General features: G+C 71.8%; 52 protein-coding genes and 1 pseudogene. 28 read left to right on the forward strand and 25 right to left on the reverse strand.

The annotated features are described in order from the left end of the window. From mqnE to ABZ565_RS06715, 5 genes are all read left to right on the forward strand, one after another. On the forward strand, positions 1–1006 hold a 1006-nt coding region (gene mqnE / locus ABZ565_RS06695; RefSeq protein ID WP_361021187.1), incomplete at its 5' end, for an aminofutalosine synthase MqnE. 121 nt (positions 1007–1127) lie between these two features. Next, complete coding sequence (locus ABZ565_RS06700) at positions 1128–1652, forward strand: GNAT family N-acetyltransferase (RefSeq protein ID WP_361021189.1); 525 nt, start codon at positions 1128–1130, stop codon at positions 1650–1652. Between the two features lie 133 nt (positions 1653–1785). Continuing rightward, positions 1786–2040 carry a DUF4229 domain-containing protein gene (locus ABZ565_RS06705; protein WP_361021191.1) on the forward strand — a complete coding sequence of 85 codons (255 nt, stop codon included), beginning with the start codon at positions 1786–1788 and terminating at the stop codon, positions 2038–2040. A 409-nt stretch (positions 2041–2449) separates the two neighbouring features. After that, positions 2450–3796 (forward strand): dicarboxylate/amino acid:cation symporter, encoded by a 1347-nt coding sequence (locus ABZ565_RS06710; protein ID WP_361021193.1) that lies wholly within the window; start codon positions 2450–2452, stop codon positions 3794–3796. Between the two features lie 159 nt (positions 3797–3955). Next, on the forward strand, positions 3956–4576 hold the full coding sequence (locus ABZ565_RS06715) for a TetR/AcrR family transcriptional regulator (protein WP_361021898.1): 621 nt from the start codon (positions 3956–3958) through the stop codon (positions 4574–4576). Here ABZ565_RS06715 and ABZ565_RS06720 read toward each other — a convergent pair. Both ABZ565_RS06720 and ABZ565_RS06725 read right to left on the reverse strand, forming a co-directional pair. Then, on the reverse strand, positions 4566–5378 hold the full coding sequence (locus ABZ565_RS06720; RefSeq protein WP_361021195.1) for a MaoC/PaaZ C-terminal domain-containing protein: 813 nt from the start codon (positions 5376–5378) through the stop codon (positions 4566–4568). The genes ABZ565_RS06715 and ABZ565_RS06720 overlap by 11 nt on opposite strands. 4 nt (positions 5379–5382) lie before the next feature. Next, positions 5383–6702 carry a 3-oxoacyl-ACP reductase gene (locus ABZ565_RS06725; protein WP_361021197.1) on the reverse strand — a complete coding sequence of 440 codons (1320 nt, stop codon included), beginning with the start codon at positions 6700–6702 and terminating at the stop codon, positions 5383–5385. A gap of 76 nt (positions 6703–6778) precedes the next feature. On the opposite strand from ABZ565_RS06725, the gene ABZ565_RS06730 reads away from it, so the two are divergent. Beyond that, positions 6779–8056, forward strand: a complete 1278-nt coding sequence (locus ABZ565_RS06730) for an acetyl-CoA C-acetyltransferase (RefSeq protein ID WP_361021199.1) — start codon at positions 6779–6781, stop codon at positions 8054–8056. A 273-nt stretch (positions 8057–8329) separates the two neighbouring features. Further along, a complete protein-coding gene (locus ABZ565_RS06735; protein ID WP_361021201.1) occupies positions 8330–10243 on the forward strand; it encodes an AMP-dependent synthetase/ligase in 1914 nt (637 codons plus the stop codon). Positions 10244–10271: 28 nt separating this feature from the next. Here the strand turns inward: ABZ565_RS06735 and ABZ565_RS06740 are convergent, their stop codons facing one another. Then, positions 10272–10994 carry a helix-turn-helix domain-containing protein gene (locus ABZ565_RS06740; RefSeq protein ID WP_361021203.1) on the reverse strand — a complete coding sequence of 241 codons (723 nt, stop codon included), beginning with the start codon at positions 10992–10994 and terminating at the stop codon, positions 10272–10274. 261 nt (positions 10995–11255) lie between these two features. Here ABZ565_RS06740 and ABZ565_RS06745 point away from each other — a divergent pair, with 261 nt between their 5' ends. Genes ABZ565_RS06745 through ABZ565_RS06755 form a run of 3 tightly spaced genes read left to right on the forward strand, consistent with a single transcriptional unit; the run spans position 11256 to position 13717 of the window. Then, the gene (locus ABZ565_RS06745; protein ID WP_361021205.1) at positions 11256–11924 is read left to right on the forward strand and encodes a DUF4097 family beta strand repeat-containing protein; all 669 of its coding nucleotides are present in this window, start codon (positions 11256–11258) and stop codon (positions 11922–11924) included. Between the two features lie 45 nt (positions 11925–11969). Continuing rightward, positions 11970–12944, forward strand: a complete 975-nt coding sequence (locus tag ABZ565_RS06750) for an ATP-binding cassette domain-containing protein (RefSeq protein ID WP_361021207.1) — start codon at positions 11970–11972, stop codon at positions 12942–12944. Continuing rightward, the gene (locus ABZ565_RS06755; RefSeq protein WP_361021208.1) at positions 12941–13717 is read left to right on the forward strand and encodes an ABC transporter permease; all 777 of its coding nucleotides are present in this window, start codon (positions 12941–12943) and stop codon (positions 13715–13717) included. The genes ABZ565_RS06750 and ABZ565_RS06755 overlap by 4 nt, the downstream gene beginning before the upstream one ends. A gap of 34 nt (positions 13718–13751) precedes the next feature. On the opposite strand, the gene ABZ565_RS06760 is transcribed toward ABZ565_RS06755, so the two are convergent. From ABZ565_RS06760 to ABZ565_RS06770, 3 genes are read right to left on the reverse strand one after another with little or no spacing between them, the layout of a single operon-like run. Continuing rightward, positions 13752–14234, reverse strand: coding sequence for a hypothetical protein (locus ABZ565_RS06760; protein ID WP_361021210.1), 483 nt, complete (start codon positions 14232–14234; stop codon positions 13752–13754). Then, positions 14231–14743 (reverse strand): RNA polymerase sigma factor, encoded by a 513-nt coding sequence (locus tag ABZ565_RS06765; protein WP_361021212.1) that lies wholly within the window; start codon positions 14741–14743, stop codon positions 14231–14233. The genes ABZ565_RS06760 and ABZ565_RS06765 overlap by 4 nt, the downstream gene beginning before the upstream one ends. Beyond that, positions 14733–15242: a DUF3995 domain-containing protein gene (locus ABZ565_RS06770; RefSeq protein ID WP_361021214.1), complete on the reverse strand. Its 510-nt coding sequence runs from the start codon at positions 15240–15242 to the stop codon at positions 14733–14735. Before ABZ565_RS06770 ends, ABZ565_RS06765 begins: the two co-directional genes overlap by 11 nt. A 194-nt stretch (positions 15243–15436) precedes the next feature. Here ABZ565_RS06770 and ABZ565_RS06775 point away from each other — a divergent pair, with 194 nt between their 5' ends. The 4 genes from ABZ565_RS06775 (at position 15437) to ABZ565_RS06790 (ending at position 19199) form a co-directional block, all read left to right on the forward strand. Next, positions 15437–16705, forward strand: coding sequence for an MFS transporter (locus ABZ565_RS06775; RefSeq protein WP_361021216.1), 1269 nt, complete (start codon positions 15437–15439; stop codon positions 16703–16705). A gap of 73 nt (positions 16706–16778) precedes the next feature. Continuing rightward, entirely contained in the window at positions 16779–17618 is an 840-nt protein-coding gene (locus tag ABZ565_RS06780) for a hypothetical protein (protein ID WP_361021218.1), read from the forward strand. A gap of 118 nt (positions 17619–17736) precedes the next feature. Beyond that, entirely contained in the window at positions 17737–18567 is an 831-nt protein-coding gene (locus ABZ565_RS06785) for an LLM class F420-dependent oxidoreductase (RefSeq protein WP_361021220.1), read from the forward strand. 35 nt (positions 18568–18602) lie between these two features. Beyond that, positions 18603–19199 carry a hypothetical protein gene (locus ABZ565_RS06790; RefSeq protein WP_361021222.1) on the forward strand — a complete coding sequence of 199 codons (597 nt, stop codon included), beginning with the start codon at positions 18603–18605 and terminating at the stop codon, positions 19197–19199. 10 nt (positions 19200–19209) lie between these two features. Here ABZ565_RS06790 and ABZ565_RS06795 read toward each other — a convergent pair whose 3' ends face one another. Both ABZ565_RS06795 and ABZ565_RS06800 read right to left on the reverse strand, forming a co-directional pair. Then, the gene (locus ABZ565_RS06795) at positions 19210–19731 is read right to left on the reverse strand and encodes a hypothetical protein (RefSeq protein WP_361021224.1); all 522 of its coding nucleotides are present in this window, start codon (positions 19729–19731) and stop codon (positions 19210–19212) included. A gap of 164 nt (positions 19732–19895) precedes the next feature. Continuing rightward, complete coding sequence (locus tag ABZ565_RS06800) at positions 19896–20621, reverse strand: class I SAM-dependent methyltransferase (RefSeq protein WP_361021226.1); 726 nt, start codon at positions 20619–20621, stop codon at positions 19896–19898. Positions 20622–20795: 174 nt separating this feature from the next. On the opposite strand from ABZ565_RS06800, the gene ABZ565_RS06805 reads away from it, so the two are divergent. Both ABZ565_RS06805 and ABZ565_RS06810 read left to right on the forward strand, forming a co-directional pair. After that, positions 20796–21266 carry a hypothetical protein gene (locus tag ABZ565_RS06805; RefSeq protein WP_361021228.1) on the forward strand — a complete coding sequence of 157 codons (471 nt, stop codon included), beginning with the start codon at positions 20796–20798 and terminating at the stop codon, positions 21264–21266. 103 nt (positions 21267–21369) lie between these two features. Further along, on the forward strand, positions 21370–21798 hold the full coding sequence (locus ABZ565_RS06810; protein WP_361021229.1) for a DUF4333 domain-containing protein: 429 nt from the start codon (positions 21370–21372) through the stop codon (positions 21796–21798). Between the two features lie 42 nt (positions 21799–21840). Here the strand turns inward: ABZ565_RS06810 and ABZ565_RS06815 are convergent, their stop codons facing one another. Next, complete coding sequence (locus tag ABZ565_RS06815) at positions 21841–21987, reverse strand: prevent-host-death family protein (protein ID WP_361021231.1); 147 nt, start codon at positions 21985–21987, stop codon at positions 21841–21843. Between the two features lie 26 nt (positions 21988–22013). On the opposite strand from ABZ565_RS06815, the pseudogene ABZ565_RS06820 reads away from it, so the two are divergent. Continuing rightward, a pseudogene (locus ABZ565_RS06820) lies at positions 22014–22416 on the forward strand (ATP-binding protein). A gap of 4 nt (positions 22417–22420) precedes the next feature. Here ABZ565_RS06820 and helR read toward each other — a convergent pair. Continuing rightward, positions 22421–24628, reverse strand: coding sequence for an RNA polymerase recycling motor ATPase HelR (helR, locus tag ABZ565_RS06825; protein ID WP_361021233.1), 2208 nt, complete (start codon positions 24626–24628; stop codon positions 22421–22423). Between the two features lie 246 nt (positions 24629–24874). Between helR and ABZ565_RS06830 the strand changes: the two genes are divergently transcribed. Genes ABZ565_RS06830 through ABZ565_RS06840 form a run of 3 tightly spaced genes read left to right on the forward strand, consistent with a single transcriptional unit; the run spans position 24875 to position 29665 of the window. Beyond that, positions 24875–26380 carry a protein kinase gene (locus tag ABZ565_RS06830; RefSeq protein WP_361021235.1) on the forward strand — a complete coding sequence of 502 codons (1506 nt, stop codon included), beginning with the start codon at positions 24875–24877 and terminating at the stop codon, positions 26378–26380. A 35-nt stretch (positions 26381–26415) separates the two neighbouring features. Next, a complete protein-coding gene (locus tag ABZ565_RS06835; protein WP_361021237.1) occupies positions 26416–28998 on the forward strand; it encodes a bifunctional FO biosynthesis protein CofGH in 2583 nt (860 codons plus the stop codon). A 43-nt stretch (positions 28999–29041) separates the two neighbouring features. Next, positions 29042–29665 carry a 2'-5' RNA ligase family protein gene (locus ABZ565_RS06840; RefSeq protein WP_361021239.1) on the forward strand — a complete coding sequence of 208 codons (624 nt, stop codon included), beginning with the start codon at positions 29042–29044 and terminating at the stop codon, positions 29663–29665. 12 nt (positions 29666–29677) lie between these two features. On the opposite strand, the gene ABZ565_RS06845 is transcribed toward ABZ565_RS06840, so the two are convergent. Then, positions 29678–30598, reverse strand: coding sequence for an aminoglycoside phosphotransferase family protein (locus ABZ565_RS06845; RefSeq protein ID WP_361021241.1), 921 nt, complete (start codon positions 30596–30598; stop codon positions 29678–29680). Positions 30599–30775: 177 nt separating this feature from the next. On the opposite strand from ABZ565_RS06845, the gene ABZ565_RS06850 reads away from it, so the two are divergent. Continuing rightward, positions 30776–31891: an ADP-ribosylglycohydrolase family protein gene (locus tag ABZ565_RS06850; protein WP_361021243.1), complete on the forward strand. Its 1116-nt coding sequence runs from the start codon at positions 30776–30778 to the stop codon at positions 31889–31891. Here the strand turns inward: ABZ565_RS06850 and ABZ565_RS06855 are convergent. From ABZ565_RS06855 to ABZ565_RS06870, 4 genes are all read right to left on the reverse strand, one after another. After that, a complete protein-coding gene (locus ABZ565_RS06855) occupies positions 31876–33462 on the reverse strand; it encodes a sodium:solute symporter family protein (protein WP_361021245.1) in 1587 nt (528 codons plus the stop codon). The two genes, ABZ565_RS06850 and ABZ565_RS06855, sit on opposite strands and share 16 nt — an antisense overlap. A gap of 432 nt (positions 33463–33894) precedes the next feature. Beyond that, positions 33895–34095, reverse strand: coding sequence for a DUF397 domain-containing protein (locus ABZ565_RS06860; RefSeq protein WP_361021247.1), 201 nt, complete (start codon positions 34093–34095; stop codon positions 33895–33897). A 208-nt stretch (positions 34096–34303) separates the two neighbouring features. Beyond that, the gene (locus ABZ565_RS06865; protein WP_361021249.1) at positions 34304–35161 is read right to left on the reverse strand and encodes a helix-turn-helix transcriptional regulator; all 858 of its coding nucleotides are present in this window, start codon (positions 35159–35161) and stop codon (positions 34304–34306) included. Between the two features lie 241 nt (positions 35162–35402). Then, on the reverse strand, positions 35403–36125 hold the full coding sequence (locus tag ABZ565_RS06870) for a GPP34 family phosphoprotein (protein ID WP_361021251.1): 723 nt from the start codon (positions 36123–36125) through the stop codon (positions 35403–35405). Between the two features lie 192 nt (positions 36126–36317). Between ABZ565_RS06870 and ABZ565_RS06875 the strand changes: the two genes are divergently transcribed. From ABZ565_RS06875 to ABZ565_RS06900, 6 genes are all read left to right on the forward strand, one after another. Next, positions 36318–38702, forward strand: a complete 2385-nt coding sequence (locus ABZ565_RS06875; RefSeq protein WP_361021901.1) for a serine hydrolase — start codon at positions 36318–36320, stop codon at positions 38700–38702. A gap of 198 nt (positions 38703–38900) precedes the next feature. Then, positions 38901–40727, forward strand: coding sequence for an MFS transporter (locus ABZ565_RS06880; protein WP_361021253.1), 1827 nt, complete (start codon positions 38901–38903; stop codon positions 40725–40727). Then, positions 40724–41323 (forward strand): ATP-binding protein, encoded by a 600-nt coding sequence (locus tag ABZ565_RS06885; protein WP_361021255.1) that lies wholly within the window; start codon positions 40724–40726, stop codon positions 41321–41323. The genes ABZ565_RS06880 and ABZ565_RS06885 overlap by 4 nt, the downstream gene beginning before the upstream one ends. A gap of 141 nt (positions 41324–41464) precedes the next feature. Then, a complete protein-coding gene (locus ABZ565_RS06890) occupies positions 41465–42916 on the forward strand; it encodes a helix-turn-helix transcriptional regulator (protein ID WP_361021257.1) in 1452 nt (483 codons plus the stop codon). Further along, entirely contained in the window at positions 42913–43791 is an 879-nt protein-coding gene (locus tag ABZ565_RS06895) for an aminoglycoside phosphotransferase family protein (RefSeq protein ID WP_361021259.1), read from the forward strand. The genes ABZ565_RS06890 and ABZ565_RS06895 overlap by 4 nt, the downstream gene beginning before the upstream one ends. 99 nt (positions 43792–43890) lie before the next feature. Beyond that, a complete protein-coding gene (locus ABZ565_RS06900) occupies positions 43891–44334 on the forward strand; it encodes a DapH/DapD/GlmU-related protein (protein WP_361021261.1) in 444 nt (147 codons plus the stop codon). Between the two features lie 96 nt (positions 44335–44430). Here the strand turns inward: ABZ565_RS06900 and ABZ565_RS06905 are convergent, their stop codons facing one another. The 3 genes from ABZ565_RS06905 to ABZ565_RS06915 are packed head-to-tail and all read right to left on the reverse strand — an operon-like array spanning position 44431 to position 47035. Continuing rightward, entirely contained in the window at positions 44431–45159 is a 729-nt protein-coding gene (locus ABZ565_RS06905; RefSeq protein WP_361021263.1) for a phytanoyl-CoA dioxygenase family protein, read from the reverse strand. Continuing rightward, positions 45156–45374, reverse strand: coding sequence for a hypothetical protein (locus ABZ565_RS06910; protein ID WP_361021265.1), 219 nt, complete (start codon positions 45372–45374; stop codon positions 45156–45158). Before ABZ565_RS06910 ends, ABZ565_RS06905 begins: the two co-directional genes overlap by 4 nt. Then, a complete protein-coding gene (locus tag ABZ565_RS06915; RefSeq protein ID WP_361021267.1) occupies positions 45374–47035 on the reverse strand; it encodes a hypothetical protein in 1662 nt (553 codons plus the stop codon). The genes ABZ565_RS06910 and ABZ565_RS06915 overlap by 1 nt, the downstream gene beginning before the upstream one ends. Positions 47036–47373: 338 nt before the next feature. On the opposite strand from ABZ565_RS06915, the gene argS reads away from it, so the two are divergent. Beyond that, complete coding sequence (gene argS / locus ABZ565_RS06920; protein ID WP_361021269.1) at positions 47374–49101, forward strand: arginine--tRNA ligase; 1728 nt, start codon at positions 47374–47376, stop codon at positions 49099–49101. A 17-nt stretch (positions 49102–49118) separates the two neighbouring features. On the opposite strand, the gene ABZ565_RS06925 is transcribed toward argS, so the two are convergent. Genes ABZ565_RS06925 through ABZ565_RS06955 form a run of 7 tightly spaced genes read right to left on the reverse strand, consistent with a single transcriptional unit; the run spans position 49119 to position 56869 of the window. Continuing rightward, complete coding sequence (locus ABZ565_RS06925) at positions 49119–49745, reverse strand: hypothetical protein (protein ID WP_361021271.1); 627 nt, start codon at positions 49743–49745, stop codon at positions 49119–49121. Then, positions 49742–50494: a sulfotransferase gene (locus ABZ565_RS06930; RefSeq protein WP_361021273.1), complete on the reverse strand. Its 753-nt coding sequence runs from the start codon at positions 50492–50494 to the stop codon at positions 49742–49744. The genes ABZ565_RS06925 and ABZ565_RS06930 overlap by 4 nt, the downstream gene beginning before the upstream one ends. Positions 50495–50523: 29 nt before the next feature. Then, positions 50524–51390 (reverse strand): histidinol-phosphatase HisJ family protein, encoded by an 867-nt coding sequence (locus tag ABZ565_RS06935; protein ID WP_361021275.1) that lies wholly within the window; start codon positions 51388–51390, stop codon positions 50524–50526. Beyond that, a complete protein-coding gene (locus tag ABZ565_RS06940; protein ID WP_361021277.1) occupies positions 51377–51937 on the reverse strand; it encodes a nucleotidyltransferase domain-containing protein in 561 nt (186 codons plus the stop codon). The genes ABZ565_RS06935 and ABZ565_RS06940 overlap by 14 nt, the downstream gene beginning before the upstream one ends. Next, positions 51934–55032, reverse strand: a complete 3099-nt coding sequence (locus ABZ565_RS06945) for a pyridoxal-dependent decarboxylase (protein WP_361021279.1) — start codon at positions 55030–55032, stop codon at positions 51934–51936. The genes ABZ565_RS06940 and ABZ565_RS06945 overlap by 4 nt, the downstream gene beginning before the upstream one ends. Further along, positions 55029–55847 carry a hypothetical protein gene (locus ABZ565_RS06950; RefSeq protein ID WP_361021281.1) on the reverse strand — a complete coding sequence of 273 codons (819 nt, stop codon included), beginning with the start codon at positions 55845–55847 and terminating at the stop codon, positions 55029–55031. The genes ABZ565_RS06945 and ABZ565_RS06950 overlap by 4 nt, the downstream gene beginning before the upstream one ends. Before the next feature lie 41 nt (positions 55848–55888). Further along, positions 55889–56869, reverse strand: coding sequence for a hypothetical protein (locus ABZ565_RS06955; RefSeq protein WP_361021283.1), 981 nt, complete (start codon positions 56867–56869; stop codon positions 55889–55891). Positions 56870–56878 lie beyond the last annotated feature (9 nt).

The raw sequence follows: 56878 nt of genomic DNA on the forward strand, positions 1-56878 counted from the left end.
CTTCAACGTCAACCGCCACCTCAACATGACCAACGTGTGCACCGCCTCGTGCGCGTACTGCTCCTTCCAGCGCAAGCCGGGGGAGAAGGACGCGTACACCATGCGCATCGAGGAGGCGGTGAAGCTCGCCAAGGCGATGGAGGGCGAGAACCTCACCGAGCTGCACATCGTCAACGGGCTGCACCCCTCCCTGCCGTGGCGGTACTACCCGCGGTCGCTGAGCGCGCTCAAGGAGGCGCTGCCGCAGGTCTCCCTGAAGGCGTTCACCGCCACCGAGATCCACCACTTCGAGACCATCTCCGGGATGTCCGCGTCGGACATCCTCGACGAGCTGATCGAGGCCGGTCTGGAGTCGCTGACCGGCGGCGGCGCGGAGATCTTCGACTGGGAGGTCCGCCAGCACATCGTGGACCACCGGACGCACTGGGAGGACTGGTCGCGCATCCACCGCCTCGCCCACGAGAAGGGGCTGAAGACGCCGGCGACCATGCTGTACGGGCACATCGAGGAGCCCCGGCACCGCGTCGACCACGTGCTGCGGCTGCGTGAGCTCCAGGACGAGACCGGCGGCTTCCAGGTCTTCATCCCGCTGCGCTACCAGCACGACTTCGTGGACGTGAAGGACGGCAAGGTCCGCAACAAGCTCCAGGCGCGGACCACGATGGCGACCGGTGCCGAGGCGCTGAAGACCTTCGCGGTCTCCCGGCTGCTGTTCGACAACGTGCCGCACGTCAAGGTGTTCTGGGTGATGCACGGCGTGCAGACCGCTCAGCTCGCGCTCCAGCACGGCGCGGACGACATGGACGGCTCGGTCGTGGAGTACAAGATCACGCACGACGCGGACAACTACGGCACGCCGAACAAGCTGACCCGCGAGGACCTGCTCGACCTGATCCGCGACGCCGGCTTCCGCCCGGTGGAGCGCAACACCCGGTACGAGATCCTCCGCGAGTACCCGGGCCCGGACGCGGAGCGGCGCGAGTCGCCGCAGCCGATGCGGGTCTGACCCGGCGCGCGCCGCGCGCGACGCCGCATGTACGAAAGCTCCGGCCACCGTCCCCGGCCGGAGCTTTCTCGCGTTCCGGACACTGGTTGAGTCTACGGACTGTAATAGTTAATCTGCGCCTATGGCTCTTACATTCGAGGTGGATCCGGCGTTCGACCGCTCCGTGCGCGACGGCATCGTCACGCTCTGGGCCGATGTCTCCAACGCGGGTGGTGCGGTGGGCTTCGTTCCGCCCGTGTCGGAGGAGGACATCCGGCCCGAACTGCTCAAGCACCAGGTGGCCCTGACCGAGGGGCGGACCCGGCTGGTCGTCGGTTACGACGAGGAGGGGCGCATCGCCGCCACCGCGTTCCTCACGCTCAACACGCACCGGCTGATGCGGCACTGGCTGTGGGCGTACACCGTGATGGTCCACCCCCGCCACCAGGGCATGGGGTACGGCCGCGACCTCATGGCGGCCGTCGCGGACGCGGCCCGCGCGACCGAGGGCATCGAGGCCATCCGGCTCACCTGCCGGGGCGGCACCGGCGCCGACCGCTTCTACGCCGCCTGCGGCTACAAGGAGGTCGGGCGCGTCCCGGGCGCGATCCGGGTGGCCGAGGGCGACGACCGGGACGACATCTTCATGCTGCTGCCGCTGGGCTGACCGCCCCGGGACGCGGCCCAGCGAATCGATCGATTGCGGGGCATGCTTCACTGGTCGGGCAGGACTGTCGTACGTAGAGAGAGGGCCAGCCGTGTCCGCTGCCAAGCCGAGCGCAACGATCCGGTACACCGCGATGCGTCTCAGCATCTTCGTCGGCTGTTTCGTCGTCGCCGCCATCGCCGTCCACTTCGGAGTGGTGCCGTCCGGGGTCGGGGGGTCCAACGTCGTCTGGGTCATCCTGCTCGCGCTGGTGCTGTCCGCGCCGCTGAGCTTCGTCCTGCTGCGCAAGCAGCGCGACGAGATGTCCGAGCAGCTCGTCTCCTCGGTCGACCGCGCCAAGGCCCGCCTGGAGGCCAACCGCACGCGCGAGGACGGCGTGACCCCGTAAGGGGAACGTAAGCTTCCTCACACTCCGCGCCTTTCTCCGTCGAACCCCAGCGCGGGAGCAGCTGCTCCTGTACTGGGGTTTTTCGCGTCTCCAGGCGGAGTTGAGGATTCCGGGCGGCCGCAGTTCGTGGGCGGAGCGCTCTCTCGTACCAAAGAAGACCTTTGAGGTTCTCAAAGTTCAAGTGTTAACGTGTTCGGCATGAAGACTGATGTGCGCCTCCGATCTGCCACGAGCGTCCCGCTCGTGGAGCGCCTTCACGTCGATCTCTGCCGCTGTATGTCCGCGGTCTGTTGCCGCAACGTCTGATACCGGCACCATGCAGCGGCGCCGCCCCTGACGCGGGCGCCGCACCCCCGTCCCCCGCACACCGTCCCCGTGCGTCCCGATGCGTCACATCTGGAGTGTGTCCGTGTCCGCGAACCCCGCGTCCACAGCCGAGAAGCCCGCGGGCTCCGGCTTCCGCATACCCAAGGTCCCGTTCTGGGCCCAGATCGTCGCCGGTCTGGTCCTCGGCGTCCTGCTCGGCTGGCTCGCCCGCAGCCAGGACATCGACTGGCTGTACACCACGCTCGACAAGGTCGGCCACATCTTCGTCCAGCTGCTGAAGCTGGCCGTCGCGCCCCTCGTCTTCTTCGCGATCGTGGTGTCGATCACCAACCTGCGCAAGGTCAACAACGCCGCCCGGCTGGCCGGCCGCACCGTGCTCTGGTTCATGATCACCTCGCTGATCGCCGTGGCCATCGGCCTCGCGATCGGCCTGATCACCAACCCGGGCTCCGGCACCGGCCTCACCCCGAAGGACGGCAAGCTCCCCGAGCACGCCGGCTCCTGGCTCGACTTCCTGACCGGCATCATCCCGGACAACGTCATCACGCCGTTCGCCGAGCTGAACGTCCTCCAGATCGTCTTCATGGCCGCCGTCGCCGGTATCGCCGCCCTCAAGCTCGGTGAGAAGGCGCAGCCGATCCTCACCCTCAGCGAAGCCGTCCTGGAGCTCCTCCAGAAGGCCCTGTGGTGGGTCATCCGCCTCGCCCCGCTCGGCACCGTCGGCCTCATCGGCTACGCGATCGCCGACTACGGCTGGGACCTGATCGGCAAGTACGCGACGTTCACCGCCGACGTCTACATCGGCTGCGCCCTGGTGCTGTTCGTCGTCTACCCGGTGCTGCTCGCGACCGTCGCCAAGCTGAGCCCGCTCCAGTTCTTCAAGGGCGCCTGGCCCGCGATCCAGCTGGCGTTCGTCTCGCGCTCCTCGGTCGGCACCATGCCGGTCACCCAGAAGGTCACCGAGCGCCTGGGCGTCCCGAAGGAGTACGCCTCCTTCTCCGTCCCGTTCGGCGCCACCACCAAGATGGACGGCTGCGCCGCGATCTACCCGGCGCTCGCCGCGATCTTCATCGCGCAGATCTTCGACGTGCAGCTGGGTGTCGGCGACTACGTCCTGATCGCGTTCGTCTCGGTCATCGGCTCGGCGGCCACCGCCGGTCTGACCGGCGCCACGGTCATGCTGACGCTGACCCTGTCGACCCTGGGCCTCCCGCTGGAGGGCGTCGGCCTGCTGATGGCCATCGACCCGATCCTGGACATGATGCGCACCGCCACCAACGTGGCCGGCCAGGCGCTCGTCCCGGTGATCGTCTCGGCCCGCGAGAAGATCCTGGACCACGACGCCTACAACTCGGCCTCCGCCTCCCCGGTGGACGAGGACGAGGAGATCCGCGACACCGAGCCGGAGCGCGTCCCGGTCGCCGCCTGATCACCGCCGCATCACCCGAGGGCCCCTTCTCCCGCGCGGAGGAGGGGCCCTCGGCATTGCGGCGTACGACGGGGTCCGCGCGCCCCACGTACCCTTACCGGGGAGTAGTGCTGCGGGGGGCGGGAGGGAGTCGACGTGGGTGCTGTGCGGAACAAGCGGATGCCGCGCGCCGTGCGCGAGCAGCAGATGATGGACGCCGCGGTGCAGACGTTCGGGCAGCGGGGCTACCGGGCCGCCTCGATGGACGAGATCGCCGAGCTGGCCGGGGTGTCCAAGCCCCTGGTCTACCTGTACCTGAATTCAAAGGACGAGCTGTTCACCGCGTGCATCCGGCGCGAGGCGCAGGCGCTGCTGGCCGCCGTGCAGGGAGGCGTGGAGCCCGGACTCCCGGCCGACCGGCAACTCTGGGAGGGGCTGCGGGCGTTCTTCACGCACACCGCGGAGAACCCGGACGGCTGGGCGGTGCTGTACCGGCAGGCGCGGACGCACGGGGAGCCGTTCGCCACCGAGGTCCACGTGATGCGCGAGGAGATCGTCGCGTTCGTGACCGGTCTGATCGGCGCCGCCGCCCGCGAGGCGCACCACGACCCGGCGCTCCCGGACCGGGACGTGGCGGGCCTCGCGCAGGCCCTGGTGGGGGCCGCGGAGGCGCTGGCCGGCTGGGCCAACGAGACCCCGGGCGTCTCGGCCCGGGAGGCGGCGGCGACGATGATGAACTTCTCCTGGGCGGGCCTGGAGAACCTGATGAACGGCCGCCCGTGGCAGGCGCCTAGCCCGTAGTCCCGGTGAGGTGCACCCGCTCGCCGTCCCTGCCGCCGCGCAGCTCGAACGCCGTGCCGTCGGTGGCGTACGTGACCGTGCCGGGCAGCAGGACCGGGGCGCGGAAGTCGGCCCGTACGGTGCGCAGGGTGGCCGGGCCGGGGATCTCGGCCAGGCAGCGGGCGACGGTCCACATGCCGTGGGCGATGGCCCGGGGGAAGCCGAACAGCCGGGCGGTCAGCGGGTGGAGGTGGATGGGGTTGCGGTCGCCGGAGGCCGCACCGTACCGCCGCCCGAGGTTGCCGGGCAGCTGCCATTCGGCGACGGCGGGGAGAGGCGCGGAGGGTTCTCCCTCGGGGGCCGCTTCCGTACGCGTCGCGTGCCGGGACAGATAGCCGCTGCGGGACTCCCACACCAGCTCGCCCGCGAGCCGCGCCTCGGTCACCACGGTGACCTCCGTGCCGCGCCGGTGCGGGCTCAACTCCTGCGCGTACACCGTGAGTTCGAGCGAATTCTCCGGCCGGAGGGTGCGGTGGGCGGCGATCTCGACCCAGGTGTGGACGAGGCCGGTGACCGGGAGCGGGAAGTCGCGGCGGGTCATCAGCCGCATGGCCAGGGGGAACGCCAGGACGTGCGGGTACGTCAACGGCAGCGGCCCGGTCGCCGGGAAGCCGCAGATCGTGCGGTACGCGGCGAGGCGTCCGGGTGCGAGGGGCGCGGCGGGCAGGTGGAGGCGGCCGGCGGGGAGGGTGGCGCCGGGGCGTCCGGCCCGCTTGAAGGGCGAGGTGACGGCGCCCCGGGCCAGTGAGAGGGTCAGGCTCATCGGGTCACGCCCCCAGCAGGCTCTGGCCGCAGACCCGGACGATCTGGCCGTTGACCGCGGCGGACGCGGGCTGGGCGAACCAGGCGGTGGTCTCGGCGACGTCGGCCGGCAGGCCGCCCTGCGCGAGGGAGTTCATCCGGCGGCCCGCCTCGCGGATGACGAGCGGGACGGCGGCGGTCATCTTCGTCTCGATGAAGCCGGGGGCGACCGCGTTGACGGTGACGCCGTGGTCGGCGGCGGCGCGCGGGGCCAGCGAGCGGACGAGGCCGATGATGCCGGCCTTGCTGGCCGCGTAGTTGGTCTGGCCGTTGTTGCCGGCGATGCCCGCGATGGAGGCGGTGGCGACGATCCGGCCGCCCCGGTTGACGGTGCCCGCCTTCAGCAGCGCGTCGGTGGTGCGCAGGACGCTGTCCAGGTTGACGTCGATGACCTGGGCCCAGCGGTCGGCGGGCATGTTGGCGAGCCGGCGGTCGCGGGTGATGCCGGCGTTGTGGACGAGGACGTCGAGCCCGTCGGGCGCGGCGGCGGCGATGCGTTGGGCGGCGTCCTCGGCGGTGATGTCGAGGGGGAGCGCGGTGGCGCCGAGGCGGTCGGCGGTGCGGACCAGGTCCTCCTGGGCCTGGGGCACGTCCAGGCAGATGACCTGGGCGCCGTCGCGGGCCAGGACCGAGGCGACGGAGGCCCCGATGCCCCGGGCGGCGCCGGTGACCAGGGCGGTCCGGCCGGCGAGCGGGGCGGCCCAGTCGCGGACCTGGCCGGGGGCGGCGTCGGTGACCTCGATGACCTGGCCGCTGACGTACGCGGACCGGGGCGAGAGCAGGAAGCGCAGGGTGGACTCGGCGGAGGCGACGGCGGACGGGGCGATCCGGACCAGCTGCACGGTGGCGCCCCTGCCGATCTCCTTGCCGAGCGAGCGCGTGAAGCCCTCCAGGGCCTGCTGGGCGGCGGCCTGGTGGTGGTCCTCCGGCGAGGGCCGCACCCCGATGACGACGACCCGGCCGCCGGGGGCGAGCGAGCGGACGACGGGGTGGAGGGCGGCGTGTACGGCCCCGAGCCCGGCGGCGGTCTCCACGGCGGTCGCGTCGAGCACGAGCGCGGCGGGCCGGTCCGCGCGGGTGAGGACCTCCAGGCCGGTGGCGGTGAGGACGGCGGCCAGCTCCTCGGTGACGGCGGACTTCCCGGCGGTGAGGTGGAGGACGGGGCCGGTGAGCGTCGGCGTCTCCAGGGTCCAGCGGCGCAGCCGGGCGGGCTGCGGGAGACCGAGTTTCCGGGTGAGGAACTTGCCGGGTGCCGTGCCGGTCAGGTGCAGATAGCGGTCGGCCATTGTCCAGACTCCCTGCTCGGTCGTAGATTTACTCTGGAGTAAGGTTACTCAAGAGTCAGGAGCTGGTCGAGATGAGTTGGTCGAGTTGATTCCCCTCGCACTCCCGCGGCCCCGCCGGGTCGCGGTCATCGGCGGCAGCCGCATCCCGTTCGCCCGGTCCGACGGGCCCTACGCCCAGGTCTCCAACCAGCAGATGCTGACCGCCGCGCTCGACGGCCTGGTCGACCGGTTCGGGCTCCGGGGCGAGCGCGTCGGGGAGTTCGCGGCGGGCGCGGTCCTCAAGCACAGCCGCGACTTCAACCTGGCCCGCGAGACGGTCCTCGGCTCGCGGCTCGACCCGCGCACCCCCGCGTACGACGTCCAGCAGGCGTGCGGCACGGGCCTCCAGGCGGTGATCGCCGCCGCGAACAAGATCATGCTCGGGGCGATCGACTCCGCGATCGCGGGCGGAACGGACACCACCAGCGACGCCCCGCTCGGCGTCAACGACGAACTGCGCCGGCTGCTGCTCTCCGTCCGGCGCGCGAAGTCGGCGGGCGCCCGCGCGAAGGCCCTCACGGGCGTACGGCCCCGGCACCTCGTCCCGGACATCCCACGCAACGCGGAACCCCGCACCGGGCTCTCGATGGGCGACCACGCGGCGCTCACCGCCCGGCAGTGGGACATCGGCCGCGCCGAGCAGGACCTCCTGGCCGCCACCAGCCACCAGCGGCTCGCCGCCGCGTACGAACGGGGCTTCCTGGACGACCTCGTCGTCCCGTACCAGGGCCTGGAACGCGACCAGAACCTGCGCCCCGGCTCCACGGTGGAGAAACTCGCCACCCTGAAGCCGGTGTTCGGCACGGACCACCCCGACGCGACGATGACCGCGGGCAACTCGACGCCGCTGACGGACGGCGCCGCGACCGTGCTGCTGGCGAGCGAGGAGTGGGCCGAGGCGCACGGGCTCGAACCGCAGGCGTACCTCTCGCTGTACGAGACCGCCGCGGTGGACTACGTGAAGGGCGAGGACGGGCTGCTGATGGCGCCCGCGTACGCCGTGCCCCGGCTGCTGGAGCGGGCCGGGCTCGGGATCGAGGACTTCGACCTCTTCGAGATCCACGAGGCGTTCGCCTCCCAGGTGCTGGCCACGCTGGCCGCCTGGGAGAAGCAAGGGCTCGCGCCCGTCGACCGGTCCCGGCTGAACGTCGCGGGTTCCTCGCTCGCCACCGGCCACCCCTTCGCCGCGACGGGCGCCCGCATCGTCGCCACCCTGGCCAAGCTCCTCGCGGAACGGGAGGGCCCGGGCCGCGGCCTGATCTCGATCTGCGCGGCGGGCGGCCAGGGGGTCACGGCGATCCTCGAACGCGTGTGAGGGGCGCGGCGGGCCGCGCGGAGGAGGCCCGCTCTCCGGTCGGCGTCCGGTGCGTCCGCGCCCGGGTGGGACCCGTTCACGAACGGTGTCCGTCGCGCCCGCGTGGGAGGGGTCCGTTCTCCGGGCGGTGTCCGTCGCGCCCGCGTGGGAGGGGTCCGTTTTCCTGGCGGTGTCCGTCGCGCCCGCGTGGGAAAGGCCCGTTTTCCTGGCGGCGCCCGCCGCCCCCGTACGACAGCAGTGAACCCGCCCGTCCCCCTTGCCGAGGAGCCGCACGTGTCCACGCCATCCGCCCCTTCCCCCGCACCCGCCGTCCCCGCCCTGGTCGAGCCGACGATGCGGCGGGACGCCCACGGCACCGTCCGGCAGGTGTCCGTACCGGCGTTCGCCCCGGCCGTCCGGCGCGGATCGCTCGCCGAGATCCCGTTCGACAACGCCCGCGAGGCCCCCGCCGACGCCGTCCTCAGCCGCAAGCAGCCGGACGGCAGCTGGCAGGACGTGTCCGCCGCCGACTTCGCCGCCGAGGTGCTGGCCGTCGCCAAGGGCCTGATCGCGGAGGGGCTGCGGGCCGGTGAGCGGATCGCGATCATGGCCCGTACGACGTACGAGTGGACGCTGCTCGACTTCGCGGCCTGGGCGGCGGGCCTCGTCACCGTGCCCATCTACCCGACCTCGTCCGCCTTCCAGGCCCGCTGGATCCTTCAGGACTCCGGGGCCGTGGCGTGCGCGGTCGAGACCGCCGACCAGGGCCGGATCATCAGCCAGGAACGCAAGCAGCTCGCGGGGCTCGCGCACCTCTGGCAGTTCGACACGGGCGCGCTCGGCCGGCTGAAGAAGCTCGGCGGGGATCTTCCGGACGACGCCGTCGCCGAGCGCCGCGCGACCCTGGAGCCGGAGACCCCGGCCACCCTGATCTACACCTCGGGCACCACGGGCCGCCCGAAGGGGTGCGTGCTGACCCACGGCAACTTCTTCGCCGAGGTCGACAACGCCATCGAGCTGCTGCACCCGGTCTTCAAGTCGGTGAGCAAGTACCCCGCGTCGACCCTGCTGTTCCTGCCGCTGTCCCACGTCTTCGGCCGGATGGTCGCGATCGGCTGCCTGCGCGCCCGCGTCCGCCTCGGCCACGCGCCGTCGATCCGGACGGAGGACCTGCTCGCCGATCTGGCCGGTTTCAAGCCGTCGTTCCTGCTGGCGATCCCGTACGTCCTGGAGAAGGTCTACAACACGGGCCGGGCCACCGCCGAGAAGATGGGCCGCGCCTCCTCCTTCGACCGGGCCGCCCGCATCGCCCAGCGCTACGGGCAGGCCGTCGAGGCCGCCGAACACGGCACCGGCCCCGGCCCCGGCCTCGGGCTGCGCGCCGCGCGGGCGCTGTACGACCCGCTGGTCTACCGCCGCATCCGGGCGGCGCTCGGCGGGCACGTCCGGTACGCGATCTGCGGGGGCTCCCCGCTGGGGCGGCGGCTGGCGGCGTTCTACGCGGGCGCCGGCATCGAGATCTTCGAGGGCTACGGCCTGACCGAGACGACCGCCGCCGCCACGGTCACCCCGCCGCTCAAGCCCCGCCTGGGCACGGTGGGTTGGCCGATGCCCGGCACCGCCGTACGCATAGCCGACGACGGGGAGGTGCTGCTCAGCGGCGGGCAGGTGTTCCAGGGGTACTGGGACGCCGAGCGCGGCGCGGCGGCACCCGTGCTCGACGGTGGCTGGTTCGCGACGGGGGACCTGGGCGCGCTCGACCAGGACGGCTACCTCACGATCACCGGCCGCAAGAAGGACATCATCATCACGTCGGGCGGCAAGAACGTCACCCCGGCCCCGCTGGAGGACTGGCTGCGCGCCCATCCGCTGGTCAGCCAGTGCATGGTGGTCGGCGACAACCGCTCCTTCGTCACGGCCCTGATCACGCTGGAGCCGGACGGGCTCGCGCACTGGTGCCGGATGCGCAAGAAGCAGGACGTCCCGATGCGCGAACTCGTCCACGACGACGAACTGCGCACCACGCTCCAGCGCGCGGTGGACGAGGCCAACCGCCTGGTCTCCCGCGCCGAGTCGATCCGCAAGTTCACCGTGCTGCCGGTGGACTTCACGGAGGAGGCCGGCCACCTGACGCCGTCCCTGAAGCTGAAACGGGACGCGATCGCGCGGGACTTCGCGGGGGAGATCGAGGAGCTGTACCGGAAGTGAGGGGTGGGCGAAGGGCTCTGAGGGCCCGTCAAGCTGAAGTGTCCGGGGCCTTCGTGTGGAGGATGGCGCGGGCCTGTTCGGCGGCGCGCGCTATCGACTCGGAGACGAAGTCCAGGTAGCGGGCCATGTTCTCCAGGCGGGTGCCCGCCGCCGTGTCCGCGCCCAGGACGGGGACGCCCTCGCGGGCGGTCTCGGCGAGCTGGGCGGTCGAGCGGGCGCTCGCCATCATCGACTGGTGCATGATGTCGTCGTCCACGACGTAGCGCTCCCGGCGCCCGTCGCGTTCCCGGCGGACCATGCTCTGGGTCTCCAGGAACGCGACCGCCTTGGACACGGAGGCCGGGCTGACCTTCAGGTGTGCGGAGAGTTCGCCGGCGGTGAGGCTGCCGGTGTCGCTGAGGGTCAGGGCCGCGAGAACCCTCGACATCATCAGGGGTGCGCCCGAGGCCGTCATGGCCGTCGTGAACATCTCCTCGTACGCGCGCACCGCCTCGGCGTCCCGGCCGTAGGGCTGCGGGCCCGGGCGCGCGTCGCGGGGCGCGGGGTTCTTCCGGCGGTGGGCGCGCTGCTCGGTGGTGCGGTGGGCGACGTCGGCGCGGTAGCCGACCGGGCCGCCGTTGCGCGTCACCTCGCGGGTGATGGTCGAGGTGGGGCGGTCCAGCTGCCTCGCGATCTCGGCGTAGGCCAGGCCGTCGGCCAGGCCCCGGGCGATCTGGCGGCGTTCCTGCTGGGTGAGCCTGCCTCCCGGCATCGCGTACTCCTTTGTGGCGCGGGCCCGGCCGTGCGGTGGCCGGTGCGCCGACTATAGCGTTCGCTAGCAGACCATTGCAACGGTTCGCACGGCGGGCGTTGCGTTACTCCAGAGCCCATTGCTCCAACTTCTCTGTTTTGACGTGCGGTTACGCGTATCTGATGCAACAAGTGTGTTGCCGGGTTCGTGAATGCAACGTAGCGTTTCCCTCATCGGAAAGCGCGAACCACTCCGGTTCGCACATCCCAGAAGGAGCGCACCATGCCGAAGTTCGACACCCCCGCCGCCGTCACCGCCCACGTCGAGATCGCCGCCGGTCTCATCCGCTTCATCGCCGCCGACCGCGCCGACACCGTGGTCGAGGTCCTCCCCGCCGACCCCTCCAAGAGCCGCGACACCAAGGCCGCCGGCCGCGTCGAGGTCGCCTACGCCGACGGCGTCCTGGACATCCGGGCTGCCAAGGAGGGGCGCAGCCGGCTCCTCGGTGAGTCCGGTGCCGTCGAGATCACCGTCCAGCTGCCCGCCGGCTCCCACGTCGAGGCGAAGGCCGCCGCCGCGGAGTTCCGGGGCGTCGGACGCCTCGGGGACGTCGTGTTCGAGGGCGGCCACCGCTCCGTCAAGGTGGACGAGGCCGCGAGCGCCCGGCTCGCCGGGATGGACGCCACCGTCACCATCGGCCGCCTCACCGGCCCCGGAGAAATCAGCACCCAGCGCGGCGACGTGATCGTCAACGAGGCCACCCGCGGCGCGCTCACCCTCACCGCCGTGCAGGGCGACATCAGGGTCGGCGCGGCGCGCGGCGTCTCGGCCTCGCTCGACGCGGGCACCGTCGTCGGCCGCATCGACAACGCGCTGAAGAACGACGGCGAGCCGGCCCTGGCCATCAAGGCGAGCACCACCCAGGGCGACATCACCGCCCGCAGCCTCTGACCGACCACCTCCCCCCACCTCGCAGAAGCAGAAGGAGCCACACCCATGACGAACCCGGCCATCGCGGCGAACGGACTGCGCAAGGCGTACGGCGACAAGACCGTGCTCGACGGGGTCGACTTCAGCATCCCGGCCGGAACGGTGTTCGCCCTGCTCGGTCCGAACGGCGCCGGGAAGACGACCGCCGTCAAGATCCTCTCCACACTCATCCCACCCGGCCAAGGGTCCGGCGCGATCAGCGTCGGGGGCCACGACCTGGCCACCGACGCGCAGGCGGTGCGCGCCGCGATCGGTGTCACCGGCCAGTTCTCCGCCGTCGACGGGCTGATCACCGGCGAGGAGAACCTGCTCCTGATGGCGGACCTGCACCACCTGCCGAAGGCCGAGGGGCGGCGGGTCACCGCCGAACTCCTGGAGCGCTTCGACCTCACGGAGGCGGCGAAGAAGCCCGCGTCCACCTACTCGGGCGGTATGAAGCGCCGCCTCGACATCGCGATGACCCTCGTCGGGAACCCGCGCATCATCTTCCTGGACGAGCCGACCACCGGGCTCGACCCGCGCAGCCGGCACGGCATGTGGCAGATGATCCGCGGGCTGGTCGGCGACGGGGTGACCGTCTTCCTCACCACCCAGTACCTCGAAGAGGCCGACGAACTCGCCGACCGCATCGCCGTCCTGCACAACGGCAAGCTGGTGGCCGAGGGGAGCGCCGAGGAGCTGAAGCGGATCGTCCCCGGCGGGCACGTCCGGCTGCGGTTCAGCGACCCCGCCGCCTACCGGGACGCGGCGGCCCACCTCGGCGGTGACGCCGTCCGCGACGACGCCGCGCTGGCCCTGCAACTCCCCAGCGACGGTACGCAGAGCATCCTGCGCTCCATCCTCGACCGGCTGGACGCCGCCGGGATCGAGGCGGACGAGCTCACCGTCCACACCCCCGACCTGGACGACGTCTTCTTCGCGCTGACCGAAGCCGACGCCTCCGCCACCATCCCCGCCCCGACCAAGGAGTCCGTCCGATGAGCACCCTCTCCCTCGCCGTGCGCGACTCGTCCACGATGCTCCGCCGCAACCTCCTGCACGCCAGGCGCTACCCCTCGCTCACCCTCAACCTGCTGCTCACCCCGGTGATGCTGCTCCTGCTGTTCGTCTACATCTTCGGCGACACCATGAGCGGCGGCGCGGGCCGCGACGCGTACATCGCGTACATCGTGCCCGGCATCCTGCTCATGACCATCGGCTCGACCACCGTCGGCACCGCCGTCTCCGTCTCCATGGACATGAACGAGGGCATCATCGCCCGCTTCCGCACCATGGCCATCCACCGGGGCTCGATCCTCTTCGGCCATGTGGTGGGCAGTGTCCTGCGGACGCTGATGAGCGTCGTCGTCGTCGGGGCGGTCGGGGTGGCCATGGGCTTCCGCTCCACCGACGCCACCGTCCTGGAATGGCTCGGCGCCCTCGGGCTGCTCGTCCTCTTCACCCTGGCCTTCACCTGGATCGCCGTGGGCATGGGCCTGGGCAGCCCCAACGCGGAGGCCGCCAGCAACAACGCCACGCCGCTGATCCTGCTGCCCCTGATCTCCAGCGCGTTCGTCCCGCTGGACTCGATGCCCGGCTGGTTCCAGCCGATCGCCGAGTACCAGCCCTTCACCCCCGCGATCGAGACCCTGCGCGGACTGCTGCTCGGTACGGAGATCGGCAACAGCGGCTGGCTCGCCCTCGGCTGGTGTGTGGGCCTCGCGGTCCTCGGCTACTTCTGGTCCAAGGCGCAGTTCGACCGGGAAGCCAAGTAGGGGCCCGTCCTCCCCCCTCGGCCGGCCAGGGTTTTCACCCCGGCCGGCCGAGGCGTGCGTCCAGGCGGTCCAGCACCTTGCGGCCCGCCCGGCCCACGCCGACCGGCAGCAGGGCCGCCCGCCCCGGCACCCGCACCCCGCCCGTGAAGGCGACCAGGGTGTGCCCGGGGCGGGCGGCCGACGGCGTGGCCGCGATGCCGATGAGCACGAAGCGGCTCTGGAGCCACAGCCAGCCGGGCCGCCGCACCCCGTGGAAGCGGGCGTGCATCCCGAACCGGCTGCGGGCCACCGCCTCGACGCGGTCCCCGTCGGCGCGGGTCAGCCGCAGCCGCCGCATGTCGGGTACCAGGAGCGCCAGTTCGCCGTCGATGTCGGCGAGCAAGGGCTCCACCTCGGCGCAGGGGGCGGCGATCTCGCGGGTGGTGACGCGGGCGCCGGGCACCCCGGCCGCGAGGACGCGGAGGCGGCGGACCGGGTCCAGGGGGGCGGCGGCGGGCCACCGCGGGGTGTCGGTCATGACGTCCATGCCTTCCGGAAGGAGTCCCGGGCGCGGGACAGACGGGACTTGACGGTGCCGACGCGGAGTCCGAGCAGGGTGGCGGCGGCCCGCTCGTCCAGCCCTTCGACGTCCCGCAGCACGAGCACGGCGCGGTGCTCGGGGCTCAGCCGGGCCAGTACGTCCCCGATGTCGGCGGCCAGCTGGGGATCGCCGCGCTGGGGCAGCGTCGTGAGGTCGGCGGGCACGGAGCGGGACCCGCGCCGGGCGACCCGGACGGCCTCCCGGCAGGCGATCGCCCGCACCCACCCGTACAGCGCGGCCGGCTCCTTCAGGGAGCGCAGGCTCCGGAAGACGGCGACCAGGGTCTCCTGGACGGCGTCCGGTCCGTCGGCGAGCGCGATCGGGGCGCAGATGCGGCCGGCGTACGGGGCGAGGACGTCCAGCAGCTCGTTCATGGCGAGCGTGTCGCCGCGCTGGGCGGCCACCGCCAGGCGTATCGCGCGGTCGCGGCGGGCGTCATCGGGCACGGGCCGCGGCCTTCTTCCCGGCCGCCCCCCGGAGCGTGGCGGCGGCTTCCTTCCCGGCCGCCACCCGGAGCGCGGCGACGGCGAGCAGCAGGCAGAGCGGTGTGTACAGGACCCGGTTGAGCAGCTGGAAGGTGTCCCCGGATGCCGCGTCGAGACCGGTGCCGAGCCCCACCGCCCAGCCGATGCCGGCGAGCCCGCGCAGTGCGGTGCCGCAGGCGACGGCGAGCGTACCGGCCTGGAGGAGGCGCCCGAACCGGTGGGTGCGCCCCAGCCGCGCACGGGCGGTGACCAGGGCCGCGCCGCCGAACAGGGCGGCGGCGAGCGGCAGTACGACGGGCGGGGTGAACGGGGCGTCGATGCCGAGCACGGCGTACGAGAGTGCCTGCGCGTCCCCGGCGGGCCAGGTGCTCCCGGTGGACCAGAGCACGTGCAGCAGCCCGTCGGTGGTGAGGACGCCGGCGACGGCGAGGGCGGCGGCGCGGGTGGTGGGTGTGGTCACGGTGGCTCCTCGATGCGGTGAGGGGGCGGCAGGACGCCCGGATCACCCCACAGAGGAGCCGGGAGGCGGATTCGTTCCCGGGCCGCACCGACTTCATGTATCTCGCTTTCAAGCATCTTGACATCAAGAGAGTATCCGGGCAGGGTTCCGCGGGTCGATAGGTCTCTTGATGTCGAGATACTCGGGGGTGCGGGATGGGGCGCGTACGGAGGGGCCTGGTCGCCCAGTTGCGGAATCCGCCGGGCGGCAGGGACGCCCGGATCATGCTGCGCGCCCTGGCCGTCGACCGCGCCGGCACCGGCCTGTGGGCGGCCTCCTCGGTCCTCTACCTCACCTTCGTCACCCACCTCGGCGCCCAGCGGATCGGCATCCTGCTCGGCGCGGCGGGCGTCGCCGGCATCGCGGGCTCACCCCTCGCCGGACGCCTGGCCGGCCGCTTCCCGGTACGCCCGCTGCTGATCGGCTGCCACCTGCTGCGTCTCGTCACGCTCACGCTGGTGCTGCTCTGTACGCGGTTCGAGGCGCTGCTCGTCGTGGTCGCGGTGACCTACCTGGGGGACAGGGCGGCCAAGACCCTGGAGATGCTGTTCGCCACCCGTGCGGCGGGCGAACGCCGCGCCGCCTACCAGGCGTTGTCCCGCAGCGCCGCCAACGCCGGCTACGGGCTGGGTGCCGGGCTCGCCGCGATCGGCCTGGCGGTCGGCACGGCGGACGCGTACCGCGCCCTGATCCTCGGCAACGCGCTCTCCTTCCTCGTCGCCGCCGCGCTGGTGTGGCGTACGGGGGAGCCGGGCGGCCGGGTGGTGCCCACCGGGCCCGCCATGCGACCGGTCCGCGCCAGGAGCCCCTGGCAGGACGGCGGTTACCTCCGATTCGTGCTCCTCGACATCCCGATGAACCTGGACGATTCGGTGCTCGGCGTCGGCCTTCCGCTGTGGCTCGTCAACCGCACCTCCGCCCCGCACGCCCTTGTCCCGGCCTTCCTGGTCATCAACACCGTGCTGGTCGTCCTGCTCCAACTCGCCGTCTCCCGGAGGGCGGAGGGCCCGCGCAGGGCGGTGCGGGCAGTGCTGCTCCACGGCGTCCTGATGTTCGCCTGCTGCGCCCTGCTCGCGGCGTCCACCGGTTGCGGCACCTGGGCGGCGGCCGGGGCCCTGCTCGCGGCGGCGGTCCTGGTCACGATGGCGGAGCTGATGCGCTCGGTCAGTTCCTGGGAACTGGCCGTCCTGCTCGCCCCGCCGGACGCACGGGCCGCCTACCTGGGCGCGGCCGGTATGTCCCAGTCCATCCAGAAGTCGGCGGGCCCGCCGCTGCTCACGGGCGTGGTGATGGCCGCGGGCCCGGCGGGCTGGCTGGCGCTGGGGGTCGCGGTGGCGGGGGTCGCGGTGTGGCAACGGCGCTGCTGTGAGCAGCGATTGCGGACGATGGAGGCCCTTGAGCCGGTGGCCGGTCGCGTGGGCTGACGATCCCACCTCTACGCTGTGCCGACGCGCCCGCCCCGGGAGCCGGGGCGGTGCCGCGATGAGGAGGGGACACATGCGAAGACACGTGCTCTGGAGCATGGTGGCCGCCGTGGCGGCCATGACGGTGCTCGGCACCACGGCGGCCAACGCCGAGGGGCGGGGCGACATCCGGGTCACGAAGGGGGTGACCAACAACGGCAAGAGTGTGATCGTGGGAGTCAGCAGGGACGTGACCTTCCCGGTCAAGCTGACGGTCAAGGACGACTCCGGTGTGAAGAGCCTGCGCGAGATCTCGGCGAACAGCTCCACGACGCACTGGGGCGCCCCGCCGGAGTGGGACGGCGCCACCTGCAAGAAGGTGAGTGCCACCACGTCGGAATGCACGGCGACCATGCGTTTCGTACCGGAGTACATGCCTGGCTACAGCGAGGAAAGCGCCAACGGCGCGGCCGGCCGTTGGTGCACATACGGCAACGTGAAGGCAAACGACGGGGACTACTGGATCTTCGACTGCGTCGCCCCGTTCAAGCTCAAGCGCGCCGCGGCCCTGACCACGGCCGCGACCGGTCCGAGCCCGCTCACCGGCGGCAAGCAGGTCAAGGTCACCGGCACACTGAGCCGGGCGGACTGGGAGGCGCTGAAGTACCGGGGATACGGGGGCCAGAGCGTCCGGCTCCAGTTCCGGAAGGCGGGCGCGAGCGCGTACACGACCGTGAAGACGGTGAAGACGAACAGCTCGGGACGCCTCTCCGCGACCGTCACCGCGAGCGGTCCGGGCAGCTGGCGCTGGTTCTACCCGGGCACGTCCACCACCGCGCAGGCCGCTTCGGCCGGTGCCACCGTGGCGTTCGAACCGGCGACGCTGCGCGCACCGAAGGTGCCGTACGCCATGCACGCGGCCACGAGAGGCTGACACGCCCCGGGGCGGCCGGGGTGACCACGTACCCGGCCGCCCCGCCCCGTACGGTCTCGGCTTCGCGCCCCGGACCGCATACGTTGGCCTTCACGGGACAACACGGAGGTGCCTTCGTATGCGGATCGCCACGACGATCTTCCTCACCGACGAGACGATCACCCCGGTGCGGCTGGCGCACCAGCTCGAACAGCGCGGGTTCGCCGGGCTGTACCTGCCCGAGCACACCCACATTCCGGTGAGCCGCGACACCCCCTACCCGGCGGGCGGCGAGCTGCCCCGTGAGTACGGCCGCACCCTGGACCCCTTCGTCGCGCTCGCCCAGGCCGCCGCGGTCACCGAGCGGCTGGCCCTGGGCACGGGCATCACTCTGATCGCCCAGCACGACCCCATCGACCTGGCGAAGCAGATCGCCACCCTGGACCACCTCTCCGCCGGCCGCTTCACCCTGGGCATCGGCTACGGCTGGAACGTCGAGGAGGCCGCCGACCACGGCGTCGAGTGGTCCACCCGCCGCCGCCTGGGCCGCGAGCGGCTCGCGCTGATGCGGGCGCTGTGGGCGGAGCAGCCCACGGCGTACGAGGGTGAGTTCGGCTCCGTCCGCGCCAGCGAGGCCCACCCGAAGCCGCACCGGCCGCAGGGCCCGCGCACCCTGATCGGCGGCGCGGCCGGTCCCAAACTGTTCGACCGGATCGCGGAGTCCGCCGACGGCTGGCTGCCCATCGGCGGCCGGGGCCTCTCCGAATCCGTCCCCCTCCTCCGCACCGCCTGGGAGGCGGCCGGCCGCGACCCGAAGGACCTCCACGTCGTCCCGTACGCGGTCCTCTCGTCCCCCGGCAAACTGGCCCGCCTCGCGGACCTCGGCATCGAGGAGGTCGTCCTCCAGCTGCCCCCGGCCCCGGAACCGGAGGTGCTGCGGACGCTGGACGCGTACGCGGCGTACCTGTAGGACCCGCTGCCACTTCGACCCACGAGAGGGACCCCGTGGACACCACGTACGACGAACGGCTCGCGGCGTTCTCCCGCGAGCGCCTGGACGGCCGCCCGGTCCCGGACGACCTGCGCGTGCTGTTGCTCGCGCAGTGGGAGGACCGCGACGACTTCGCCCGCCTGCTCGGCCTCGAATGCTTCGGACCCGGCGAGCCCCATCCCTTCCTGGACACCGGTTACCTGAGCGAACAGGAGCTGGCGGACCCGGAGATGCGGGCCGTCAACGCGGGGACCGCGCGGATGGCGGCATACGTGAAGCTGGTGGCCAAGGGCGGCAAGGGCTGGGTCGGCTACTGGCTCCACCCGGACGAGCCCGCCGGGCGCCCGATCGAGCTGGACACGGAGTTCACCCTCTGGCAGATGACCGGCTCCACCCTGACGGAGGCCGTCGCCTTCGAGCAGTCCGCCTACCAGGACGAACCGGACGAGCGTGTGGCGTACGGGCAGCTGGCCGCCGAACTCCGGGCGCTGGGGCTGTCGTTGGGTGCGGAGGACTTGGACGCACTTGACGACTCCGACTACGCCGTGGACCCGGAGAAGCTGATGGAGACCCTGATCGAGGAGGAGCGCGCGCGGCTCGGGCTGGGGTGAGGGGAGCCGGTTACGGCACCAGCGCGTCCATCGTGGCGAGCGGCAGGGACGGGTTCGCGGCGGCTCGGGGGGCCAGTTCGGCGTCGTCGAGCAGCGCGGCGATCCGGGCCTGAGGGAGCCGGGGGTGCCGGGCCGCGTCGGCGCGGACCAGGGGGTCCCGGTCGCGGGTGAGCCGGTCCGCCGCTTCCGGGCCGAGGACCTTGGCCACAGGATGGGTCGCCGTGCCGCGCCGGAACCCCGGGGACATCTGCCGCAGCAGCCCGATCCCGATCAGCTCGTCGTCGTACGTCTCGATGATGCGCACGACGGTCTGGTCCGGCAACGGCCTGATCGGGTCACCGTCCATGGCCCGCAGGGGTTCGTCGGCCGGATGCGCCCGGACGAGCCAGTCGGGGTCGTCCACCAGCCGGGCCCGCTGCTCCGGTTCGGCGTACGGGCTGCGGGCGAGGAAGCTCCGCGTGTACCGGTCCGGGTGCGCGACCACCGCGTCCACCACGGCCTCGGGCAGCGCCCGGTCCCGGCAGAGCACCATCCGTACGGCGGCCGACTCGCCCGCGAGCAGCCGCAGCAGGATGTCCTCGGGGGGCGGCCGGATTGAGCGCGAGGCCGGCGAGCCGGCGCTCGGCGGGGGCGGCGGACCGTTCGATCTCGCCGGGAGTCACGGCGGGATGATGCCACGGACCCGGGCACTCCGGGTCAGTCCCGGCGGGCCACGAAGACATACTCCCGGCCGGGGCGGTCGGGAGCGTCGCGGATGTCTTCCACGACGAAGCCCGTCGCCCGCAGGTCCGCCTCGATGTCGTCACGGTCGCGGAAGCGCAGGGTCGAGTCGGAGGTGAGGGTCTGCCTGCCGGTCGCGAAGCGGTAGGTCCAGCGGAAGGTCACCAGGGAACCGGCCACCTCGGTCACGTCGACCCAGGTCTCGACCGGGCCGACCCCGTCGACCTCGGTCACGCTGTGGGACCTCTCCCGCGTCCACTCCTCCCAGGCCCGCCGCGCCGGCACCCGCGTCTCGAACACCAGCCGCCCGCCGGGCCGCAGCGCCTCGCGGATGCCCCGCAGCGTGGCCTGCCAGTCCTCGGGGTCCACGATGGCCTGGGCCACGTTCGCGGTCATCGTCGCGAGGTCGACGCGCAACGGCGGCAGCCGTGTGGCGTCCCCGCAGATCCACCGCACCCGCTCGCTACCCGGCTTGGTCCGGGCGACATCGAGGGACGCCCGCGCGGGCTCGACCCCGACGACGGCCTTCCCGCGACCCGCCAGGAGCAGGGCGAACACCCCGGTCCCGCAGCCGATGTCGAGTACGCGGTGCGCGCCGAACTCCTCCGTCATCCGCACATACGCGTCGAGGTCGCCGCGGTTCGGGTCGAGCGGGTCGTAGAGCGTGGCGAGGATCGGGTGTGCGAAGCAGTCGTCGGCCATGGCCGGGAAGGTTAGGCGGAAGGCTGCCGGAGCGCGAGCGGGTTTCGGTCTCCGGCGGCCCCTCGGTTGATCACAATGTGATCACTCGTCCTTCGCAACTTCCCCACATCTCGTTCGAGGTAATACGGTCACCTCACTCGATGAGGCATATGCCGAGACCTGTGGGGGGACTGCATGCCGAAGGCGTTGAACCGGCGCGCGCGGATATGGATCGGCGGGGTGGCCCTGCTCGCCCTGGGGGCGGTCGGCTGTTCGGAGTCCGGGAAGGGCGACGCGGCGGCGAGCGCCAAACCGGCGCCCGCGGTCACGGTGACCGTCACGGCCACGGCGACCGAGACCGCGACCCCCGCACCGGCGCCCACGGTGACGGAGACGAAGACCGTGAAGGTGCCCGGTCCGACCGTCACGACCACCGTCACCAAGGCGGCGTCCTCCGGGTCCCGGTCCGGAGGGAGCGGCGGTTCGTCCGGGGGCGGCGGCACCAAGGCCACCAGCACCTGCTCGATCCGCTCCAACGCGGGCAACTGCTACAGCGCGGGCCAGTTCTGCCGCAACAGCGACCACGGCGCCGTGACGACGAATGCGTCCGGTGCGCGGATCAGGTGCAGCCAGAGCGGAAGCTCCTGGCGGTGGACGTACGCCTGAGGGCCGCGCCCTCGGTCAGGTCGCACGTTCGGACCCCGGTGGTAGCTTGGCAGGCCAGTTCTTGGCGTGTACATCGATGCTTGGGGGACCCATGAAGCAGTCCGTGCGGAGTCGGATGGTGGCCGGAGCGGCGGCCGGGACGCTCGCGCTGTTCCTCGTCTCGGGCTGTTCGTCCAGCTCCGGCGGCGACAAGGCGGACGACAGCGCGGGTGCCGGCTCCAGCGCCTCCGCCGACCCTCAGCCCAGCGATTCGGCGCAGCCGTCCGACTCGGCGGGCACCGACACCGGCGCGTCCGGCTCCGTCCCCAAGGCGGAGGTCGCCCGCCAGGGCAAGGCCGCCCTCGCCGCCCAGGTGGGCAAGCAGCCCGACGCCTTCTCCTGCCCGGAGGACCTGCCCGCCAAGGCCGGCGCCACGGTCCGCTGCCAGCTGGCCGGCGACGGCAAGCAGTACGGAGTCACGGTCACCGCGAAGTCGGTGGTCGGCGGCAAGGTGCACATGGACTTCAAGGTGGACGAGACGCCGGGCGGCTGAGGGGCCGGGCGTGCCCGGCGCGGGTCCGCCGTGGCCGGTGCGTCAGCGCCGCTCCAGGCCGAGCCGGGCGCGTACCTCGTCGTGAGGAACGGTTTCGGCGAGGCCGGCCGCGGAGGCCCTGCGGGCCCGGTAGTCGGCGAGAACCCGGGCCTCCTCCGGATCGGTGCGTTCCTGCTGGGCGTCGCTCATACGAGCAGGCGGACACGCTGGGTCACATGAACGCCGAAATCACCCTTGTGGGTACCGACTTCGTCCAGCGCTGCAGCGCGACCCGGCGGGGCGCCCGCCTCGCCCGACGCCTCGCCGCGCAGCAACTCGACTCCTGGGGCGTGCCGTACGGATGCGAACTGTCCGACGACGTGGCGGTGGTCGTGGCCGAACTGGCCGCCAACGCGGTGCCGCACGGCCACGTCACCGGCCGGGACTTCGAGCTGCGCCTGCTCCCCGAGGCCGACGGGTTCCGCGTCGAGGTCTCGGACGCGCGCGGCGAGCGGCGTCCGGAGCTGTGCGCGGGCGGGCACGGGCTGCGCCTGGTCGCGGCGCCGGCGGCGGAGTGGGGCGTCGCCGAGCGCGTCGTCGGGCAAGACGGTGTGGGCGCGGGTGGCCCCGGGGCGGTGAGGCCCTACGCCCCCGCCAGCACCACCAGCTCCCGCGTGGCCCGGGTCATCGCCACGTACCGGTCCACCGCCCCGCCGACCCCCGGCCCGAAGCGCTCCGGCTCGACCAGGACCACGAGGTCGAACTCCAGGCCCTTCGACAGCGTCGGGGTGAGCGAGCGGACCCGGGGCGAGGGCGGGCGGAAGGCGGCCGGGGCGCCGATGACGCAGGCCGTGCCCTCGGGGTGGGTGGTCAGCCAGGTGTCGAGGACGGCGGGCAGGTCCGTGACCGGGCCACGGCGGACCGGGATGCCGCTGCTCCGGATGGAGACCGGGACGTTCGCGTTCGGCAGGGCGGCCCGGATCACCGGTTCCGCCGCGGCCATGATCTCCTCCGGCGTGCGGTAGTTGACGGTCAGCGCGGAGAGCGTGATGCGGTCGAGGCCGACCCGCTCCAGCCGGTCCCGCCACGACTCCGTGAAGCCGCGCCGGGCCTGCGCGCGGTCCCCGACGATCGTGAAGCTGCGCGAGGGGCACCGCTGGAGCAGCATCTGCCACTCCGCGTCGGTCAGCTCCTGCGCCTCGTCCACCACCACATGCGCGAACGGGCCCGCCAGCTCGTCCGGTTCGGCGGTGGACAGCGCGTCCGGGTCGAGCAGCGTGTCCTGGAGGTCCCGGCCGCGCAGCATCCCCACCGCGCCCTGGCTCTCGTCGATCTCCGCGTTCTCCAGGAGGCTGTCGATCGCCTCGGCGCGGCGCGCCCGCTCGGCGGCGGCCGTCGCGACGTTGCGGCGCCGGCGGCGGGCGGCGTCCGGGTCGCCGAGCCGCTGCCGGGCCGCGTCCAGGACCGGCAGGTCGGAGACCGTCCACGCCCGGGGCTCGGAGCGCTGGAGCCGGGCCACCTCCTCCCGGGTGAGCCACGGCGCGCACGTCCGCAGATAGGCCGGGACGGACCACAGGTCGCCGACCAGGTCCGCCGCCTCCAGCAGGGGCCACGCCCGGTCGAAGGCCGACATCAGCTCGCGGTCGCGCAGCAGCGCCCGGCGGACCAGGTGGTCCGGCACCTCCTCGTCCTGCCGGTCCGCGTGCTTGTCGGCCAGGATCGTCAGGACCTCCTCCAGGACCGCGTCCCGCGCCTCGTTGTGCGGGACGCCCGGCGCCGACTCGAAGGCCACGGCCCACTCGGCGGCGGTCAGCCGGATGTCCGCCCAGGGCGTCGTCACGGTCAGGCCCTGGGAAGGCGGTTCCTCATAGAACGCGACGGCCGCATCGACCGCCCGCACCAGTTCCGCCGACGCCTTCAGCCGGGCCACCTCCGGATCGGCCTCGGGCAGGGCCGCCGCGCCCTCCGGGACGAGGTCGCGCAGGGTGCACGTACGCACCCCGTCCTCGCCGAGGCTCGGCAGCACATCGGCGACGTAACCCAGGTACGGCTCGTGCGGGCCGACGAACAGGACGCCGCCGCGCCGGTGTCCGAGGCGCGGATCGGCGTGCAGGAGGTACGCGGCGCGGTGCAGGGCGACGACCGTCTTCCCGGTGCCCGGACCGCCGTCCACCACCAGCGCCCCGCGCGAACCGGCCCGGATGATCGCGTCCTGGTCCGCCTGGATGGTGGAGAGCACGTCCCGCATCCGGGACGAGCGGTTGGTGCCCAGGCTCGCGATGAACGCCGACTGGTCGTCCAGCGCGGCGTGCCCGGCGAAGGCGTCCGGGGCGAACACCTCGTCCCAGTAGTCGCTGACCCGCCCGCCGGACCACCGGTAGCGGCGGCGGCTCGCCAGGCCCATCGGGTTGCCGTGGGTCGCCCCGAAGAACGGCTCGGCGGCCGGGGAGCGCCAGTCGGTCAGCAGCCGGCGGCCCTCGCTGTCCGTGAGGCCGAGCCGCCCCACGTACACCGGCTCGGAGCCGTCCGCCCCGGCCATGTGGCCGAGGCACAGGTCCAGGCCGAAGCGGCGCAGGGTGCGCAGCCGGGCGGTCAGCCGGTGGATCTCCGCGTCCCGGTCCATCCCCTGCCGGCCAAGGCCGCCCGGGGCGCGGCGTGCGGTGTCGAGGGCGGCGGTCAGTTCGGCGACGGTCTCCTCCAGGCAGCGCGCGATCGCCGCGAAGTGGAGCTCGTCCCGGGCGATCAGGGCGGGGTCCGCCTTGGCCGCGGCACGGTCGCCGGTCAGCGCGAAGGCGCTCGTCGTGAGGGTGGGGGCGGGGGAGGGGGTGACGGCAGGACGTGAATCGGGCACTACGCAAAACTCCCAAATACCGCAGGTGGCTGGCTCAGATCAGCGATTGTGCGGGACGAGGGGGGCCTTGCGGCAAGGCCCCCCCTGCGCTATACGTTGAGAGTGGCCGGAGGTGACAGTCCCTCCCCGGCCGGCCGGTGAACACACCCGGCGCCCCACACCGCCCCCTCTCCCCGGCCGCCGTGCCGTCTATTGGCAGGCACACGGCATACTGGGCCGCCGGATCACGGGGGGAGCGCCGAGCGCATGGCGTACGGAACGGACGGGGCGGACCTGCCCGAGAGGGTCGGCGGCTACGCCGTCGAACGGCAACTGGGCGCCGGGGGAATGGGCGTCGTCTATCTGGCGCGGTCCCGGGGCGGCCGCGCGGTCGCCGTGAAGGTGGCGCGCTCCGAACTGGCCGCCGATCCGCACTTCCGCGAGCGGTTCCGGGCCGAGGTCGAGGCCGCCCGGAGCGTCGGCGGATTCCACACGGCACCGGTGGTCGACGCCGACCCCGACGCGCCCGCGCCCTGGCTGGCGACGGCGTACATCCCCGGGCCCACGCTCGCCGCGCTCGTGGAGGCCGAGGGGCCGATGGGCGAGGCGCGGCTGCGGCAGCTGGGCGCCGCCCTCGCCGAGGCGCTGGCCGCCATCCACGGCTGCGGGCTCGTCCACCGCGACCTCAAGCCGGGCAACATCATCATGGCCTCGGACGGGCCGCGCGTCCTGGACTTCGGCATCGCGCGCGCCCTGGAGTCGACCCGGCTCACCGCGACCGGGGTCGCCTTCGGGACGCCGGGGTTCCTGGCCCCCGAGCAGGCGCAGGGCCTCGAAGTCCGGGGCGCGGCCGACGTGTTCGCCCTGGGCGCCGTGCTCGTCGCGGCGGCGGGCGGCAGCGCGTTCGGGGCGGGGACGCCCATGGGGCTGATGTACCGGTCGGTGCACGAGGCGCCGGAGCTGGGCGCGGTGCCGGAAGGGGTACGGGACGTCGTCGCGTCCTGCCTGGAGAAGGAGCCCGGCCGGCGGCCCACCCCGGAGGCCCTGCTGGACCTCTTCGCACCCGGGGGCCCGGCGTACAGCCCGACCATGCCCGTGGCGCCGCGGGGCGCGGGGTACCCGGCGGACGCGACCCCGCCCGGGAGCGGCAGCTCCATGGCCGATGCGACCCCGCCCGGGAACGGCAGCCCCATGGCCGATGCGACGCCGCCGGGGAGCAGCCCTCCGGCCGACGCGGCCCCGCCGGGTCGCGCCGCTCACCCCGCCGACGTGCCCCCGTCGCGGTACCCCCTCCCGCCCTTCGGCGCGGCCCCCGCGCCCCCCGCGTACCCACCGGGCGCCGCGAGCCCGTCCCCGTACCCGCCGATGGCCGCGTCCCCCTACGCCCTGTCCCCGTACGCCCCCTCCCCCTATCCGCCCGCCGCCGCGATCCCCAACAACCCGTACGCGCAGGGGCCGGTCGCAGGCGGTCCGTGGCAGCAGGCACCCGCCGAGCCCGTCACCGACATCGGGTTCGTCGGGGTGGGCACCGACAGCTCCCTGGTGATCGACGCGCTGGGGGTCGAGTTCCAGTCGGCCAACGTCGGCGAGGTGCAGTTCGGCTGGGCCGAGATCGGCCGGATCGAGTACGCGGTGCGGGGACCCAAGCTCCTCGTGGTCACCGTGCGGTTGCGCGCGGGGGCCGCCCACACGTGGATGCTGACCGCCCGCAACCGCTCCCGCCTGCGGGAATGGACCCAGGACCTGCCGCTGATCCTGGAGTACTACGCGTAAGCGGGACGCCGGCCATCCGCTCGTATGCTCGGTGCATGACCGATCCTCAGAGCGGACCCCCCACCAGCAACTCGATGCGGCGCGCGCTCAAGCGTGCGCGTGACGGTGTCGCCCTCGACCGGGCGGAGGCCGCCGTGCTGCTCCAGGCGCGCGGCGACGACCTGACGGATCTCGCCGCTTCCGCCGCCCGGGTGCGGGACGCCGGCCTGGAGGCCGCGGGGCGGCCGGGGATCATCACGTACTCCCGCAAGGTCTTCATCCCGCTGACCCGGCTCTGCCGCGACAAGTGCCACTACTGCACGTTCGTCACCGTGCCCGGGAAGCTCCGCCGGGCCGGGCACGGCATGTTCCTGTCGCCCGACGAGGTGCTGGCCATCGCCCGCGAGGGCGCCGCGATGGGCTGCAAGGAGGCCCTGTTCACGCTCGGGGACCGGCCGGAGGACCGCTGGCCGGAGGCGCGCGAGTGGCTGGAGGCCGAGGGGTACGACGACACCCTCGCGTACGTACGCGCCATGGCGATCCGGGTCCTGGAGGAGACGGGCCTGCTGCCGCACCTCAACCCCGGGGTGCTGAGCTGGACGGACCTCCAGCGGCTGAAGCCGGTCGCGCCCTCCATGGGCATGATGCTGGAGACGACCGCGACCCGCCTGTGGTCGGAGCCCGGCGGCCCGCACCACGGCTCCCCGGACAAGGAACCGGCCGTGCGGCTGCGGGTGCTGGAGGACGCCGGACGGTCCAACGTGCCGTTCACCACGGGCATCCTGATCGGGATCGGCGAGTCCTACGAGGAGCGCGCGGACTCCCTCTTCGAACTGCGCCGGACCGCCCGGGCCTACCACGGCATCCAGGAGGTCATCGTCCAGAACTTCCGGGCCAAGCCCGACACCGCGATGCGCGGGATGCCGGACGCGGAGCTGGAGGAACTGGCCGCCGCGATCGCCGTCGCCCGGCACATCCTCGGCCCGTCCGCCCGCATCCAGGCCCCGCCGAACCTGGCCGACGCGGAGTACGCGCTGCTCATCGGCGCCGGCATCGACGACTGGGGCGGGGTGTCACCGCTCACCCCGGACCATGTGAACCCCGAGCGCCCCTGGCCGCACATCGACGAACTCGCCGCGCGCACCGCCGAGTCCGGATTCACGCTGCGTGAACGCCTCACGATCTACCCGGAGTTCATCCAGCGCGGCGAACCCTGGCTCGACCCGCGCCTCCTGCCGCACGTACGGGCGCTCGCCGACCCGGAGACCGGGCTCGCTCGCGAGGGCGCGATGCCCGAGGGGCTGCCCTGGCAGGAGCCGGACGAGGGGTTCAACGCCTCCGGCCGCACCGACCTGCACCGCACCATCGACACGGAGGGCCGCACCGGCGACCGCCGCGACGACTTCGACGTCGTGTACGGGGACTGGGAGGCGCTGCGCGAGGCGGCGGCCCCCGGGATGGTGCCCTCCCGGATCGACGGGGACGTGCGCGCGGCGCTGAGCCAGGCAGCCGACGACCCGACCCGGCTCACGGACGACCAGGCCCTCACCCTGCTGCACGCGGACGGCCCGGCCCTGGACGAGCTGTGCCGGATCGCGGACGCGCTGCGGCGTGACGTGGTCGGCGACGACGTCACGTACATCGTCACGCGCAACATCAACTTCACCAACGTCTGCTACACCGGCTGCCGCTTCTGCGCCTTCGCCCAGCGCCGCACCGACGCCGACGCGTACACCCTCTCCCTCGACCAGGTCGCGGACCGGGCCGCGCAGGCGTGGGACGTGGGCGCCGTCGAGGTCTGCATGCAGGGCGGCATCCACCCGGACCTGCCCGGCACGGCCTACTTCGACATCGCGCGGGCCGTGAAGGAGCGGGTGCCCGGCATCCACGTCCACGCGTTCTCGCCGATGGAGGTCGTCAACGGGGCCACCCGCACCGGGATGTCGATCCGGGACTGGCTGACCGCCGCCAGGGAGGCCGGGCTCGGCTCCATCCCGGGCACCGCCGCCGAGATCCTGGACGACGAGGTCCGCTGGGTCCTCACCAAGGGCAAGCTGCCCACCGCGACCTGGCTGGAGGTCATCAGGACCGCCCACGAGGTGGGCCTGCGCTCCTCCTCGACCATGATGTACGGCCATGTCGACCAGCCCCGCCACTGGCTGGGCCACCTGCGCACCCTGGCCGCGCTCCAGCAGGAGACCGGCGGCTTCACGGAGTTCGTGACGCTGCCCTTCATCCACACCAACGCCCCGGTCTACCTCGCCGGCATCGCCCGCCCCGGCCCGACCGACCGCGACAACCGCGCCGTCACCGCGATGGCCCGCCTGCTGCTTCACCCGCACATCACCAACATCCAGACCAGCTGGGTCAAGCTGGGCACGGAGGGTGCGGCCGAGATGCTGCGCTCCGGTGCGAACGACCTGGGCGGCACGCTCATGGAGGAGACCATCTCCCGCATGGCCGGGTCGAGTTACGGCTCCTACCGCTCGGTCCGCGACCTGGAGGCCATCGCGGAGCTCGCAGGCCGCCCGGCGAAGCCGCGTACGACGCTGTACGGGGAGGTCCCGGCGGAACGCGTGGCGGCGGCCACCGCGTCGGACGGGCACCTGCCGGAGCTGCTGCCGGTGCTGGGGGACTGACCGGCACGACCCGCCCGCTCGGCCATACAGAGAGGATGCGTACATGACCAGACGACTCGGTATCGCGCTGCTCCCGTGCCCGGACCACACGCGCGCCGCCGTCCGGCTGCAGCAGGATCTGGGTGCGGCGGGTGAGCCGCTGAGACCGGTACTGAGCGAGGACGGGAATCTGCCCCACCTCACCGTGTTCCAGGGGTGGCTGGACGACGGACTGGAACCCGGCCCGCTGCTGGAGCGCATAGCCGCCTCGCTGAGCCTTCCCGCCGCGATATCCCTCGCCTCGGCCGGGCTCGTCCATCAGCCCACCGGCTGGCTGTTCATGTCGGTCGAGCGGCCGGCCCTCCTCGGGAAACTCCAGGAGACCGTGATCGGCCTCGTCGGACCCCACCTGGACCGGTCGGCGTTCGACACCGCGCAGGACATGTCGCACTTCACGGACGCGGAGCGCGCGAGCTACGCCCGCTACGGGTACCGCTACACCGGCGAGGCGTACACCCCGCACCTCACGCTCGGCCGTACCGACGAGCGGACGGCGCTCGCCCTCGCCCGGACCGGGCCAGGGCGCACCGCCGTGCCCGGGACCTGGACCTTCGACCGGCTCAGCTGCTACGTGATGGGTGAGCACGGCGCCCACGCGGAGACCTTGGCCGCGAGGCCCCTCGGGTAGGGCGGTCGCGGCTCAGCCGAACGCGTCGTGGTCGGCCAGGACCTCGTCGACCACGCGCAGTTCGCCCGCCGCCCGCACCGGGTCCGCGCCCGCGTCCCCCGTCAGATTCAGCAGCGCCTTCCACAGCGCCCAGCCCCGGGCCCGCGCCCAGGTCCCGGCGTCCTGGCCGGCCGCGTCCCGGAACGCCTGCCGGCTCGTACCGTCGAACATGGTCCAGGCGATCACCAGGTCGCAGGCCGGGTCGCCCACGCCCGAGGTGCCGAAGTCGATCACCGCGGCCAGCTCGCCGTCCTGGACCAGGAGGTTGCCGGAGGCGATGTCGCCGTGGAACCACACCGGGTCCCCGTGCCACTCGGCGGCGAGGGCCGCCTCCCAGACCGCCCGCGCCCGGTCCGTGTCGACGCGGTCAGCCAGGGCGGCCAGACAGCGGCGGGTCTCCTCGTCGTAGTACGCGGGTGAGGCGCCCCGGTACCAGCTGTGCAGGCCCGCCGCCGGGCCGCCCGCCGGGTCGCAGCGCTGGAGGGCGCGGAGGAACCCGGCGACCGAGACCGCGAAGCGGGGCAGGTCCTCGATGCGGCCGCGCGCCGCCGTCTCGCCGGGGAGCCAGCGCCTCACCGACCAGGGGAAGGGGTAGCCCTCGCCGGGTGCGCCCAGGGCGAGGACCGGGGGGACCGGAACCGGCAGCGAGGGGGCCAGGCGGGGCAGCCACACGTGCTCCTTCTCCACGGCCGGGACGTAACCGGCGGCGGTGGGCAGCCGTACCGTCATGGCGTCGCCGAGGCGGTACGTCCGGTTGTCCCAGCCGTCGACCTCGACGGGGACCACGGACAGGCCCCTCCACTGCGGGAACTGCACGGCGACCAGCCGCTCCACGAGCGCGGCGTCGATGCCCGCGCGGCCGTCGGGATGTGCGTGGGGGTGGGGTGAGGGCATCGGGCGATCATCGCCCCCCCGGGCCGCGCGCCGCAACGGAATTCACCGCGCGCTCGGAGCCGTACAAAACGCTCCGGCCCCCAGCCGCCCGCACCCGTTCGATTACAGTGCTGCGCAGTTACCGCACAGTCGCACAGTCGCACAGGGGAACGAAACCACGGCATACGGGAGTGGCCGGTGAGCACAGGGATGTTGGCCGTCTGGGGGCGGGCCGAGCAGCAGGACTTCCGCAGCCGGGTACGCGGCACCCTCCTCGGCGGCGCCATCGGGGACGCGCTCGGCGCCGGCGTCGGCACCCTCACCCTGGAGGAGATCCGCGCCGCCCACGGCCCCGAGGCCGTCACCGGCTTCGTCCCCGCCCACGGCGCGCGGGGCACGGTCACCGCCGCCACCCAGCTCACCCTGTTCACCGTCGACGGGCTGATCCGCGCCCAGGTCCGCCGCGACACCGGCGCCTGGCACCCGCCCACCGATGTGCACCGCGCCCACCTGCGCTGGGCCGCCACCCAGCACGACTGGGGGCCCGACGAGCGCCGCAAGGACAACGGCTGGCTCGCCGGGCAGGAATGGCTCTACGCCCGCCGCGACCCCACCCGGGAGTGCCTGGGCGGCTTCGGCGACGACATCATGGGCACCCTGGACCGGCCCAAGTACCCGGCCGCGCACGACGCCGCCACGCTCACCCGGTCCGCGCCCTTCGGGCTGCTCGTGGGCTGGGAGCCGCAGCTCGTGTTCCAGCTCGCCGTCGAGTGCGCCGCGCACACCCACGGGCACCCCACCGCCCTGCTCGCCACCGGCGCGTTCGCGGTCGTCGTGCACGGCCTCGCGCGCGGCGAGACCCTGGACGGCTCCGTGCAGCACGCCCTGGGGCTGCTCGCGGACCGCCCGGGCCACGAACCCGTCACCGAGGCCCTGCGCCGCGCCCTGGGCGCCGTACGCCAGGGCATCCCGGGGCCCGCGCTCATCGAGTCCCTGGGCGCCACGGACTCCGCCGAGGAGGTGCTGGCGGTCGCGGTGTACTGCGCGCTCGTCGCGGAGGACGTGCGGCACGGGCTGCGGCTGGCGGTGAACCACGGGGGCCCGTCCGCCGCGACCGGGGCGCTGTGCGGGGCGTTGCTGGGCGCGATGCACGGGGAGACCGCGCTGCCCCCGGCCTGGCTCGCCGAGTTGGAGGGGCGGGCCACCCTCCTCGAACTCGCCGACGACTTCGCCATGGAGATGACCCAGGGGCCCGCCCTGCACAACCCGGCCGCCGCCGCCCCGGGCTGGCTGGCCCGCTACCCGCGCGGCTGACGGCGCGGGCGCTGGTCCTTGGCGCCTTCCGCCACCGCCGCCTCGCCCGGACCCGCCTGGGCGGGCACCGCCGGGCCGTCGCCGTCCGTGTTGATCCGCTCGATCAGCGCGTCGCGTTCCGGGGTGTCCTCCGGGCGTACGAGGCCGATCACCACGTACAGCACCAGCGAGATCGCCAGCGGCAGCGCCACCTGGTACTGGAGCGCCACCCCCTCCTTCACCGAGCCGTCCAGGTCGTAGTTGGTGAAGTAGAACGCCAGCAGCCCCGCCGCCCAGCTGGTGAGCGCCGCCGTCGGCCCCGACTTACGGAACCGGCGCAGCAGCCCCAGCATGAACGGGATCGCGATCGGCCCCATCAGCCCGGCCACCCACTTGATGACGACGGAGATGATGTCCTTGAAGGTCGGCGAGTTGATCTGCGTCGCCAGCGCCATGGACAGCCCGAGGAAGCCCAGCGTGGACAGACGCGCGGCCAGCAGCCCGGCCCGGCTGCTCCACTCGCGGGCGGCCTTCGAGAAGACCGGGGCGATGTCCCGGGTGAAGACGGCCGCGATCGCGTTGGCGTCGGAGGAGCACATGGCCATCGTGTGCGAGAAGAACCCGACGACGACCAGGCCCAGCAGCCCGTGCGGCAGCAGCTGTTCGGTCATCAGCGCGTAGCTGTCGGAGGCGTCCGGCTTCTGTGCGTCCACCAGCAGCGGGGCGCACCACATCGGGAAGAAGAGAACCGTCGGCCACACCAGCCACAGGATCGCGGAGAGCCGCGCCGAACGGGTCGCGGAGGCGGCGGAGTCCGTGGCCATGTAGCGCTGGGCCTGGTTCCACATGCCGCCGTTGTACTCGAAGGTCTTGATGAACAGGTACGCCAGCAGGAACGTCACGGTGTACGGGCCGGCCGTCGGGTCCGCGTGGCCCTCGGGCAGCTTGTCCCAGACGGTCCACAGGGTGCTGAAGCCGTCCAGCTCGTGCATCGCGGTGATGAGCATCGCGAGCCCGGCGAACAACTGGATGACGAACTGCCCCAGTTCGGTGAGCGCGTCCGCCCACAGGCCGCCGACCGTGCAGTAGACGGCCGTGATGATGCCGGTGATGAAGATGCCCTGGGTGAGGGTGATCCCGGTGAAGACGGACAACAGGGTCGCGATGGCCGCCCACTTGGCGCCGACGTCCACGATCTTCAGCAGCAGCCCGGACCAGGCCAGCGCCTGCTGGGTCGGCACGTTGTAGCGGTTCTTGAGGTATTCGAGCGGGGATGCCACGTACAGCCGCGAGCGCAGCCGGTTGAGCCGGGGCGCGAACAGCTTCGCGCCGATGCCGATGCCGATCGCGATCGGCAGCGACCAGGTGACGAACGAGGTGACGCCGTACTGGTACGCGATGCCGGCGTAGCCCGTGAACATCACGGCGCTGTACCCCGACATGTGGTGCGAGATGCCGGACAGCCACCAGGGCATCCTGCCGCCCGCCGTGAAGAAGTCGCTGACGTTGTCGACACGCTTGTGGGACCAGAGCCCGATCGCGATCATCACGCCGAAGTAGCCGATGAGCACGACCCAGTCGAGACTGTTCATGTGTCCCCTCCCGGGGTCCGCCTTGTGAACGGGGGTGCGCACTTCGCCAGTACGGCCGCTCAGCAGGGCCCCGTGCGGGAGCGGGGACTCCGGGGATTGAACCGCCTGTGCGGCACCCCGGTCAAGAACCCTTCCGGTCATAGATGTGAACACGGATCAGCAAGAGGAACGATTTTACTCGTTCTTGACCCACGGAAGCGTTGTCGTGAACGTGACGGCGGCCACACGATGAGCGGGCGCTTCGCCAGGCCGTGAGCGCAGGGAAGCACGAAGAAGACCGCACGGGATGCGGGTCCCGTGCGGTCGAGAAGGAGGGGAACTGCCAGAGAATCCGGCCCGGAAACGGCGAAAGCCCTCTCGGCCAGGACGGCGGGCCGGTCGAGAGGGCCTGGTGCGGGCCGCGGCGCGAGCGCGCGGCCGGGTCGCTCGGTCTCAGAACCCGGCGGTGCGCGAGACGTCCACGACGAACGCCGACCAGGTCTTCGCGGAGAAGTCGAGGACCCCGCTGCTCACGCTCTTCGAGTCGCGGACCAGCAGCGCGTGACCCTCCGCCGCCTTGACCTCCACACAATTCCCATTCGCGGAATAGGAGGACTTGGTCCACTCCGTCAGTGCGTTCTGCCGAATCGCCATAATGACTCCGATGGTTGTGCCGGTCGTTGGGCGGTGCGCCCAGCCGCTGCGCCCAGCGACTTGTGAGGACGCTACGCCGCAACATCATCGGGCGTCAGCGGCGTTCACTCGTTCGGATGACTTAAGCCTTGGCGGTCTTCCGGCACGACCTGGCGGAGGTGTACCTTCCGCGCCGCCCCGGGAATACCCGTGGCGGGCGCGGAATTCGTCACGCTCCGCAGTTCTCCGCCGCCTGGAGAATGTACGCACGGGACTGCTCGGCGCTCAGCGCCTTCGCGCGCAGATGTTCGTACATCACGGCATAACTCTGAACGTCGGGCGCCTTTTCCAGATACAGGTCGCTGGTGATGCCTTCGAGGTAGACGACGCTCGCGTCCATGTCCTCCTGGAATTCGAGGATCGTGTAACTCCCGTACATCCCCGGGTGCGCCCCGACGGTGTACGGCAGCACCTGGAGCGTCACATGGGGCAGCTGGCTCAGCTCCGCCAGGTGGCTCAACTGGTCCGCCATGACCTGCGGGTTGCCCACGACGCGGCGCAGCACGGCCTCGTCGATCACGGCCCAGAACCGCAGCGGTTCGACCGGGTCGGTCAGGCGGTCCTGACGCTTTATGCGGATCTGGATGCGCTTGTCGATCTCGGTGGGCGTGGCCTCCGGCCACATCCCCTCGATCGCCGCCTGCGCGTACTCCCGCGTCTGCAGCAGGCCGGGGACGATCAGCGACTCGTACACCCGCAGGGATGCCGCGTCGGTCTCCAGACCGATGTACACGCTGTACGGGATGTCCCCGAACGCGTGCCACCAGCCCTGCTGGCGTGAGTCCTTGGCCATCTGCATCAACGAGTCGACCACGCGGCGGTCCTCGACCTCGTACACCCCGCAGAGATCGCGGACGTCGCGCTGGCTGATGGAGCGGCGGCCGTTCTCCAGGCGGCTGATCTTCGACTGCGACACCAGCAGCCGGTCCGCCACCTCCTCGGCGGTCATTCCCTTGACCTCGCGCAGTCGGCGCAATTCCTGACCCAACCGGCGTCGCCTGACGGTGGGATTGACGTTGGACGGCACGGAAACGGCACCTCCGGCTATGTAGCTGTGCGTATCTACTGCTGAGCAGATTGCCACCCCCGGGCCCGGCCGCGCTGGGAAACGGCCACACACAGCGGCGCGGGGCAGTCGGTGATATCGACTGCCCCGCGCCTGGTGCGGCTCCCGGACCGGGCCCGGAGGACAACGGTGCGGCGATATGCGGTTGTTGGCCTGGTGGTACGGGTGGTGACGGTGGTGCTGCGTGATACGTGCTGCGGTCCTAGTGGGCCGCGGTGTGCGCCATGCTGCCGCGCCGTGACGGCGACGGCACTTGCGGTTGCAACGGGACGCCGGCCGTCTGAGCGCGGCGCGGCTGTGCGACCGCCCCGTTCTGTACGTCCATCACGGCGTGCGCCACGAGGCCGCCCATCGGGTCGTGCCTGATCAGGTCCCGGAGCCGGGAGCGCGATGAACGCCCCTCGTTCCCGGGGTACAGGTGCTTGCCGAGTCCGACCGCGTGGGCCAGTGCGGCGAGCGCCGCGGTCCGCGGGTCCGGCGGTACGCCGGTGCGGATCGCACTGTCCAGCCTGGCCCTGATGTCCCGGCTGATCGCCGTGTCCGTCGCCTGGTAGCGAGTCGTCGGCAGCACTCCGCACATCTGGCCCGCGACGGCATGCACCATGCCGCACCGCTCCAGATGAGCGAGGTAAATCTGGCGGAGCCCCAGCCGGGGTCCGCCGATCCAGTGGACCGCCCGGACCGGACTGCCGCGCCTGCGCAGCAGTTCCAGTGCGGAGTCCAGGGTCGGATCTCCTGTCGGCCGTGGCATCACCACGGCGATACGATCCCCGTCTGGGGCTATCCGTCCTGCCAGGGCCAGCTCCACTAGCTGGGCTCCGGCGAGGCCGAGGTCGAGCGACTGCGGCTGCGCTGTGGTACCCGTGGTCGGGTCCAGAGCGAGCAGCAGAAGCTCCTCCGGAATTGTTCTGCGGCTCCTGCCCATCCATGCCTCCCCGCGTGGATGAATGACAGGGTGACCCCTCTCACATCTGTCTGTCGAGGGTGCCTGGTGGCTTTGTACGGGAACCAGTAGGTATGTCGTTCTCGTCTAGCAGCCCGGCCAAGGGTTCACACGGGACACTGGTAGATGGTTCGGACAGCGCGGGGGTTCCCGCGCCGCATGGAGGAGGCATCGGTGGCGGGCGAGTCCCCCGACAAGTCGGAGCAGCAGCAGTCGTCGGGAACGACTCGGAACGAGCGCGATCCGCGGCTCGGCGTCGTCCGTGAACGGACCGGTGGGGCTTCCGGTGCGGATTCCGGTGCAGATTCGGGTTCGGGCTCCGGTCCGGACGCCGGTGCCGAGGAGGAGTCCGCGTCCGCCGCTGCCGTCGGGGAGCCGGGCGCCGGCCCGGACGAGGACGCGGGGGCGGCCCCGGAGGCCGCGCAGAGCCCTGAGAGCGCTCCGAAGGCAGCCGAGGACCCGGAGACCGCGCCGGACGCCCCGGAGGCGGCCACGGAGGCCCCCGAGGGCGCGGAGGAGAGCGGGGAGCCCGAGGCCGACGAGCCCGGGGCCGACGAGCCCGGGGAGGGCGACGCGCGCCTCCGGGCGGCCGTGGCCGCCTGGGTCTCCACGGCCGACAAGGACACCGACGAGGCCGCCCCGGAGGAGCCCCGCGTAACCGGTTCCCGTGACGACGACCGGGACGAGAAGCCGGACGCCGAGCCCGAGGCCGAACCGGACGAGAAGCCGGAAGCCTCCGCAAAGCGGGAGCCCGAGCCGGAGCCGGCCACCGAGCCGGAGCCGGCCACCGAGCCGGAGCCGGCCACCGAGCCGGAGCCGGCCACCGGGGCGCAGGTGCCCGCCGCCGAGGCGAAGACGTCCGCCGACGACGCCCCGGACGCGAAGACGCCCGCCGCCGAGGCGGAGAAGCCGGCCACCGACAAGGGCACCCCGGTCCCGGAGACGCCCGCCGCCGAGACGCCCGTCGCCGAGACGGCCGCCGCCGAGGCGCCCGTCGACCAGCCCACCGCCGTCTTCAAGGCCCCCCGGCTGCCCAAGGTCGACCAGCCGACCACCGCGCTGAAGATCACGCGGTCGCCGTCGGGACACCCGGTCGCCGCCGAGCCCGAGTCGCTCACCGAGCGCACCAGCCAGTTCGTACCGCTGCGCTCCGACGACGTGCGCAAGGCGCCCGCGCCCCGCAGGCCCGAGAGCGAGAGCCCCGCGCCGGCGTCCGGCGCCCCCGCTGCCCTCAGCGGTGCCGAGCGGACCCGGCAGCAGCCGATGCCGCCGAAGCCGCCGCTCGACCTGCTCGCCGAGCTGACGAACACCCCGCCGCCGCCCGAGACCCCGGTCCGCACGGCGGTGCGCAGGGTCAAGATCTGGACACCGCTGGTGCTCCTGGTGCTCCTCGTGTTTGCGATCGTGCAGATGGTGCGCCCGCTGCCGGACCCGTCGCTCGCGATGACCGCGAAGGAGACGTACACCTTCGGTGGCGGCGAGCTGAAGCTCGACTGGCCGTCGCAGGGGCAGTCGGCGGTCACCGTGGACGGCGTCGGCTCGCTCGGCTCGTCCGGAGCGGAGAAACCCGCGCCGATCGCCAGCGTCGCCAAGATCATGACGGCGTACGTGATCCTCCAGGAGCACCCGCTCACGGGCAAGGGCGAGGGGGAGAAGATCACCGTGGACCAGCAGGCCGAGGACGAGTCCAAGGCCGAGGACGAGTCCACGGCGCCGATCACCAAGGGGCAGCGGTTCACCGAGAAGCAGATGCTGCAGCTGCTGATGATCCCGTCGGGCAACAACGCGGCCCGGCTGTTCGCCCGCTGGGACGCCTCCTCCGAGGCCGCCTTCGTCGAGAAGATGAACACAGAGGCGAAGAAGCTCGGCATGACCCACACCACGTACACGGACCCGAGCGGTCTGAAGAAGACGACCGTCTCCACCGCCTCCGACCAGCTCAAGCTGGCGCGCGCCGTGATGAAGAACGAGGTGTTCCGCGAGATCGTCGACACCCCGCAGATCAAGATCGACGGCATCGACACGATGATCTACAACAACAACACCATCCTGCTGGAGCCCGGCGTGAGCGGGATCAAGACCGGTTCGTCCACTCCGGCCGGCGGCAACCTGATCTGGTCGGCCAACACCGTGGTGGACGGCAAGAAGCTGTGGATCTACGGCGCGGTCATGGGGCAGCAGGCGGGAACGGGCCAGCCCTACGACAGCCTCGTGATGTCGCTGAACAACAGCCTCAAGCTGATCAAGGGTGCCCAGGACGCCGTGACCTCCGCCAAGGTGGTGCACAAGGGTGACGTCGTCGGGTACGTGGACGACGGATTCGGCGGCCGTACGCCGGTGGTCGCGACCGCCGACCTGAAGGCGAAGGGGTGGCCGGGCCTCAAGGTGAAGCTGTCCGTCGAGGGGAACGGCAAGGAGATCTCGCGCAGCATGAAGGCGGGCACCGAGGTGGGTGCGGTGACCGTGGGCAGCGGCACCGGCAAGGTCAGCGCGCCCGTCGCCCTGGAGCAGGATCTGTCCGACCCGACGTTCGGCCAGAAGCTGACCCGCGTCGGCTGAGGACCGCGGTGCGGGGCGCCCCCAGGGCCGCCCCGCACCCCCTCCGGGCCCCACGCCCCTTTCCGTACGCCGGAACACGCCGCGTGTTAGCGTCCCGGGGGCAACGCGCGGACCCCGCAGCGCGTCTTTCTGCCCATGAGACCCGAGCAGGGGGGCCGGCCGAAACCACGCGTCCGGGAAGGGACGGGGAGAGACGCAGTGACCACTGCCGAGCCGAAACGGGCGGACGCCGACACCGCCGGCACGGACCCCGCGCAGGCGGAGCGCCGCAGCGACGGCGGGGAGGCTGCTCAGGCGCCCGGCCGGTTCGACGGATTGAAGCAGCGCGTCCTGCGCCACCCGGTCCTGCTGACGACCGCGGTCGCCGCGGTCGCCCACATCCTGTGGTTCCTCTTCTTCGCCAACAGCGGCGGCGACATCGCGGCCCAGGACGCCTGGGCCGAGTTCGTCGGCCGGCACCCCGGCACGGCGTACAACCTCGCCTGGTACGGGGGCATGCACCCCGTCTCGTACAGCGTCGTCTCGCCGTATCTGATGTCCCTGCTCGGCGTGCGGACGACGATGATGATCGCCGGTACCGTCTCGGCCGGGCTGACCTCGCTGATCCTGTACCGGGTCAAGGCGGTCCGCAATCCGCTGGCCTGCTCGATGGCGGGCGTCTTCGCGTACCTGTGCAACGCACTGTCGGGCCGGGTGACGTTCGGGCTCGGCATGATGTTCGCGGTCGGCGCGGCCGCGGCCGTGTTCTGCTGGCCGTACCGGTGGCGCTACAAGCGGTGGGCGAAGGCGGCCGTCGCCGCGCCGCTCGCCGGGCTCGCGACGGCCGGCAGCCCCGTGGCGGGCCTCTTCCTCGGCGTCGTCGCGGCCGCGCTCTTCCTGAACAAACGGCGCCCGGGCGCGTACGCGCTGGGCCTCGCGCCGGTCGTGGTGGTCGCGCTGTCCGCCTGGCTGTTCCCGTTCTCCGGCACCCAGCCGATGTCGGTCGCGACCCTGTCCGGGCCGTTCATCTTCGCGTGGCTCGTCTTCTTCCTCGTACCGGCCGACTGGAAGACCGTACGCACCGCCTCGGCGGTGTACGGGGTCGGGACGCTGCTCACGTACATCGTGGACTCGCAGATCGGCTCCAACGTCTCGCGGATGGCGATGCTGTACGCGGGCGTCGTCCTGCTCGCCGCGCTGCCGTTCACCGCGCCCCGCTCGCGGCGGTGGTACGCGCTGGTCATCGCGTTCGTCTCGCTGAACGTCTGGATCGGCTTCAAGGGCGTCGACGACATCGTCAGGACCGCCCCCACCGCCTCCTGGACCCGTTCGCTGGCCCCCCTGGTCAACCAGCTCCAGAAGGTCGGCGCCGAACGCGGCCGGGTCGAGGTCGTCCCGCCGAGCAGCCACCGCGAGGCGTCCGCGCTCCCGCGCTCCGTCAACCTGGCCCGAGGCTGGAACCGGCAGGCCGACATGAAGCGGAACCCGCTCTTCTACGACGACACCCTGGACGCCGTCAACTACCGCCAGTGGCTCGACCGCTGGGCGGTGCACTACGTGGTGCTGCCGCAGGGCGACCCCGACTACAGCGGCGCCCGCAAGGAGGCCGAACTCGTCGGCAAGGGCCTCTCCTACCTGAAGCTGATCTGGTCCAACAAGGACTGGCGGCTCTTCGAGGTGGACAGCCCGGTCCCGCTGGCCGACCCGCCGGCCACGGTGGAGCGCGCGGGCGAGGGCGAGCTGACGATCCACGTCAAGAAGGCGGGCCGGGTCCTGATCCGCGTCCCGTACTCGCGCTGGCTGGCCGTCGTGGACGAGGACGGCAACGGCGTGGAACGCCCCCAGGAGACCGAGGCGTCCAAGCAGCGGGCCGACGAGAGCACCCCGAGGACCTTCGTCAACGAGAACGGCTGCCTGTTCAAGGTGGACGAGGACGAGGAGGGCGACGAATGGACGGAACTCCTGGCCCCGCGCCCCGGCACGTACCGCCTGGGCGCCCCCTACCAGCTTCCGCCGGGGACGCCGTGCCCGGACGAGCTGCGGTGACCGACGCCGTACGCGCCTCCTGGCGCAACACGACGCACGACTGGGCGGCCGAGGTGGACCACGCCCACCTGGAGGCGGTCCGCCGGGACCCGGAGGCGTACGCCCCCGGCGGCGTACGCCACCTGATCCTGGAAGTCCTCGCCTACGCGGCCGACGAGGCGGAGGCCACCGGAGCCGGCCGCGCCCTCGTCACGCTGCACCCGGACGGCTCGGTCTCCGTCACCGACGACGGCCGGGGCACCGACACCCGCCTCGACGCGGCGGGCCGCCCCGTGAAGAAGCCGGTCATGGCCACGAAGGACCTCCGCTTCTTCGACGCGCCCGACGCCCCTCTTCTGCCCGACGGCCACCCGCGCCGGGGCATGTCCGTCGTCGCCGCGCTCAGCGACCGGCTGACCCACACCAACCGCCGCGCCAACGGCTCCTGGTCCCAGCGCTACGAGCACGGCGTCCCGGTCACGGACCTGGACCCGCTCCCGGACGACGGCAGGACGGGCACCCGGGTCCACTTCCACCCGGCCGCCGGCCTGACCGCGGCGACGGGGGCCGGGCTGGCGGGGTGGCCGGACCACTTCACCGTCGAGGTCGAACGCTGAGGAGCGCGTCCCGCACCGCTGCCCGGGGGAGCGGCTCGGCCTGATCCGCCGGCAGGGGCGAATCCTCCATCACGGAAGTGATACCGCCGCAGATGCCAAGACGTTACGCTCTTGCGTCAATTGGATGCGGTTGGGGGAACCATGTCGAATAACATCCGCTCCTGTGCGGGCTGCGGCTGCAGGTTAAGTCAATACAACCATGACGAACGGTGCGCAAAATGCGCGCGCGGAAACTTTCCGCACGTTCCGGCCGATGTGTGGTCCGATCCGGAAATTGTTCATGCCCTTCAGGAATGGGATTTCGGTGCCGTGAGCCGCCTCGTCCGGCTCAGGGCAGGGCTGCGGCAGGATGACATGGCCGGCCTCACCGGCCTGAGTCAGAGCTTTCTCTCCATGCTGGAGACCGGGACGCGCAGGCTCACGAACATCCGTAGGATCGCCCAATTCCTGGAAGGCGTTTCGGCACCTGTCGACCTGTGCCCCGAGGTACCCCGGAAGCAGCCGGGCGACGCCGTTCCCGCTTCATTGCCCGATGAGGAGCCCGACGGGGTACTCGCGTTCGGGCAGAGCAGGAGCTTGCCCGGTCTCGCGGCACAGGCGGCGGCCCAGTCGATGCGATTCGTCGAACAGATGACGTCGAGCACCATCTCCCAGGGAGAAATCGAACAACTGGCTGGTGAGCTCGCACGCATCGCCACGGACTACGTCCACGCGCCGCTCCTGCCGCTCTTCCACGACCTCCTGTTCCACCGGGACCGGGCGTTCGAGCTGCTGAAAGGACGGCAGAAGCCGGGCCAGACGCGAGAGCTGTTCCTGCTCGCGGGCGTCAGCTGCCTGTTGCTGGCGCACGCGTCGCAGAACCTCGGGGACGAAAGCTCGGCGATGGCACAGGTGAACACCGCCTCGACCTGTGCCGAAATGGCCGACCACAGAGGCCTTCAGGCCTGGGCCAAAGGAACGGCCGCGCTCATTGCCGAGTGGTCTCCGCGCGGGCTGCCGGCTCTGCATTACACGCAGCAGGCCCGGGGATACGCTCCGGCCGGAGAATCCCGCATCCGTATAGCGGCCATCGAGGCCAGGGCTGCCGCTCGCATCGGAGACAAGAGAAAGGCCGTGACCGCGCTCGACGCTCTGCGGCGTGCGCGGGAACATGGTGCCGCCACCCTCGGCGGACTCCAGAATTTCGGCGGAATACTCACCTTTCCCGAAGCGAAGCAGGAGTACTACATGGGGGGTACGTACGCTCTCCTCGGAGAGCACGCCCTGGCCGAGCGGCACGCCGCGAGAGCCATCGCCCTGTACGAAAGCGGCGCCAAGGAGGACCGTTCCTACGGCGACGAGGCACTCGCACGGCTGGACATCGTCACCGCGCGACTCGCCTCCGGAGAGGTCGAGGGAGCCGGTGAACAGCTCCGGTACATCCTCCGACTTCCGCCACAGCTCCGCATCCGGCAGATCGGAAGTGCCGTGCGGCGGGTCGGCGGCATCCTTCAGCAGCCCCGATTCGTGGGTAACGGCGCAGCCCGGGAACTGGCGCAGGAGACCTTGTGGTTCCGTGAGAGCGACCGGCAGCAGAGAGAGGTGCTGCGATGAGGCCGGGCGCCTCGCCGGAGGACGCCGCCCGTCGGGCCTGCCTGGCGGCCGGCCTGGCGTGCGAGCGCCTCGGCGAGCTTCGTCAGCACGCCACCACGGTGTTCCTGCTCCCGGAACCCGAAGGCATCGTGGTCCGGGTCAGCCCCGTCTCCCTCACGTCCCGCCTCGACACCGCGGTCGAACTCACACGCAGGCTGGTCGCACAGCGGTTCCCGGCGTCGGAACCCGCGGACATCCCGCAACCCGTGGTCGAGGGCGAGCACGTGGTCACCTTCTGGAAGTACTACCCGCAGCCCGGTACGGGCTCCCCGCCGGCGGGCCATCTGGGGGCGCTGCTCCGCAGACTGCACGAACTCCCGGCCGTACCGGTCCGGCTGCCCCGGTACGAGCCGCTCGGAGCCTTCCGTACCGTGCTGGCCACCTGCTCCGGCCTGCGAGCGGACGACCGGGGCTGGCTGACGAACCGGTGCCGCGACCTGCTCGACCGTTACGACCGGCTTTCCTTTCCCCTCGGCGAGGGGCTTGTCCACGGTGACGCGTACCCGGGAAACCTGCTGTGGGACGGGCCCTCGGTCAGGCTCGGCGACTGGGACGAGAGTGCTGTCGGACCGCGCGAGCTCGATCTCGCCAACACCTTCCAGGGGATCCGCTTCGGAAGGTCATCGGCCGAGCTGGACGACTTCAGCAGGGGCTACGGATACGACATCCGGAACTGGCCGGGTCTCCCCGTTCTCTGCGGGATGCGCGACCTCCATACGCTGGGCACGTACATGCGCAGGGCGGACGACGGGGACGCGTCCGCGGCAGGGGAGTTCGCCCACCGGATCGACACACTCCGAAGAGGCGACACCGACGCCAGGTGGGAGGCTGCGTGAACACGCGGCCGAGGGTCCGGACGGGCCGGACCACACACGCCGCGTCGGGAACCGTCCGGCGACCGGACGGCCGAACAGATCCCAGGAAGGCAGCCGACCTTGACCCCTGAACGACTGTGGATGTGGGCGATAGCCCTGCGCAGACGGGACCACCGGTGGCTCGCGAAGCGCGTGAAACAGCTCAACTCGTTCCTGTACCACAACTCCCTCGCGGCAGGCGGGGACATCAGCCCCGACGTGTACCTCGGTCACCACGGACTCGGAACCGTGGTGCACGACAACGTGACCATCGGCCGTCGCGTGCGCATCTGGCAGAACGTCACGCTTTCGGTCCGCGCTCCGGCCGGATCGCCGCACCGCATCATCATCGAGGACGACGTCATGATCGGGGCCAACGCCGTGGTGATCACGCCGTTCGAGCAGAGCCTGCGCATCGGGCGCGGCGCGAGCGTCGGGGCCGGGGCCGTGGTGACACGTGATGTACCGGCCGGCGCCACAGTGGTGGGGTCACCCGCGCAGGTCGTCCGGCAGAAGGCGCTCTAGACGCCGGGTGACACCGGGCGGGCCCCACGGACCCGCCCGGTGCCGCCCGGCCCGGCCGCTCGTCGACGGGCAGCCCTTCGCCTCGGGCACGCCGTTCTACTGGATCAGCACCCCGTTGATCGTCTCCGGTGGCCTCTGCATGCCCAGGCGCACCCGCAAGGCGTCGTTGCGGCCCCACGGGCCCGCCTCCGGGGGATCCGTCATGGGCCGCACCCACCGTTCGACGAAGCTCATCAGCACGGCGGAGCGGGGGGAGCCGGAGGAGTTGAATCCGGAGCGGTGCCAGGTGGACGCGGCCATGACCAGCAAGGTTCCGGGCTCGGCCTCGAACACGACGTGGTCGAGCTCTGCCTCCGGGTCGGGCCGCTCCTCCCGCAGGTGCGACCCCGGCACCAGCTGGGTGCCCCCGTTGCCGAGGGTGAAGGCGTCCAGGGCCAGCACGCACTGGAGCCCGAGCGTCGAGCCGCTCACCCGGCGCGGCATCTCGTTGAGGGGATAGTCGATGTGCCAGCCGTCGACCGGCTGACCGGGCCGCACGACGTTCAGGCTGTAGTCGGAGAGCAGGTGGTTCTCGCCGAGCAGCCCGTCCAGTACGGCGACCAGCCCGGGGTCCTCCAGCAGGTCGACGAACTCCTCGCCGTGCCGGTAGAGATCCCATACCCGGGTGGACTTGGGGTAGTGAAGGGCGTGCTCCCCGTCCACGAGCCGGCGCGCGTGCTCCCGGAGCGCCGCGCACCGCGCCGCGTCGAGGAAGCCGGGCCTGACGGCGAAGCCCCGCTTGTCCACTTCGGCGGTGAGGTCCGCCACCGACGGTGAGGTGATCATCGCTCGTTGCCTTCCTTCGGCTGGGCACGGAGTTCTATGCGCGTTCCCCGGTGGTCGTGGTGGGAGAGGTCCACCAGGGTCACACCGTGGTCGAGAAGGTCCACGACCTGGTCGACAAGCCTCTCCACGTCGCTGTCGGCATGCCGTACGTCGAACGTGCTGATCCTGCGCAGTTCGGGCTCGACCGGTGCGTCCCCGAGGTCCTTGTCCGTCATCACACCTGCTCCAGAAGACGTCGGCCGAGTACGGCGGCGGCCGTACCGGGATCGATCAGTTCGACAGGCTGCCGCTCCAGCCAGTCACCGACGGCGCCGAGGTATGCGGCGGCTTCCCCGTCGTCGAGCCGGGAGAGGTCCAGAGTCAGGCACGCGGGCTCGTCCGCGGCGACCGCGCGGGCCACGGCGCGCAGGAAGTGGTCCGCCCGCCCCTTCGAGGCGACGACCGCGGACCCCCGCTGCACCGCCGGCGACGGGCTGGCCGGGGCCAGCCGCAGCCATCGTTCGACGGCGGCCGGGACGGTGGGCCGGGTGACGAGCAGACGTATGTCCTGGTCGACGATCTCCTGAGGTCCGGCGGCGGGCGGCTCCGCGCCCACCATCAGCGCCTTCGGCCCGGCCTCCGGGGCGCCGAGCGGGGCGATCACGGGGCCGTACCCGCTCGCGTCCGGACCGACGGCGAGCGCGCCCTTCAGCGGGCCGGGGACCACACGCTCCAGCCAGTCGTCCGCCCGGCCCGCCCCCGCCTTCAGGACGAGCATCAGGCGACGGCGCGGTACTTCGGGAAGCGGTGGCTCCGAGGCCAGCCGGTGGATCGCGTCCACGGCCGCCGCGAGGCCCTGGTGGTTCGCTTCCGGGCGGAGGTGGCGCGGCGGGCGTGCCAGGCCGTCGCGGACGAGTTCTTCGAGCGCGTCCGGGTCGGGCCCGGTCACCGCACCACCGTATTGGCCGACTACGCGTGCCGCGTGCTCGTCAAGTCCTTCGAGGAACGAGACGTCGGGGACCAGGACGAGGTGCGCCTGCCCGAGCAACGCCTCCGACAGGGCGTTGTTCCCGGGCTTGATGACGGCGACCTGTGCGGCCGCCAGCAGAGCCGCGAGGCGGGGCTCGTACCGCCGGACGGTCAGGTTCGCCGTCTCCCTGAGCGGCCGGCCCGCGTAATAGGGGCCCGTGACGAACACGAACCGTGCGCGATGTCCCTCCGCCAGCAGCCGTTCGGCCACGCGGGAGCAGGCGCCGAAGAGGCGGTCCCCGTACCCGTCCGGCATCTGGTCCCCGCCGGCGCCTCCGTTGACGACCACCAGCGGCTCGCCCTGCGGGGCGTACGCGGCCCGGGTCCGGGAGATCTCGTCGGGGGTGGGGGCGTAGCTGAGGTTGCCGACGAAGGAGAAGCCACCGGCGTCCCGCACGGCTGCCGTCGAATCCCCGCTGTGGCCCTCGCGGGCGAAGTCCTCGGGGCTCTGGGCGATGAGAACCCTGTCGTACGCCGCGAAGCGTCCCTGGGTGCGGAGCTGGTCGAAGGAGGCGCCGTCGAGCCGTCGCATCACCAGCAGCCGGGGCCGGTGAGCCAGGGACCCGAGGGAGAGGTAGCGGGGGTCCGGATAGGTGTCCTCGATGACGACGGCGGGGTCGAGCCGGTCGAGAAGCCGGTCCAGGACGGCGATGTAGCTGTCCTCGGCGACGGCCGACGAGACCCGGTGCAGCAGCGGGAAGTTGACGACCTCGACGGGAGTGTCGCGGAACAGGCTCAGCGAGCTGGCCTGGCTGATGATGACGGGCCTCAGCCGTCCTTCGGCCCGGATGGCCTCGGCGATGAGGACAGCCCGTCTGAGATGGCCGAACCCGATGCCGTTCTTGACGAGCAGGGCAACGGTCTTCACTCGGTTCCTCCCACGATCGGCGGCTGTGGCCCCCTGGGTATCCGGCGTCGCCCGGCGGCGACCGGTCGCATGCCCCCCGCCGACGCGCCGCGGGCGTACGCGCTCGCGTGTTCGCAGGCCGGGCCGCGGGCACCAGGGGTGGCATGTGCATGTTGCGGCATGTGGATCATTATTCCCCGCGGGCCGGCCCCGGGGGGAAGGGTTTCCCCGCCCTCGCCGGCCGGTGTGACGGCGGTCTCGCCCGCGGTGACGTGGGCATACGGACCCGGTGCCGTCGGCGGGCCGGGCACCCGTCATGTGATTGGACACCTTTCTTTTGACTCGGTTAGATTCTTCGAATGGCGAATCTGGAAGAATTGCTGCATCAGCGGCTGGCCCCCGCGTTCGAAGCCGTAGCCGGCGCCCCTGTCGACCCGGTCATCCGACGATCCCAGCACGCGCACTTCCAGTCCGACGCCGCCCTCGCCCTCGTGCGCAAGATCGGCGGCAACCCGCGGGAGATCGCCGCACGCGTCGTGGAGGCCGCGCAGCTCGACGACCTGTGCTCGGCGGTCGAGATCTCCGGCCCCGGTTTCATCAACCTGACCTTCTCCGACGAGGTCCTCGCCCGGCTCCTGGCCGACACCATCGGCGACGAGCGGCTCGCCGTGCCGCAGGCGAAGGACCCCGAGAAGATCGTCGTCGACTACTCCGCGCCGAACGCGGCGAAGGAGATGCACGTCGGACACCTCCGTTCGACGATCATCGGTGACGCGGCCGTGCGCCTGCTGGAGTGGCAGGGCAACACCGTGATCCGGATGAACCACATCGGTGAGTGGGGCACGCCCTTCGGGATGCTCGTCGAGCACCTCCTCGACATCGGCGAGAGCGAGGCGGCCAGCGAGCTGTCCGTCGGCGACCTGAACGGCTTCTACCGGGCTGCCCGCGTGAAGTTCGACGCGGACGAGACCTTCAAGGACCGCGCCCGCAAGCGCGTCGTGCTGCTCCAGAGCGGCGACGAGGTCACGCTGCGCCTCTGGCGGACCCTGGTCGAGGAGTCCAAGAAGTACTTCCTGACCGTCTACGGCATGCTCGGCGTACGGCTCACCGAGGACGACTTCTTCGGTGAGAGCTACTACAACGACCAGCTCCAGTCGGTGGTGGACGAGCTCGACGAGCTCGGCCTGCTTCGTGAGAGCGAGGGCGCCCAGTGCGTCTTCCCCGACGGCTACACCAACCGCAACGGTGACCCGCTGCCCATCATCGTCAAGAAGGGCGACGGCGGCTTCGGCTACGGCGCCACCGACCTGGCGACGATCCGGCACCGTCTGCGGAACCTGCAGGCGACCCGTCTGCTGTACGTCGTCGGCCTGCCGCAGCGCCAGCACCTCGGGATGATCTACGACGTGGCCAAGGACGCGGGCTGGCTCGTCCCGCCCGCCCGTGCCGAGCACGTCGGCCACGGGTCGATCTGCGGCGAGGACGGCAAGATGCTCCGCACCCGCGCCGGCGTCTCCGTCAAGCTCGTGGACCTCCTGGAAGAGGCGGTCGTACGAGCCTCCGCGGTCATCGCCGAGAAGAACCCCCAGCTGGACGAGAAGACCCGGGCCGACGTCGCGAGGGCGGTCGGTATCGGGGCGGTCAAGTACGCCGACCTGTCGACGGACCGCCTCAAGGACTACGTCTTCGACTACGACCGCATGCTGTCGTTCGAAGGCAACACCGCGCCCTACCTGCAGTACGCGCGCGCCCGCATCTGCTCGATCTTCCGGAAGGCCGGCGTCGAACAGCCGCTGACGGGTGTCGACAGGCTGGTCATCACGGAGCCCGCCGAGCGGGCGCTGGCCCTGGAACTCCTGCAGTTCGACAGCCTCGTCTCCGAGGTCGCCGAAACGCTGGAGTTCCACAAGCTCGCCAACTACCTCTACGGCCTGGCCAGCACCTTCACCAGCTTCTACGAGAAGTGCCCGGTCCTGCGCTCCGAGGGTGATGTCAAGCAGAGCCGGCTGGTCCTGTGCGACATCACCGCCCGGACGCTGGAACTGGGCCTGGGCCTCCTCGGCATCGACACGCCCGACCAGATGTAGCCGACGGCGCCTCTTCGCTACTCCGGTGGCGAGGGGCGCCAGTTGATCATCCCCGTCGAGGAGTACGACCGGCACCACCGGGCGTACTCCTCGACGTCGTTCACGCCTCCGTCGAGCACCGAGCGGTATACGTCGATGGATCGGTACTCCTCCCCCCGGCCCACCAGGGCCTCCTTGATGCGCAGGATGCGGGCCTGCGTGGTGGTGCGCAGAGCGGCTCGCATGGGTGCCACCAGATCCGCTGAGCGCGGCCCGTCGTAGTCGGCGGCCAGCAGCCACATCTGGACCGCCCAGCGCTCGCCCTCGTACCTGTACTGCAACTCCCAGCCCAGGCCGGCGTCCGGTTCTCCCACCGCGTTGATGAACAGCAGCCGTTCCACGGCGGGGTCCCGGGCCCACTCGGAGACGAGCGAGAAGCCCGCGTCGACGTGCAGTTCACCGAAGACCTCGATGTCGATGTCCGGGGCGACCAGCAGGCCGTAGGCCATGGCACCGCAGAGCCTGGGCTCGCCGAACCGTTCCCAGCGCTGCAGCGGCCGCAACGCGTCCAGTACGCCGAGTGCCTGCTTCTGCCGGGCCGCCTGCCGGGCGAGCACCGCGGCGTCCCGCTCGTGTCCCGGAGCGCCGACGGCTGTGGCCGTCACCGAGCGGCCGCCATGTAGCCGAACGCCCGGCAGGCGGGCACCAGGCTCTCCGGCACGGCGGAATCGGCGGGCATCTCGCGGCCGGGCAGCACGACACCACTTCTGATCTTCTCGTTGAAATCGCCGATCCCCTGGACGAACGGACCGTGGTCCACCGACCCGTAGGCGAGCATCCCGGGCTCCCATTCCACGTCCAAGTGGGCGCAGACCTTGCGTACCACCTCCTCCGTGTCGGTGGTGAGGTCCTCGTACCTCACCGTGAGGCCCCCCAGTTCGTCGCGCGCCTCTTCGAGTTCGCGGAGGTAGGTCGTCACCAGGCCTTCCGTCCGGACCGGGTCCTCCTCGGGCCGCCCGGCCAGGGCGGATTCGAGGATGTGCAGGGGGTGGCGGATCAGGTGGATGTACCGGGCGTGCGGCCAGCACGCGGCGAGGCGGCGCCACAGCAGCAGGTTGCCGGGGGTCTTGTCGACCACGATGTCCTTGCCGCTCAGCGTCAGCTCGCGGTGGAGCATGCGGTCCCACAGCAGGTGCTCGATGTCCTCCTTGCCGAGCTCCGAGGTCTGCATGGCCAATTCGACGTAAGGGCTCGCCAGTTGCACCTCCAGGTCCGCGAGGTGCAACTCGTGGGGCGCGCGGATGCGGCTGTGCGTGTCGAGAATGCACCTCAGCAGCGTCGACCCCGAGCGGATCGAACTCAGGACGAACACCGGCGACTGCACCAGGCGGTCCGCGGTGGGTTCGATGGTCATGATCACTTCCTCTTTCCTCCGCGGATGTGTCAGCGCCGCCAGAAGTCGATGGGGTCCTTGCCGGGCTTGAAGCCATGGGCCTCCACCATGGCCGCGGTCGCCGCGAAATTGCGGCCGACGGTCTCGGGCTCGTGCGAGTCGCTTCCGAAGGAGACGGCCGACCCGCCCTCCTCGTACCACCAGCGCACCACTTCGGGAGCCGGCCAGGGGCCCTGGGTGTTCATCTCCAGGGCCCGGTCGTCACGGGCGAGAGCCCGCAGCACCGCCCGGTACTCACCCTCGTAGTCGGTGGCGTCATAGGGCTTGGCGCCCTTCGGCCAGGCCCGCATCGGGTAGTCGATGTGCGCGAGCACCTGGAACACGCCGTTGGTCTCCACCATGCGGAGCGTCTCGGTGAGGTAGGTGCGCATCAGCTCCTGGGCATTCTCGGCCGTGAAGAGGAAGGGGGCGTAGTGGAGCGTCCCGTCGACCGACAGCGAGTGCAGCGAACCCAGGAGCCGGTCGAAGTGCCGGCGCTTCAGCAGCCCGTCGATCTCCGTGGCGAACAGATGCGGCTCACCGAGCTCCATGCCGGCGAGGATCTTCAGGTCCGGGTACCGGTCGCGGCATCGCTCCAGGGCCTCCCAGTAACCGTCCAGGTCGAACAGACCGGTGTGGGCATGAGTGTCGATGACACGGACCACGGAGGAGTCCTCGGCGTCGCCGGGAAACGCCCAGGCGGTGAAGTCCGCGTGGTCGGTGAAGGATATGGCCGGCAGCCCGAGCCGGATGGCCTCTTCGCAGGCCTTGTCCATCGCGGCGGTCGAGGCGTCCCAGGACCACTCCGTGTGGACGTGGTTGTCCGTCGGAAGGACCTGTCCGGGCGCGGCCTTCCAGGGAAAGTCATCCGTGGCCATTGTGCGTCCCTCCTGCATGGGTCGAATGGGGCTGTCGTACGCCGAGCACGCGCCGGGCGCGCTCGTGCAGTTGTGGTGAAGCGGTCCCGAGACGGCGGGTCAGGACCTGACCGGCCAGTGCGGTGAGCTCGTCCAGCCGGGGAGAGTGACGCACCGTCAGCCGCACGCCCAGAAGGGCCCGGAGGATTTCCACCTCGTCGGACTCCGCGAGGGCGGTCCCGAGTTTCTCCACGGAGCGCGACTGCTCGACGGCGCGCTCCACCACGGCTCCGGTGAGCGCCGTGTGCACCTGCTCCACCGTGAACAGCTCCACGGGGTAGTCGGTGTCCGGCACATAGCCGAGCCGCCTCTGGAGATCCACGAAGGACGTCCGGAGTTCGCGCGCGGCGCCGTCGGACAGCGGCCGGGCGAGCAGGACGAAGGTGTCCACATCGCTCGCCGGCCCGGCCCGGCCCGCGGCGACCGAGCCGTAGACGAACGCGGCGACGGCTTCGCACGACCGCTCGGTGAGCAGCCGGTCTATCGCCGCCGCGACGTCCGCGCTCACTCGCCGTCGTTCCATCCGGCGGGCCCGCCCATCCGCGGGACGAACGCCGGGCGGTCGCTCCGCCCGAGGATCTCCTCGAGCATCGGTTCCACGAGGGGCCGTGCCTCGGCCACCAGCCGGCCCACGGCGATGTCCAGGTCTTCACGGGTGACCAACGGGTTCCCGGGACACGCGGCCATGATCGTGTAGCCGACCCCCTGGCCCGCCCCCACCCGGTCACCGAGGTCGGCGAGCGAGTGCTCGTCGAAGCACACCTCTCCCGACTGGTACAGCGTGGTGTTGATCCGGGACGTGTACGCACTCACGACCTTTGCCGCGCGCTTCCTGTCCGCCGGATCCAGACCGGCCATCGCACGGCGGACGGCCGGCGGGCAGAACACGAACGCCATCCGGTAGAAGTCGACGTCGTTGAGACGGACGAACATCCCGGCGTCGTCGATCCGGCGCTCCAGGTAACGGACGAGGGACTGCCGGGACTCGACCATCGCGCCCAGGGCGCGGGTGCCCACATGCCGCAGCAGCATCCACGTCGGCAGGCTCTCGAAGCCGCGCGAGCCGAGGAACGGGGTGATCAGACCGAGGTCCCAGCAGTCGTCCTCCATGACGGCGGCGGTGTGGCGGCTGAACTGGGTCAGTACCTCACGTTCCCGGAACACCACATACGAGGAGGGGTAGGGGGTGAAGAGCCCCTTGTGGGGATCGAGGGACACGGAGTCGGCCTGCTCGATGCCCCGGAGGTGGAGATCCCGCAGGCGCTCGTTGAAGATCAGGCTGCCGCCGTGGCAGGCGTCCACGTGGAACCACACGCCGTGCTTGCGGCAGACCTCCCCGATCGCCTCCAGGTCGTCCAGGCCCGTGGTCCGGCAGTTGCCCGCCACGCCCACCACCATGAACGGAGTGCGGCCCGACGGCGGGTCGGAGAGGAGCCGGTCGACGGCCGCGGGGTCCGTCGTGTAGCCCTCCTCGGCGCCCACGGAAAGGACGGAGTCCCAGCCCAGGCCCAGGTGGAACGCGGCATCGCTGTGCGAGTAGTGGGCGATCGGGCCCGCCATCACCACCGCCGGCTGCGTGTCGAGGCCGCGCAGGCCGTGCTTCCTCGCGTCGGGGAAAGCGTGACCCAGCGCCGCGAGCATGGCGATGTGGTTGGACAGGTGCCCGCCGGTCGTCCACAGACCGGAGACGTCCTTCACCCCACGGAGCTCGGTCAGCGGGACCGCGGGGTACCCGACGAGTTCCCGGAGCCATTCGATGACCTGAGCCTCGACGAACGTCGCCGACGGCGCACTGCGGTCGACGGCGATGAGGTTCTGGTTGAGGAGCGGGCTGAGCAGATTCCCGGCCAGCGCTGCCAGCGCGTTCCCGGAGTCGGGGAACGCCAGGTACCTGGGGTGCCCCTGCCCGATGGAGTACCGGGCGACGACGTCGTTGACCTCGCCGAGCACGGTGTCGAACCCGGCCCCCTCGACGGGCAGCGGCAGCGCGATGGACTTGCGCAGGGCGTTCGGCTCGGCGTAGCGGAGGAACGGCTGCTCGGGTTCCGAACCGTGCAGGAAGTCGAGACCGACGCGTACGGTCTCCACCAGGTCCCGCTCATGCCCTTCACGGGCCCCGGCGCTGCCGACGAGGTAGGTGTCCATGACCGGCCGGTCCAGGCCGCCGACGTGGGTGCCCAGGTGGAAGAGGAGTTCGTCCACGAGGAGGGCGGGATCGGCATCGAGCCGTCCGTACCAGTCGGTGGCGTCGGCGCGCCGGCCGGCAAGGGCCTCGACGCCCACGGCGTCCAGCGCGTCGATCAGGGCCGCGGTGCGCAGGGCGCTCCCGTCCTCCGATCCCGTACAGCTGCCGCGGACGGCGCGACAGATGTCGGCCTCCATCGCGGCCTCGAACGCCTCCAGGCACGCGACGAGCAGCTGCGGGTCGTCCACCGGGGAAAGGTGGGCGAACAGCCGGGTCTCCTGGGCCACTGGGAGGAAGTCGCCCCAGAAATGGCCCAGTTCGTGGCCGTGGAGAATCCCCCGGTCGCGGTCCCGGCCGGGGCGTCGATGCTGGCCCTCCAGCCGGAGCGACTGGTGGAGGAGCTCGCGCCGCTGCTTCCAGGTGACCGTCTCCACGGCGAGCAGCGCACGTTCGAAGGCGTCGGCCGGCAGCTCATGGTCGTCCGGGAGCGCCGGAATGCCGGGGACGGTCGCGAACAACTCGTCGGCCTCGGCGGGCGTCAGCCCGTCGGCGAAGAAGATCCTGTGCCACTCGAGGCACTCCGCGGCGCGTGCCGGTGACGTGTCCACCCGCACCACTTCCTCGAAGTCGATGAGGACGATCTCCTCGCCGCGAAGGAACATGTTGCGCGGTGCGAAGCCCTGCCAGATCAGACCGGAATCGAGCATGGACCGCCGGAGCCGCCCCAGCGCGGTGACGATCCGGCGGCGCGTCTGCGGGCCGGTGGTGCCGGAACGGAGCAGGTCCTCCAGCGTCTCGCCGAGATTGGGGGAGAACACCCACGGATCGGTCGCGCCCTCCGCGCGGACCATGGCGTACTCGGTCTGGACGGCGAAACCGAGAGCCCCGGGCTCCTGCGGCCCCGGGAGGATCTCCGCCAGCGAGGCGGCGTTCCGCTGCCTCTCCTCCACGGAGTCCGCCGACCACACCAGAGCCACGAGGTCGTGGGGGACCGGCGAGTCCGAGCGGAGCGCGCGGGCCCGGCGGGAGGGGTGGATGGGTACGGCCGTCTGCGCCAGCGGCTGCTGCGCGGCCATGAAATCGTCGATGTGCGCCGTGTCGGGGAGGACGCGTTTCACGAGGCGTGTCATGCGGGTGTCGCCCTCCACCACGAGAGGCACGGCGCCGCGCGTCTCGACCGGCGCGCGCACCGTGCCGGCCAGGATCTCCATTGCCCGGTGCGCGTCGTGCGCGGCCACGTGCTCCGCCGCGGTGACGGCTTCGGCCGTCGCCGCGCGTTCGAGCTGCGCAAGGACGATCGCGTAGCGGTGGCGGAAGCGATCCGAGAGGTGCGCGTGTGCCTGCAGAGCGGAGCGCCAGGTATCGAGGCGCTGCGCGTGCCCGTGTGGAGGGCTGGTGGATATCGGTGCGGGCGTCATGCGGCCACCTCCGCGGGCTTGGCGGGATCGGGTCGGAAGCGTTGTTCCAGTTCGGCGAGGACCTGGGCCTTCAGCCGCGGGTCCTGCGTGTGGTACATCGAGCCGGGCTGGACCTTGCGGTCGCAGTGGAAGATGTCCAGCGGCCAGTCCTCGGGGAACGCGATGCGCCGGTCGGCCGTGGTGCCGACGTGCGAGACGAGGTCCTCCCAGTTGTAACTGAAGTCGGACCGGTCGATGAACACGTCCAGGTCGAAGGCGCCGAACCGTTCGGCCACGGGTCGGAATCGTTCCAGGTCGTACGCGATGAAGTGGGTGGACAGCCGGTTCACGGAGCGGATCCCGGGCTCGATGCCGGGCCCCCTGTCCTCCAGCTTCCAGGACCACTGGTGGTAGTCGTTCACCTTGCTGAGCACCGGCACCTCGGGGTGCTCCTCGAAGACCCGGCGGCAGGCGGCGAGCACGTCGAACGAAGGATCGGACCGGTACATCACGATGTCGTCCTCGACGACGATCAGATAGGGAGAGCGAGGGTCGAAGAGCCGGCGGTGCCCGTTGTTGGAACCGTCCCCCGAGGCGACATGGCGGTCGCGGCGGCGCACCCGCAGCTCGTCCACGCCCCACTCCTCCAGCCGGGGCGCGAGCTGCGCCACCGTCTCCGGCGGAGTCCCGTCGCAGTGCAGCACCACCTCGAAGGATTCCCGCGTGCCCGCGGTGAGGGCCTCCAGGCAGCGCGGCAGGGTACGGCTGAGGAGCTCCAGGTTGGTGTGGAAGAGGAACGCGATCCGAAAGGCGGGATCGCCCTTGGACTCTGACACGTGCGGCTTCTCCTTGATCGTGGACTCGGTTCCCGAACAGCTCACTGCGACACCTCCAGAGGCGGCGACGCGGCCGCGACGAAGATCCCGGACGGATCGCGCGGGGCCCGGCCCGCCACGCGTATCCAGGTGTTGAACACGGCGCACTGGAGGCCGAAGCGCAGTCCGGCCGCGAGCCGGGCGGCCCGGTCCGGCAGCCCCATACGCTGGGAGAGGCGCAGGGCCAGCCGCTCTCTCCGGTAGTGGGCGCCCGCGAGCCGGTAGTCGGAGCTGTAGTCGGCCGCGAAGTGGATCAGCGCGGGTTCCACCTCGGTCCCCTGCTTCGCGAACACGCAGGAGCCGGCGAGCGTGTCGACGCGCAGAGCGCTGCTGATCCCGATGGGCGTTGCCGACGCCACGGCCGTGAGGTCCTGGGAATGCACGTCCTGTTCCGCGAGCGCCATCGCCAGCAGAGGCTCGTCCGCGATCCCCCCACGAAAGGGGTGCAGGCCCAAAGCCTCGTACCGATCGGCCCATTGGCGTGCTCTCGCGAACACCTGACGTGTCACTTCCGTGGAACGGAGAAGAATCAGACCGCTGTTGCACTTCGGCAACCACTCGGTCCCCGCCGCCCGGCACATCTCGGCGACGTCGCCGTACCAGGGTTCCGGGTGGTCTTCGGGGATGTCCTGGCCGACGACGCCTACGTCCGAACCGTCGAACAGATCGAATATCGGCTCAATGGGACGCACCGCCAGGGCGTCGGCGTCCAGATAGAGAGTGTGCGAGTACGGTGCGAACGTGTCCAGGCTCAACTTGAGCCGGCAGTCGTCGGTTTGACCGTCTTCGACCTCGATGACCGCGTCGTACTCCTGGGCCGCCGCGCACCGGATGTCGTCGGTGACCAGGGTGCGGTGGAGTCCCGGGGAGTGGCGCCGGAGGGAGAGCCCGAGGGAGTGTGCCTGGCGGCGGTACCTCTTGTGTCCGTACGCGAGCACCAGAACCCCGCGCTCAGGTATCTGCTCTCGTGGCATGGGTGCCACAGGCGTCCC

The organism is Streptomyces sp. NPDC016469, assembly GCF_040632905.1.
In the GTDB taxonomy this organism is placed as follows: domain Bacteria; phylum Actinomycetota; class Actinomycetes; order Streptomycetales; family Streptomycetaceae; genus Streptomyces.

Coding starts and splice junctions, on each gene's coding strand:
- argS (WP_361021269.1), top strand. CDS start 47,374: ATGGCGAATCTGGAAGAATTGCTGCATCAGCGGCTGGCCCCCGCGTTC.
- ABZ565_RS06855 (WP_361021245.1), bottom strand. CDS start 33,462: ATGAACAGTCTCGACTGGGTCGTGCTCATCGGCTACTTCGGCGTGATG.
- ABZ565_RS06715 (WP_361021898.1), top strand. CDS start 3,956: ATGCCGCGCGCCGTGCGCGAGCAGCAGATGATGGACGCCGCGGTGCAG.
- ABZ565_RS06870 (WP_361021251.1), bottom strand. CDS start 36,125: ATGGGCAGGAGCCGCAGAACAATTCCGGAGGAGCTTCTGCTGCTCGCT.
- ABZ565_RS06750 (WP_361021207.1), top strand. CDS start 11,970: ATGACGAACCCGGCCATCGCGGCGAACGGACTGCGCAAGGCGTACGGC.
- ABZ565_RS06740 (WP_361021203.1), bottom strand. CDS start 10,994: ATGCCGGGAGGCAGGCTCACCCAGCAGGAACGCCGCCAGATCGCCCGG.
- ABZ565_RS06800 (WP_361021226.1), bottom strand. CDS start 20,621: ATGGCCGACGACTGCTTCGCACACCCGATCCTCGCCACGCTCTACGAC.
- ABZ565_RS06720 (WP_361021195.1), bottom strand. CDS start 5,378: ATGAGCCTGACCCTCTCACTGGCCCGGGGCGCCGTCACCTCGCCCTTC.
- ABZ565_RS06725 (WP_361021197.1), bottom strand. CDS start 6,702: ATGGCCGACCGCTATCTGCACCTGACCGGCACGGCACCCGGCAAGTTC.
- ABZ565_RS06860 (WP_361021247.1), bottom strand. CDS start 34,095: ATGGCGATTCGGCAGAACGCACTGACGGAGTGGACCAAGTCCTCCTAT.
- ABZ565_RS06745 (WP_361021205.1), top strand. CDS start 11,256: ATGCCGAAGTTCGACACCCCCGCCGCCGTCACCGCCCACGTCGAGATC.
- ABZ565_RS06905 (WP_361021263.1), bottom strand. CDS start 45,159: ATGATCACCTCACCGTCGGTGGCGGACCTCACCGCCGAAGTGGACAAG.
- ABZ565_RS06890 (WP_361021257.1), top strand. CDS start 41,465: ATGTCGAATAACATCCGCTCCTGTGCGGGCTGCGGCTGCAGGTTAAGT.
- ABZ565_RS06760 (WP_361021210.1), bottom strand. CDS start 14,234: ATGACCGACACCCCGCGGTGGCCCGCCGCCGCCCCCCTGGACCCGGTC.
- ABZ565_RS06705 (WP_361021191.1), top strand. CDS start 1,786: ATGCGTCTCAGCATCTTCGTCGGCTGTTTCGTCGTCGCCGCCATCGCC.
- ABZ565_RS06930 (WP_361021273.1), bottom strand. CDS start 50,494: ATGACCATCGAACCCACCGCGGACCGCCTGGTGCAGTCGCCGGTGTTC.
- ABZ565_RS06830 (WP_361021235.1), top strand. CDS start 24,875: ATGGCGTACGGAACGGACGGGGCGGACCTGCCCGAGAGGGTCGGCGGC.
- ABZ565_RS06775 (WP_361021216.1), top strand. CDS start 15,437: ATGGGGCGCGTACGGAGGGGCCTGGTCGCCCAGTTGCGGAATCCGCCG.
- ABZ565_RS06780 (WP_361021218.1), top strand. CDS start 16,779: ATGCGAAGACACGTGCTCTGGAGCATGGTGGCCGCCGTGGCGGCCATG.
- ABZ565_RS06895 (WP_361021259.1), top strand. CDS start 42,913: ATGAGGCCGGGCGCCTCGCCGGAGGACGCCGCCCGTCGGGCCTGCCTG.
- ABZ565_RS06845 (WP_361021241.1), bottom strand. CDS start 30,598: ATGCCCTCACCCCACCCCCACGCACATCCCGACGGCCGCGCGGGCATC.
- ABZ565_RS06840 (WP_361021239.1), top strand. CDS start 29,042: ATGACCAGACGACTCGGTATCGCGCTGCTCCCGTGCCCGGACCACACG.
- ABZ565_RS06700 (WP_361021189.1), top strand. CDS start 1,128: ATGGCTCTTACATTCGAGGTGGATCCGGCGTTCGACCGCTCCGTGCGC.
- ABZ565_RS06815 (WP_361021231.1), bottom strand. CDS start 21,987: ATGAGCGACGCCCAGCAGGAACGCACCGATCCGGAGGAGGCCCGGGTT.
- ABZ565_RS06835 (WP_361021237.1), top strand. CDS start 26,416: ATGACCGATCCTCAGAGCGGACCCCCCACCAGCAACTCGATGCGGCGC.
- ABZ565_RS06755 (WP_361021208.1), top strand. CDS start 12,941: ATGAGCACCCTCTCCCTCGCCGTGCGCGACTCGTCCACGATGCTCCGC.
- ABZ565_RS06945 (WP_361021279.1), bottom strand. CDS start 55,032: ATGACGCCCGCACCGATATCCACCAGCCCTCCACACGGGCACGCGCAG.
- ABZ565_RS06795 (WP_361021224.1), bottom strand. CDS start 19,731: ATGGTGCTCTGCCGGGACCGGGCGCTGCCCGAGGCCGTGGTGGACGCG.
- ABZ565_RS06910 (WP_361021265.1), bottom strand. CDS start 45,374: ATGACGGACAAGGACCTCGGGGACGCACCGGTCGAGCCCGAACTGCGC.
- ABZ565_RS06805 (WP_361021228.1), top strand. CDS start 20,796: ATGCCGAAGGCGTTGAACCGGCGCGCGCGGATATGGATCGGCGGGGTG.
- ABZ565_RS06935 (WP_361021275.1), bottom strand. CDS start 51,390: ATGGCCACGGATGACTTTCCCTGGAAGGCCGCGCCCGGACAGGTCCTT.
- ABZ565_RS06785 (WP_361021220.1), top strand. CDS start 17,737: ATGCGGATCGCCACGACGATCTTCCTCACCGACGAGACGATCACCCCG.